The 46,553-nt window shown below is 66.1% G+C and carries 47 protein-coding genes (1 of these 47 cut by a window edge); 12 read left to right on the top strand and 35 right to left on the bottom strand.

Going from position 1 to position 46,553, the window contains the following annotated elements; genetic code table 11:
• The 9 genes from atpG to N5C88_RS10170 form a co-directional block, all read right to left on the bottom strand.
• Positions 1–156, bottom strand: the beginning of a protein-coding gene (gene atpG, locus N5C88_RS10130; protein ID WP_054455186.1) for a F0F1 ATP synthase subunit gamma. 750 nt of this gene lie to the left of the window's left edge; 156 of the gene's 906 nt are visible here — the first part of the coding sequence; the start codon lies at positions 154–156; its stop codon lies off the left edge, out of view.
• Positions 157–254: 98 nt separating this feature from the next.
• Complete coding sequence (atpA, locus tag N5C88_RS10135; protein ID WP_054455187.1) at positions 255–1,796, bottom strand: F0F1 ATP synthase subunit alpha; 1,542 nt, start codon at positions 1,794–1,796, stop codon at positions 255–257.
• Between the two features lie 28 nt (positions 1,797–1,824).
• Positions 1,825–2,364 carry a F0F1 ATP synthase subunit delta gene (locus tag N5C88_RS10140; RefSeq protein WP_059377271.1) on the bottom strand — a complete coding sequence of 180 codons (540 nt, stop codon included), beginning with the start codon at positions 2,362–2,364 and terminating at the stop codon, positions 1,825–1,827.
• A 12-nt stretch (positions 2,365–2,376) separates the two neighbouring features.
• On the bottom strand, positions 2,377–2,847 hold the full coding sequence (locus tag N5C88_RS10145) for a F0F1 ATP synthase subunit B (RefSeq protein ID WP_013391129.1): 471 nt from the start codon (positions 2,845–2,847) through the stop codon (positions 2,377–2,379).
• Positions 2,848–2,991: 144 nt separating this feature from the next.
• The gene (atpE, locus tag N5C88_RS10150; RefSeq protein ID WP_003815363.1) at positions 2,992–3,234 is read right to left on the bottom strand and encodes a F0F1 ATP synthase subunit C; all 243 of its coding nucleotides are present in this window, start codon (positions 3,232–3,234) and stop codon (positions 2,992–2,994) included.
• Positions 3,235–3,352: 118 nt separating this feature from the next.
• Positions 3,353–4,234 carry a F0F1 ATP synthase subunit A gene (gene atpB / locus N5C88_RS10155; protein WP_054455191.1) on the bottom strand — a complete coding sequence of 294 codons (882 nt, stop codon included), beginning with the start codon at positions 4,232–4,234 and terminating at the stop codon, positions 3,353–3,355.
• Positions 4,235–4,316: 82 nt separating this feature from the next.
• Positions 4,317–4,733: an ATP synthase subunit I gene (locus tag N5C88_RS10160; RefSeq protein WP_347881390.1), complete on the bottom strand. Its 417-nt coding sequence runs from the start codon at positions 4,731–4,733 to the stop codon at positions 4,317–4,319.
• A gap of 435 nt (positions 4,734–5,168) precedes the next feature.
• On the bottom strand, positions 5,169–6,719 hold the full coding sequence (locus N5C88_RS10165; protein ID WP_280015262.1) for a DUF1254 domain-containing protein: 1,551 nt from the start codon (positions 6,717–6,719) through the stop codon (positions 5,169–5,171).
• A gap of 256 nt (positions 6,720–6,975) precedes the next feature.
• On the bottom strand, positions 6,976–7,752 hold the full coding sequence (locus N5C88_RS10170; RefSeq protein WP_054455195.1) for an enoyl-CoA hydratase: 777 nt from the start codon (positions 7,750–7,752) through the stop codon (positions 6,976–6,978).
• A 37-nt stretch (positions 7,753–7,789) separates the two neighbouring features.
• Between N5C88_RS10170 and N5C88_RS10175 the strand changes: the two genes are divergently transcribed.
• Positions 7,790–9,562 carry a PDZ domain-containing protein gene (locus tag N5C88_RS10175; protein ID WP_280015263.1) on the top strand — a complete coding sequence of 591 codons (1,773 nt, stop codon included), beginning with the start codon at positions 7,790–7,792 and terminating at the stop codon, positions 9,560–9,562.
• A 479-nt stretch (positions 9,563–10,041) separates the two neighbouring features.
• Here the strand turns inward: N5C88_RS10175 and N5C88_RS10180 are convergent, their stop codons facing one another.
• On the bottom strand, positions 10,042–10,923 hold the full coding sequence (locus N5C88_RS10180) for a LysR substrate-binding domain-containing protein (protein ID WP_059377260.1): 882 nt from the start codon (positions 10,921–10,923) through the stop codon (positions 10,042–10,044).
• Positions 10,924–11,161: 238 nt separating this feature from the next.
• On the opposite strand from N5C88_RS10180, the gene N5C88_RS10185 reads away from it, so the two are divergent.
• Positions 11,162–11,923 carry an Asp/Glu racemase gene (locus tag N5C88_RS10185; RefSeq protein WP_280015264.1) on the top strand — a complete coding sequence of 254 codons (762 nt, stop codon included), beginning with the start codon at positions 11,162–11,164 and terminating at the stop codon, positions 11,921–11,923.
• 16 nt (positions 11,924–11,939) lie between these two features.
• Here the strand turns inward: N5C88_RS10185 and N5C88_RS10190 are convergent, their stop codons facing one another.
• The 11 genes from N5C88_RS10190 to N5C88_RS10240 all read right to left on the bottom strand — a co-directional run bounded on the left by N5C88_RS10190 (position 11,940) and on the right by N5C88_RS10240 (position 23,735).
• Positions 11,940–12,569 (bottom strand): ANTAR domain-containing protein, encoded by a 630-nt coding sequence (locus N5C88_RS10190; protein WP_054455204.1) that lies wholly within the window; start codon positions 12,567–12,569, stop codon positions 11,940–11,942.
• On the bottom strand, positions 12,569–13,723 hold the full coding sequence (locus tag N5C88_RS10195) for a transporter substrate-binding domain-containing protein (protein WP_059377640.1): 1,155 nt from the start codon (positions 13,721–13,723) through the stop codon (positions 12,569–12,571). The genes N5C88_RS10190 and N5C88_RS10195 overlap by 1 nt, the downstream gene beginning before the upstream one ends.
• Before the next feature lie 97 nt (positions 13,724–13,820).
• Positions 13,821–15,800 carry a VWA domain-containing protein gene (locus tag N5C88_RS10200; protein WP_280015265.1) on the bottom strand — a complete coding sequence of 660 codons (1,980 nt, stop codon included), beginning with the start codon at positions 15,798–15,800 and terminating at the stop codon, positions 13,821–13,823.
• A 2-nt stretch (positions 15,801–15,802) separates the two neighbouring features.
• The gene (locus N5C88_RS10205) at positions 15,803–16,609 is read right to left on the bottom strand and encodes a CbbQ/NirQ/NorQ/GpvN family protein (protein ID WP_059377251.1); all 807 of its coding nucleotides are present in this window, start codon (positions 16,607–16,609) and stop codon (positions 15,803–15,805) included.
• A 69-nt stretch (positions 16,610–16,678) separates the two neighbouring features.
• On the bottom strand, positions 16,679–17,716 hold the full coding sequence (locus N5C88_RS10210) for an aliphatic amidase (RefSeq protein WP_280015266.1): 1,038 nt from the start codon (positions 17,714–17,716) through the stop codon (positions 16,679–16,681).
• Between the two features lie 25 nt (positions 17,717–17,741).
• Positions 17,742–18,431, bottom strand: coding sequence for an urea ABC transporter ATP-binding subunit UrtE (gene urtE / locus N5C88_RS10215; RefSeq protein WP_059377235.1), 690 nt, complete (start codon positions 18,429–18,431; stop codon positions 17,742–17,744).
• A gap of 14 nt (positions 18,432–18,445) precedes the next feature.
• On the bottom strand, positions 18,446–19,207 hold the full coding sequence (gene urtD / locus N5C88_RS10220) for an urea ABC transporter ATP-binding protein UrtD (protein ID WP_118933397.1): 762 nt from the start codon (positions 19,205–19,207) through the stop codon (positions 18,446–18,448).
• A gap of 32 nt (positions 19,208–19,239) precedes the next feature.
• Entirely contained in the window at positions 19,240–20,286 is a 1,047-nt protein-coding gene (gene urtC, locus N5C88_RS10225; RefSeq protein WP_251878646.1) for an urea ABC transporter permease subunit UrtC, read from the bottom strand.
• A 4-nt stretch (positions 20,287–20,290) separates the two neighbouring features.
• A complete protein-coding gene (urtB, locus tag N5C88_RS10230; protein WP_280015267.1) occupies positions 20,291–21,193 on the bottom strand; it encodes an urea ABC transporter permease subunit UrtB in 903 nt (300 codons plus the stop codon).
• Positions 21,194–21,262: 69 nt separating this feature from the next.
• A complete protein-coding gene (urtA, locus tag N5C88_RS10235) occupies positions 21,263–22,456 on the bottom strand; it encodes an urea ABC transporter substrate-binding protein (protein WP_059377226.1) in 1,194 nt (397 codons plus the stop codon).
• A gap of 355 nt (positions 22,457–22,811) precedes the next feature.
• Complete coding sequence (locus N5C88_RS10240) at positions 22,812–23,735, bottom strand: LysR family transcriptional regulator (RefSeq protein WP_251878644.1); 924 nt, start codon at positions 23,733–23,735, stop codon at positions 22,812–22,814.
• Positions 23,736–23,835: 100 nt separating this feature from the next.
• Between N5C88_RS10240 and pcaD the strand changes: the two genes are divergently transcribed.
• On the top strand, positions 23,836–24,633 hold the full coding sequence (gene pcaD, locus N5C88_RS10245; RefSeq protein WP_118933391.1) for a 3-oxoadipate enol-lactonase: 798 nt from the start codon (positions 23,836–23,838) through the stop codon (positions 24,631–24,633).
• A gap of 11 nt (positions 24,634–24,644) precedes the next feature.
• On the opposite strand, the gene N5C88_RS10250 is transcribed toward pcaD, so the two are convergent.
• Entirely contained in the window at positions 24,645–25,547 is a 903-nt protein-coding gene (locus N5C88_RS10250) for an NAD(P)/FAD-dependent oxidoreductase (RefSeq protein ID WP_118933392.1), read from the bottom strand.
• A 124-nt stretch (positions 25,548–25,671) separates the two neighbouring features.
• Here N5C88_RS10250 and folB point away from each other — a divergent pair, with 124 nt between their 5' ends.
• Both folB and ttcA read left to right on the top strand, forming a co-directional pair.
• Entirely contained in the window at positions 25,672–26,031 is a 360-nt protein-coding gene (gene folB / locus N5C88_RS10255) for a dihydroneopterin aldolase (protein ID WP_008164827.1), read from the top strand.
• A gap of 2 nt (positions 26,032–26,033) precedes the next feature.
• Complete coding sequence (gene ttcA, locus N5C88_RS10260; RefSeq protein ID WP_280015268.1) at positions 26,034–27,002, top strand: tRNA 2-thiocytidine(32) synthetase TtcA; 969 nt, start codon at positions 26,034–26,036, stop codon at positions 27,000–27,002.
• Between the two features lie 64 nt (positions 27,003–27,066).
• On the opposite strand, the gene N5C88_RS10265 is transcribed toward ttcA, so the two are convergent.
• The 5 genes from N5C88_RS10265 to apaG form a co-directional block, all read right to left on the bottom strand.
• A complete protein-coding gene (locus N5C88_RS10265) occupies positions 27,067–28,023 on the bottom strand; it encodes a D-2-hydroxyacid dehydrogenase family protein (protein WP_059377213.1) in 957 nt (318 codons plus the stop codon).
• 61 nt (positions 28,024–28,084) lie between these two features.
• Entirely contained in the window at positions 28,085–28,825 is a 741-nt protein-coding gene (locus tag N5C88_RS10270) for a DsbC family protein (protein WP_280015279.1), read from the bottom strand.
• A gap of 201 nt (positions 28,826–29,026) precedes the next feature.
• A complete protein-coding gene (locus N5C88_RS10275) occupies positions 29,027–30,196 on the bottom strand; it encodes a UbiH/UbiF family hydroxylase (RefSeq protein ID WP_059377208.1) in 1,170 nt (389 codons plus the stop codon).
• Positions 30,193–31,494, bottom strand: a complete 1,302-nt coding sequence (locus tag N5C88_RS10280; protein WP_251878635.1) for a murein transglycosylase A — start codon at positions 31,492–31,494, stop codon at positions 30,193–30,195. The genes N5C88_RS10275 and N5C88_RS10280 overlap by 4 nt, the downstream gene beginning before the upstream one ends.
• A 38-nt stretch (positions 31,495–31,532) precedes the next feature.
• Positions 31,533–31,907: a Co2+/Mg2+ efflux protein ApaG gene (gene apaG, locus N5C88_RS10285; protein WP_280015269.1), complete on the bottom strand. Its 375-nt coding sequence runs from the start codon at positions 31,905–31,907 to the stop codon at positions 31,533–31,535.
• Positions 31,908–32,036: 129 nt separating this feature from the next.
• On the opposite strand from apaG, the gene rpe reads away from it, so the two are divergent.
• The 7 genes from rpe to N5C88_RS10320 all read left to right on the top strand — a co-directional run bounded on the left by rpe (position 32,037) and on the right by N5C88_RS10320 (position 38,605).
• The gene (rpe, locus tag N5C88_RS10290; protein WP_054455236.1) at positions 32,037–32,765 is read left to right on the top strand and encodes a ribulose-phosphate 3-epimerase; all 729 of its coding nucleotides are present in this window, start codon (positions 32,037–32,039) and stop codon (positions 32,763–32,765) included.
• A 14-nt stretch (positions 32,766–32,779) separates the two neighbouring features.
• Complete coding sequence (locus N5C88_RS10295) at positions 32,780–33,487, top strand: phosphoglycolate phosphatase (protein WP_059377203.1); 708 nt, start codon at positions 32,780–32,782, stop codon at positions 33,485–33,487.
• Between the two features lie 263 nt (positions 33,488–33,750).
• Positions 33,751–35,271, top strand: coding sequence for an anthranilate synthase component I (gene trpE / locus N5C88_RS10300; protein ID WP_054455241.1), 1,521 nt, complete (start codon positions 33,751–33,753; stop codon positions 35,269–35,271).
• Positions 35,272–35,327: 56 nt separating this feature from the next.
• Positions 35,328–35,894: an aminodeoxychorismate/anthranilate synthase component II gene (locus N5C88_RS10305; RefSeq protein ID WP_059377201.1), complete on the top strand. Its 567-nt coding sequence runs from the start codon at positions 35,328–35,330 to the stop codon at positions 35,892–35,894.
• Between the two features lie 12 nt (positions 35,895–35,906).
• Complete coding sequence (gene trpD / locus N5C88_RS10310) at positions 35,907–36,938, top strand: anthranilate phosphoribosyltransferase (RefSeq protein WP_054455246.1); 1,032 nt, start codon at positions 35,907–35,909, stop codon at positions 36,936–36,938.
• Positions 36,935–37,723: an indole-3-glycerol phosphate synthase TrpC gene (gene trpC, locus N5C88_RS10315; RefSeq protein ID WP_059377198.1), complete on the top strand. Its 789-nt coding sequence runs from the start codon at positions 36,935–36,937 to the stop codon at positions 37,721–37,723. The genes trpD and trpC overlap by 4 nt, the downstream gene beginning before the upstream one ends.
• A gap of 18 nt (positions 37,724–37,741) precedes the next feature.
• Positions 37,742–38,605, top strand: coding sequence for a LysR family transcriptional regulator (locus tag N5C88_RS10320; protein ID WP_059377196.1), 864 nt, complete (start codon positions 37,742–37,744; stop codon positions 38,603–38,605).
• Positions 38,606–38,613: 8 nt separating this feature from the next.
• On the opposite strand, the gene N5C88_RS10325 is transcribed toward N5C88_RS10320, so the two are convergent.
• The 8 genes from N5C88_RS10325 to N5C88_RS10360 all read right to left on the bottom strand — a co-directional run.
• A complete protein-coding gene (locus tag N5C88_RS10325; protein WP_280015270.1) occupies positions 38,614–39,786 on the bottom strand; it encodes a thiolase in 1,173 nt (390 codons plus the stop codon).
• Positions 39,783–40,169, bottom strand: coding sequence for a Zn-ribbon domain-containing OB-fold protein (locus N5C88_RS10330; RefSeq protein WP_280015271.1), 387 nt, complete (start codon positions 40,167–40,169; stop codon positions 39,783–39,785). Before N5C88_RS10330 ends, N5C88_RS10325 begins: the two co-directional genes overlap by 4 nt.
• Positions 40,166–41,410, bottom strand: coding sequence for a CaiB/BaiF CoA-transferase family protein (locus N5C88_RS10335; protein ID WP_059377189.1), 1,245 nt, complete (start codon positions 41,408–41,410; stop codon positions 40,166–40,168). Before N5C88_RS10335 ends, N5C88_RS10330 begins: the two co-directional genes overlap by 4 nt.
• 35 nt (positions 41,411–41,445) lie before the next feature.
• Entirely contained in the window at positions 41,446–43,524 is a 2,079-nt protein-coding gene (locus N5C88_RS10340; protein WP_280015272.1) for a 3-hydroxyacyl-CoA dehydrogenase NAD-binding domain-containing protein, read from the bottom strand.
• A gap of 37 nt (positions 43,525–43,561) precedes the next feature.
• Positions 43,562–44,539: a tripartite tricarboxylate transporter substrate binding protein gene (locus N5C88_RS10345; protein ID WP_280015273.1), complete on the bottom strand. Its 978-nt coding sequence runs from the start codon at positions 44,537–44,539 to the stop codon at positions 43,562–43,564.
• 39 nt (positions 44,540–44,578) lie between these two features.
• Positions 44,579–44,971 (bottom strand): MaoC family dehydratase, encoded by a 393-nt coding sequence (locus tag N5C88_RS10350; RefSeq protein ID WP_059377178.1) that lies wholly within the window; start codon positions 44,969–44,971, stop codon positions 44,579–44,581.
• Between the two features lie 10 nt (positions 44,972–44,981).
• Positions 44,982–45,419, bottom strand: a complete 438-nt coding sequence (locus N5C88_RS10355; RefSeq protein WP_280015274.1) for a MaoC family dehydratase — start codon at positions 45,417–45,419, stop codon at positions 44,982–44,984.
• 164 nt (positions 45,420–45,583) lie between these two features.
• Positions 45,584–46,553, bottom strand: a 970-nt coding sequence (locus tag N5C88_RS10360) for a sigma 54-interacting transcriptional regulator (RefSeq protein WP_280015275.1), incomplete at its 5' end; no start/stop codon positions are given.

Here is a 46,553-nt window from a genome sequence, read left to right on the forward strand (position 1 = left end):
AATCTCGCGCACCTTGGTGGCGTACGGACGGCCAGCACGCATCCGCTCCTGCGCCTTGCGCATCTTGGATGCGGCGACCATTTCCATCGCCTTGGTGATCTTGCGCGTGTTTTGCACGCTCTTGATCTTGGTTCGGATTTCCTTAATTCCGGGCATTGCGCTTTCCTGTGAAGACTGGCCGATGGGTTCCGCTGGCGCCTCATCCATCCGGGAAGGATGGGTGAGGCGTCGCGGACGCCTAACCCATCACTTTCTTAAAAAGCACCGTGCTTCTTGAATTCCTGGATGGCGGCGGCCAATTCGGCTTCGTCATCCTTGGACAGTTCCTTGGTGTCTTCGATGCGCTGGATCAGGGCCGCATGCTTGGCCTTCAGTTGATCCTTCAGCGACTTCTCGAACGACAGCACTTGGGCCACGTCCACTTCATCCAGGTAGCCGTTGTTGACCGTGTACAGCGTGACGGCCAGTTCCCACACTTGCAGCGGCTGGTATTGCGGCTGCTTGAGCAGTTCCACCACGCGCTTGCCGCGTTCCAGCTGGCGACGGGTCGCGTCGTCCAGGTCGGAAGCGAACTGCGCGAAGGCGGCCAGTTCACGGTACTGCGCCAGGTCGGTACGGATACCGCCGGACAGCTTCTTGACGACCTTGGTCTGAGCAGCGCCACCCACACGCGACACCGAGATACCGGCGTTGATTGCGGGGCGGACACCGGCGTTGAACAGGTCGGTTTCCAGGAAGATCTGGCCGTCGGTGATCGAGATCACGTTGGTCGGAACGAAGGCCGACACGTCGCCTGCCTGGGTTTCGATGATCGGCAGCGCGGTCAGCGAGCCGGTCTTGCCCTTGACGGCGCCGTTGGTGAACTTCTCGACGTACTCTTCGTTCACGCGGGCAGCGCGTTCCAGCAGGCGCGAGTGCAGGTAGAACACGTCGCCCGGGTAGGCTTCGCGGCCCGGCGGACGACGCAGCAGCAGCGACACTTGGCGATAGGCCCAGGCTTGCTTGGTCAGGTCGTCATAAACGATCAGGGCGTCTTCGCCGCGGTCGCGGAAGTATTCGCCCATCGTGCAGCCGGCGTAGGCGGCCAGGTACTGCATGGCGGCCGAGTCGGAGGCCGAAGCGGCCACGACGATGGTGTATTCCATCGCGCCGTGCTCTTCCAGCTTGCGCACCACGTTGTTGATCGTCGAAGCCTTCTGGCCGATAGCGACGTACACGCAGGTGACGCCCTTGCCCTTCTGGCTGATGATCGTGTCGACAGCGACGGCGGTCTTGCCGGTCTGGCGGTCGCCAATGATCAGTTCGCGCTGGCCGCGGCCGATCGGCACCATCGAGTCGATAGCCTTGATGCCGGTTTGCAGCGGCTGCGACACCGAGCGGCGGGCGATAACGCCAGGCGCCACTTTTTCGATGATGTCGGTGGCCTTGGCGTTGACCGGGCCCTTGCCGTCGATCGGCTCGCCCAGCGTGTTGACCACGCGGCCTTTCAGTTCGGGACCGACCGGAACTTCCAGAATGCGGCCGGTCGTCTTGACCTGGTCGCCTTCGGAAACGCCGGTGTAGTCGCCGAGAATAACGGCGCCGACGGAATCACGCTCGAGGTTGAGCGCCAGACCGAAAACGTTGTTGGGGAATTCGAGCATTTCGCCCTGCATCACGTCGGACAAGCCGTGGATGCGGGTAATACCGTCGGTCACGGACACGACGGTGCCCTGAGTACGGACATCAGCCGAAGCGCCCAGGCCCTCGATGCGGCTCTTGAGCAGTTCGCTGATCTCGGAGGGATTGAGTTGCATATTGACTCCTGGAATCCTGTTAGTTGCCTTAAGCGGCGAGCTGATCGCGCATGCGGGCCAATTGGGCTTGTACGGAAGTATCGAGCACCTGGTCACCGACGGCCACGCGCACGCCGCCGATCAGCGACGGATCAACGGTGACGCTGGGCTTGAGCTTGAGGCCGAATTTTTGTTCGAGCGCGCTGACCAGCTCTTTGACCTGGGCATCGCTCATTTCGAACGCGCTGGTAATTTCCGCCTGCGCCGTGCCGTCGTGACGATTCCGCAGCACCGCGAATTGCGCGGCGATGTCGGGCAGCAGCAGCAGCCGGTCGTTTTCGACCAGCAGCTCGATGAAATTGCGGGCGGCTTGAGGCAGTTCGGCCTTTACCAGGCCGGAGAACAGCTCGACGCGCTGCTTGTCGCCCAGACGCGGGTCGGCCATGGCCTCGCGCACGTCGGGGTTGGAGGCGACCTGAGCCAGTTCGCTGACCAGATCGGACCAGGCCGGCAAGCCGGCCTTGTCGTCGCGCGCCGCGCTGAAGAGCGCTTCAGCGTAGGGCCGGGCAACAGTGGAAAGTTCAGCCATGACGGTCCCGGATTAAAGCTGCGCGCGGAGCTGGTTGAGCAGCTCGGCGTGTGCGCGGGCGTCAACCTCGCGCTTGAGGATCTGTTCAGCACCCTTGACGGCCAGCGCAGCGACGTCGTCGCGCAGCAGGTCGCGGGCGCGCTGGACTTCCTGCGCGGCATCCTGGGCAGCCTGCGCCACGATGCGGGCGCGTTCGGCTTCCGCTTCACGGCGGGCCTGCTCGATCAGGGAGGCGGCTTGCTTCTCGGCCTCGATGATGCGGGCGTGGTTTTCGGACTTGGCAGAAGCCTCGATCAGACTGACGCGCGCCTGGGCTTGAGCCAAATCGGCTTTGCCCTTCTCGGCGGCGGCCAGGCCGTCGGCGATTTTCTGGCGGCGCTCGTCCATCGCCTTCGTCAGGGGAGGCCACACGAATTTCATCGTGAACCAGCCAAGAACGAAGAACACGAGCATCTGGAAAATGATCGTCGCGTTCAGATTCACGGTCGTTCCTTTAACACCTTGCGGCTCCGACCGCACCCGGAAAGGGGCGTCACGGAGCACTCGATACTTTGCTGGGCGGCGACGGAGCTTGCACCCGCACCGCCGCCAGCGTCATGACCCGCCTTTTCGCCGGCGGGCGGTGCCTTAGCCGACGAACGGGTTGGCGAAGGCGAACAGCATGGCGATACCCACGCCGATCAGGAATGCCGCGTCGATCAGGCCAGCCAGCAGGAACATCTTCGTTTGCAGAGCGTTCATCAGTTCAGGCTGACGAGCCGAGGCTTCCAGATACTTGCCGCCCATCAGTGCGATGCCGATGCAAGCGCCGATAGCGCCCAGACCGATGATAAGACCGCAAGCGAGGGCAACGAAAGCGACGTTGGTCATGACAACTCCTTGGTTAGAAATCTGAAGTCAAAAATTGAAAAATAAGGGGTACTGCTCAATGCAAGATAATCTTGCTATCCCGTGCTGGCCGGATGGCCAGCACGGGAAATTCGGGGGATCAGTGGCCTTCGTGAGCCTGGCCGAGATACACCAGCGTCAGCATCATGAAAATGAAGGCCTGCAGCAGAACGATCAGGATGTGGAAGATCGCCCAGATGGAGCCGGCCAGGATGTGGCCGATGCCCAAGCCGATGCTGGCGCCGTTGAAGCCAGTCCAGGCGCCGCCCAGCAGGGCGATCAGCATGAAAATCAGTTCGCCGGCGAACATGTTGCCGAACAACCGCATGCCCAGCGACACGGACTTGGCGGCGTATTCGATCAGGTTCAGCAGCAGGTTGAACGGGGCCAGCACGATGGCGCCGATGCCATGCGCGTGGAACGGCGCGGTGAACAGTTCTTTGACGAAGCCGCCCGGGTGCTTGATCTTGATGCCGTAGTAGAACATCAGCAGCAGCACGCCCAGCGACATGCCCATCGGCACGTTCAGGTCGGCGGTCGGCAGAATGCGGTGGTAGTAGAGCGGATCGCCGTGCTCAGCGCCCAGGCCGGTCAGGCGCCAGATGGAGGGCAGCAGGTCGACGGGCAGCAAGTCCAGCGCGTTCATCAGGATGATCCAGAGGAACACGGTCAGTGCCAGCGGGGCGATGAAAAGACGGCTCTTGGCGTTGTGGACGATGCCCTTGGCCTGATCGTCGACCATGTCGACGATCATTTCCACGAAGGCCTGGAAACGGCCCGGCACGCCACTGGTGGCGCGGCGCGCAGCGCGCCACAGGAAGAAAATGACGATCAGACCCATCAGGCCGGACCAGAACAACGAGTCGTAATTGATGATGTCGAACTGAGCGATAGCGCTCTGTTTCTCACCGGTATTGTTCAGATGCACCAGGTGGTGCTGAATATACGCGGACTGAGGCGACACGTCGCTGGCAGCAGCCATTTGAATCCTACCCTATTTGCTGTGCCCGGCCCTTGCGAACCGGACGATTCCACGATTTCGTTTGCCGCAAACCTGCTCGGCGCTATGACAACTTGCGGAACATCAAGAGCAGGAGATAGCCCTTCAATGTGAGTATCAGACCGAGCAACGCGGCAGGCCATACGAGGCTATCCTGCGCCACACGCGAAAGCAGCCACAACAGCAGCGCCGTTGCGAACAACTTGATCAACTCACCAGAGAGAAAGGTAAAGGGACTGGACTTACCGGCCCGTACGCTGACAGCCAGGCGCAATGCGAACAACGCATTGGGAATGAAATACGCTCCCGCCCCCGCCAGCGCCGACCAACCTGCCGCCGCCCCTCCGACAACCCCCGCAATTACTGCTGCTGCGAGCCCCATGGCACCTTGCGCTGCCAATGCCAACAGGAGCCCGCGACTGGCTTGAGCATTCAGCGCCGCGCGATCCGCGTCACTGAGAACCAGAACTTTATCCGCCATGTCGTGGTCAAACATTGCTTGCTGCTGACCCTGACCGTCAACCGGACCCTGCCGCACTTCATGCTGCATGGAGTTCTGTTGCATCAAACTTCCTCGCTTTGCTTCTTTGCCCCTATCAGAACCGGCGCGTCTCGCTGCCCGTAGCTGCCTCCCATAGCCGGCGCCAAGTCGTTGATTTCAAAAGGCTCATCAACGCCGTGCCCGCTACTTGTCAGCCGCTACGTGTTCTTATCCCGCAAGCGTCAAACCCGCAGAGTATAGCGTGATTCTTTTTACCCTAGCAAATGAACTTTCGGCCGTTTGTAAGGCGCAAACAACGCCTGGATCGGCCGAAATTAGGGACGCGAATCACCCCTCGCAGCATGCTGAGCAAACCCTGCTCAATGAAGCGCGGCCTCCGTCACGGAGGCCGCGCTTTATACCATCAAAACAGGATCAATCCTCCTTGACCGGCGGCGGCGCCCACAGTCCGTCCAGCGCCGTATCCTGCGGCGCGTACAAACGCATGCTGAGCAGGAACGGCGCATCGGCGGCCGGCGTGGCGATCCAGTTCGAGCGCTTGCGCTCGCCGGGGTCGCGGCGCTGGATGTAGATGTCCAGCGAACCGTCGGCGTTGTACTTCAGGCCGTCGGTGCTGCGCAGCACATAGCGGTTGGCCGGATTGTCGGCGAAACCGTGCTTGTCGTCGTAGACGTGCAGCGACCAGTAGGCGTTGACCGGCGGCAGCTGGCCCTTGTCGAAGTGCAGCACGTAGTCTTCATTGGAATTCAGCGCGCGGCCTTTGGAGTCGGACACCGTGACCGGGTACAGCACGTCTTCCGGGGTCGGCGCGCCCAGGCCCGCATAGGCGATGGCGGCGCGGCGCGTGTAGTCGGTGCCATAGGTGCCGATGCCGGACAGCACGGTGCTCCAGCCGTTCATGGGCGTACCCAGGCGCGATACGCCGTCGGCGATGCGCCGGCCCGCCAGCGGCTGGGCCTGCGCCAGCGCCTGCTGCACGGCGGGACTCAGGCGACCATACGAGAACGGCTGACGGCTGTCCAAACCGATGCGGCGCATGCGATCCAGAATGGGCGTGTCGTTGGCATGCGGCGGGTTGTTGCGCATCACGTCGAAGAACAGCGTGAAGAACGAGGCCGCGTCCATGCCGGCGGCCTGTTCGGCCGGCGTGCCGTCGGGCACGGTCACGGGCATGGGCGGCGGCAGGTCGCTGCCGATCGGCGCCGACCCCACGCCGGCCCCGGTCTGCGGATAGGCGCTGCGGGAACCGCGGCTGGCTGCGGGCCTGGCGGTGACGGGAGCGGCCATCGGGCTGGCGGTCATGCCGGCCTGGATCTGATTGACGGCGGCATAGTCCTGCGGACCGCCCGCCTGGGTCCAGCCGATCAGCCAGCCGGTAGCCGTAGGACTGTGGATCACGTCCATGCCGGGGGGCACGCTGCCCTGCCAGCCAGGGCCGACGATGGCGAAGGACTGGGCGCCGCTACCGTTGGTGCGCGTGCCGCGCGAGGCGAATACGTCGCTCCACATGTCCAGCGCCGACAACACCATATAGCGGTCGCCGGTCGCGGGCAGGTTCACGATCAGCGGGGCGCGCGACACGTCGAACCACAGGCTCGAATAGAGCGCATCGGCGCTGGGCCAGGGCACGTCGCCCGCGCGCGGATCGGGGAAGGCGGCCTTGTGCCCGAACTGGTTCACCGGCGCCTTGCCGTCCAGCGGCGTCTGCACGGCCGTGGCCTTACGCCGGGCCAATTCCATCAGCACCATCGGATAGGCATAGACATAGGCGTCGATGGCGATGTCGCGCAGCTCTTGCTCGCTCATCTGCGCCGCGGGCGCGGAGGCGGCCGGATACGGCGTCTCGGACACCAGGCGCAACGAGGGGCGCGGCGATTGCGCCTGGGTGGCGGTAACGAAGCAGGCGCTGAGCGCGCCGGCAAGGACCGCGGCGGACCAGCGGCGGGTAGCGATGGATGTACGCATGCAAGGCTCCTTATTGATTTTTTCTGCAAGCGAGCCGCCGCGCCGGACTTGCCAGTTCGGGCAAGCCTCTCTGGCGCGGCACCTCGCGGTGACGCTTTTTCAGGATAGGGCCGAACTCTGCAACAAGGTGCTGCCGAACCGTTTCAAGGCGCAACGCCCCTCATGCGCTTGAAGGCATGCAAAAAAAACGCGCCCTGGGAGGGCGCGCGGGGCGGATCCTGGCGTACCCGGGCTGGCCGCCCGGGCGTAACAAGGATTAACGGTGTTTGAAATCCGGTTTGCGCTTTTCGGTGAACGCGGCCATGCCTTCCTTCTGGTCTTCCGTGGCGAACAGCGAATGGAACACGCGGCGCTCGAACAGCAGGCCTTCGTTGAGCGAGCCTTCGAAGGCGCGGTTGACGCACTCCTTGGCCATCATGACCGACGGCAAGGACATGGAGGCGATGACGGTGGCCGCGTCCATGGCTTCTTCCATGAGCTTGTCGGCCGGCACCACGCGCGACACCAGGCCGGCGCGTTCCGCTTCTTCAGCGCCCATCATGCGGGCGGTCAGCGCCAGGTCCATGGCCTTGGCCTTGCCCACCGCGCGCGGCAGGCGCTGGGTGCCGCCGGCGCCCGGGATCACGCCCAGCTTGATTTCGGGCTGGCCGAACTTGGCGGTGTCGGCGGCGATGATGATGTCGCACATCATGGCCAGTTCGCAGCCGCCGCCCAGGGCGTAACCGGCCACGGCGGCGATCACGGGTTTGCGGATGCGCTTGAGCGTTTCCCAGTTGCGCGTGATGTATTCGCTGCCATACACGTCCATGTATGACCAGTCTTTCATGGCGCCGATGTCGGCGCCGGCGGCGAAGGCCTTTTCGCTGCCGGTGATGACCACGGCGCCGATATCGGCGTCCGCTTCGAACGCCAGCAGGGCCGCGCCGAGCTCATCCATCAGTTGATCGTTCAAGGCGTTCAGGGCCTTGGGGCGGTTCAGCGTCAGCAGGCCGACGCGACCCCGGGTTTCGACCAGCACAAACGACTCGCTCATTGATGTCTCCGAATAAGTATGAAAGTAAGATATGGCCATGGAAAAAGACTACGCTTTGCCGCTACTTTACCGCCTCGCGCCCCATGATCCGGCCGGACACCGCTACCGGATAACCCTAAGCATCGCAGCGCCCTCCCCCGACGGCCAGCGCCTGTCGCTGCCGGCCTGGATTCCGGGCAGCTATCTGATCCGCGATTTCTCGCGCCAGATCGAATCGCTGACGGCCCATTCGGGCACGCGGCGCGTGCCTGTCGAGAAGATCGACAACCATACCTGGCAGGCTGCGCCCTGCGAGGGTCCGCTGCGGGTGGAGTACGAGGTCTATGCCTGGGATCTGTCGGTGCGCGGCGCGCACCTGGACGAGACCCACGGCTTTTTCAACGGCACCAGCGTGTTCCTGCGGGTGCATGGCCAGGACCACCTGCCCTGCCTGGTGGACCTGGCGCCACCGCGCTCGATTCCGGGCTGGAAGGTCTACACCAGTCTGCCGGAAGCGCGCGGCCACAAGGGCGCCGCGCGCCGCCATGGTTTCGGGCTGTATTTGGCGCCGGACTATGACGCGCTGATCGATCATCCGGTGGAAATGGGCACGCCGCAGGTATCGAGCTTCACGGCGCATGGCGCCGAACATGAACTGGTGTTCACCGGGGTTACGCCCAACCTGGACCTGGCACGGATCACGGAAGACGTGCGCAAGATCTGCGAAACGCAGATTGCGTTCTTCGAGCCGCGCAGCAAGCGCGCGCCTTTCCTGGACAGCTCGGACCGCTACGTGTTCATGACCATGGTCACGGGCGACGGCTATGGCGGGCTGGAGCATCGCGCCAGCACGGCGCTGATGACGGCGCGCAAGGATCTGCCGGTGATGGGCCAGCAGGGCCAGGGCGAAGGCTATCGCGGCTTTCTGGGCCTGGTGAGCCATGAGTATTTCCATACCTGGAACGTCAAGCGGATCAAGCCGGACGCCTTTGTTCCCTATGATCTCTCGCAGCCCGACCTGACGCGCCTGCTGTGGGTGTTCGAGGGCTTCACGTCCTATTACGACGATCTGCTGCTGTTGCGTTCGGGCGCGATCACGCAACCTGACTATCTGCGGCTGCTGGCCAAGACCATCACCAGCGTGGCGCGTACGCCAGGGCGGTTGAAGCAGTCGGTGGCGGAGAGTTCGTTCGATGCCTGGACGCGCTATTACAAGCAGGATGAAAATTCGCCGAATGCGCTGGTCAGCTATTACACCAAGGGTGCGTTGGTGGCGCTGGGACTGGATCTGCTGATCCGCCGGGAAACGGACGGTGCGCACTCGCTGGACGATGTGATGCGTCTGCTGTGGAGCCGCTATGGGCGCGATTTCTATCAGGGCAAGCCGCAAGGGTTGCCGGAGGATGGGCTGCCGGCGCTGATCCTCGAAGCCACGGGCGTGGATACACGGCGCTTCATCGCGCGCCATGCCTATGGGACGGCGGATGTGCCATTGGCGGAGCTGCTGGAGCCGCAGGGCATCACGCTGCAATGGAAGACGGCGGCCAACATTCCTTCGCTGGATGTGCGTACGCGCAAGCAGGGGGAATCGCTGGTGCTGGCGACGGTACTGGAGGGCGGCGCGGGGCATAAGGGCGGGTTGTCGGCGGGGGATGTGCTGGTGGCGGTGGACGGCTTGCGGGTGGATGCGCCGGCGGGGCTGGAACTGCTATTGGCGCAGTACCGGGCGGGGGATCGCGTGACCGTGCATGTATTCCGGCGGGATGAGTTGAGAGCGTTCCGGGTGCGGTTGGGTGCGCCGGAGGCTTTGGATTGCGTGTTGACGGGCTGAGTTGTTTTGCTTTGCTTGGTTTTCTTGGGGCCGTCTTTTTGTGAGACGGTCCCTTGTTTTTGGGGCCGGTCTTTGTGTTCTTAAGACGCCTGGCACGGCGGCCCGGCCGGTGGCGCGGGGCAACGATTGCGGTCCGGAGCGTTCGCTCCGGACTGCCCCTGCGTCATCCTCGTCACCGCCTGCGGCGGTTCCTTCGGATTCCCTTGGGCTTATCGACGCCCCGCGCCACCGGCCGGGCCGCCGCGCCAGGCTGTGCTGTTTGAATCTTCGCGGGCGCTGGGGCGAGTTGTTTGCTTGGGGTTCTCGCCTCGGTCTGGGTGGGTGGCGAGATCTTGCGGGGTTCGCCCCAGGGCGGCCGCGCGGGCGGCCTGCTGGGGCTTATGCGGTGTCTTGCGATTGGTGATGGCGCTGCGCGCTGGTTGATGCTGCTTCTGAGTTTGGCGGGTCTCGCGACGCGTCGAATGACCGCGTGGTGTGCGTCATTCCTCCTTCATCTGTGCGGCGGTCTGTAGGAACGTATCCAGTGCGCGCCTGCGCCCTTGCCGGCGGGTGACGGCGTAGACCATGGCGCGCGCGATGTCGGCGGGCAACGTGCAAACAGCAATGCGGTCGGTGGCGTGGCGGCAGGCGGAACGCGGCACCAAGGCCACGCCCAGGCCCGCGGCGACCAGCGCCAGTTGGGCGGGGACTTCGGCGACGGTTTGGGCGGCTGACAGCGGCAGGCCGGCGCGGGCGCAGGTTTCGGCCAGGGTGCGGGCGAAGGCGGAGGTGTCCTGGCGCAGCATGACGAAGGCTTCGCCGGCGAGGTCGCCGAGTGCCAGCCGCTTGCGGGCGGACAGCGGGTGGCCCTTGGGAAGCACGGCCACGACGGGATCGGGCCATAGGGGCATGGACTGCAGTTCCTCGTCGTCGACGGCGGTACGCGAGATGCTGACGTCGATGCGGTGTCCGCGCAGCGCGTCCAGCTGCGCGGCGGGGTTCATTTCGTTGAGCAGGACCGAGACCTGGGGATGGGACGCCTTGTAGCGGGCGATCAGCGCCGGCACGGGGCCCATGAAGTGCGAGCCGGACAGGCCGACCTCGATGCGGCCCGCCAGGCCCTGGTCCACGGCGCGGGCGCGGACGGTGGCGTCCTTCAGGCTGGCGAGGAGCGCGCGCACGTCGTTGAGGAAGGCTTCGCCGGCCTCGGTCAGCGTCACGCGGCGGTTGTTGCGGTCGAACAGCTTGACCTCGAGTTCGCGCTCCAGCTGGGCGATCTGCAGGCTGAGCGGCGGTTGCGAGATGTGCAGGCGCGCCGCGGCCCGGGTGAAGTTCAGCTCTTCGGCCAGCACGGCGAAATAACGGAGTTGGCGGATTTCCATGGCGGCCAGTTATTTGGGAAAGATATCAAACCAGATAAAAACTATATTGGAAAATATCGTTCCCGGCGACCAGAATAAGTCCTGCCGATAGAGCACACGACAAACATCCGGGGACCTGCCATGAGACCAGCGCTCGCCGCCGCAGGCACCGCCACCGGCTGACATCCGCATTCCGCATTGCCGAGTTCCCGCGCGCCGCAGCGGGCCGGCCCTCTCACGCCTTTCGAGGAGCATCGCCATGACCACATCCCCCCGCGCCCTGCGCATCGGCCAGATCGTCCCCAGTTCCAACACCACCATGGAAACGGAGATCCCGGCCATGCTGCGCCTGCGCGAGACCATCGCGCCGGAGCGCTTCACCTTCCATTCCAGCCGCATGCGCATGAAGCAGGTGACGGCGGCGGAACTGGCGTCGATGGACCGGGAGTCGGACCGTTGCGCGCAGGAGCTGTCCGATGCGCGCGTGGACGTGCTGGGCTATGCCTGCCTGGTGGCGATCATGAGCCAGGGGCTGGGCTATCACCGCGTCTCGCAGGAGCGCCTGCACCAGGCCACGATGGACAACGGCGCGCCGGCGCCGGTGATTTCCAGCGCGGGCGCGCTGGTGGAAGGCCTGCACGCCATCGGCGCCCGCAAGGTCGCGATCCTGACGCCCTACATGAAGCCGCTGACCAAGCTGGTGGTGGACTACATCGAGAACGAAGGCATCGAGGTGCAGGACAGCCTGTCGCTGGAGATTCCCGACAACCTGAAGGTTGGCGCGCAGGATCCGATGGCGCCGGCCAGCCATGTGGATCGCCTGAACACGCGCGGCGTGGACGCGGTGGTGCTGTCCGCCTGCGTGCAGATGCCGTCCCTGGCGTCGATCCAGCCGGTGCAGGACCGCCTGGGTCTGCCGGTGGTGACAGCGGCCGCAGCCACCGTCTACCGCATGCTGAAGGTGCTGGACCTGGAAGCGCGCGTGCCCAATGCGGGTGAACTGCTGACGGGCAAGTACTGAGGCTGCGCGGCGCGTCCTACTTGCCCAGCGACAGGATTTCGTTGGCGTTGACGATGGCGCCGGCGATCTCTTCGGTGGTGACGCGCTTGTTCATGGCCTGCTCGCGGATCAGGTCGTAGGCCTGGTCCTCGGTGACGTTGCGCGTGCGCATGAGGATGCTCTTGGCTTCCGCGATGCGGCGCACGCCCAGCAGTTTTCCCTCCAGCTTGCGCAGGCGCCGGGCATGCGACTTGATGTCGTCGTAGACCTGGCGCGCCACCACCAATGACGACAACAGGCCGAACGAGCGCACGGGCGAAGGCAGCACCGCTTTCGCGCCGATGCGCAGCACCGCCTCGACGATGGTTGGATTCTCGTAGGTGACGATGGCGATGACCATGGGCGCGTCTTCACTCTTGGCCCACTCGAAACCCAGGTCGATCACGTCCGGACGCACGGCCAGGAACACCGCATCCAGCCCTTCGGGCAAGGTGGGCGCCGGAGGCCAGAAGGTCTGCACCTGGCAGCCGATCCGTTGCAGCTGCTGCGTCAATTGGCGGCCATCGGCATCGTCGGGGTGATAGACGGCGATCCGCAGCGTGCGCAGGTCCTTGAGCAGGGATGGCGTCGCGCGCTCCGCGCGCTGGCGGCTGGCGGTATCGCCCATCAGATATCCAGCGAACTCAGGGTGGCCGTCCAGTCGCCCAGCGAATGGGTGACCAGGTACGGATCGGGATGCACGGACCGCGTGGCCTCGCGCACGATGGTGAATTGGCCCTTGGCGTTGACCCTGCCGACACGCGGATACAGGCAGGTGTGGTGGTTGGTGGGGTCGATGCGCACACGGCCCTGCGGCGCCTGGAATTCGCTTTGCAGCACGCGCGGAAGGATCTGCGCGATCTCGTCGGTGCCGGTGTCGCGAAAGGCGTTGGCGAAGATGTGCATCTGGAAGTACGCCGCTTCCCAGCAGAGGTTGGGCACGCAGTCATGGCCGAAGCGCCGCCGCAATCGTTCCAGGCAGCGCCGGTTGATATCGGAATCGATGGATTGGAAATACGGCGCCGAAGTGAAGTGGCCGGCCGCCACCTCGGGCTCCATCTGCGAGATCTCCGCTTCAGACGTCGTCAGGCTGGCGATGGGCATGGTCTTCGGATCGAAGCCCGCATCCGCATAGGCGCGGTACAGGCAGGCCGTGGAATTGCCCACCACGGTGGAGAAGATGAAGTCCGGCCGCTTGTTGCGGATGTCGTCCAGGATCTCCCGGTAGTCGCGCTCCGTCGCGGTCAAGGGCACGTAGCGTTCGCCCAGTTTGGCGCTGTCCTGCCGCTGCAGCACCAGTTCGCCCATGATGCGGTTGGACTCGTAGGGATAGATGTAGTCCGAACCGATCAGGTAGACCCGCGCGCCGAAGTTTGCGGTCATGAATTCCGCCAGCTGCACGCTGTTCTGGTTGGGCGCGGCGCCGGTGTAGATGATGTTGTTCGAAAACTCGAACCCTTCGTACAGCGTCGGATAGAACAGCAGGCGGTTCCATTTCTCGACCACCGGCAGCACCGCCTTGCGGCTGCTGGACATGTAGCAGCCGAATATGACGTTGACGCGGTCTTGCGTGATGAGTCTTTCGGCCAGCACGCTATAGGTGGCGGGGTCGGACCTCGGGTCGTAGCGCACCGGCACGATCTCGCGGCCATCCACCCCGCCCGCCTCGTTGATCTCGTCGATGGCCAGCAAGGTGCCATGCAGCTGGGACCGGCCTATGGTCGATGTGGCACCTGTTTCGGAAAACAACACGCCTACGCGGATAGGATCTTTGTTTGCCATGATCGGGAGGCCCGCTGGCGCGGACATCCATCCTTTGTCGAGTTCATCAGTTTCAGCACAGCCGCAGCCGCCGTCAACACGTGGATTCCTGGGGTGGTCATGCCGCCGTCCTGGCATAGGCGCGGATCAGCGCCTGCGGCAATGCCGCCGGGCTTGTCACGATCCGGTAACCGCGAAAACCGAACATCGCGCGCAGCTGCGGTTCGGCCTGCGCGTCCAACGCGACGCAATGCACGCTAACGCCTCGCCCGCGCAGTTCCAGCACCGCCTCGCGGGCATCGTCCACCAGATAGCGCGGGTCGTGCACGTCGATATCGGAGGGTTCGCCATCGGTCACGACGATGATGGCGCGCCGCTCTCCCGGCACCTGCAGCGCCAGCGCGCCGGCATGCCGCAACGCCGCGCCCAGGCGCGTGGAATAACGGGCCTGGGCCCCGCCTATGCGGCCCAACACGGCCGCGATCGGGGCGCCGGCCTCCAGCAGGCGGTAGTAGTACACCGCCGCCCGCGTGTCCGAGCAAAAGCCGTGCACGGCAATCCGGTCGCCGTCGCCTGAGGTGGCCTGCGCCAGCAGCATTGCCGCGCGCTTCTCCAGGTCCAGCACCGCCGCCCCTGCGTCGGACGCCAGGTCGTTGGCCGACGCCGACAGGTCCAGCAGCACCAGCGTGCTGCTGGCGCAGGGCTGGCTGCCGGGCCGCATGAAGAAGCGGGCGTCGGGGGCCAGGTCCAGGCGCCGGTCGATCAAGACCTCGATCGCGGCGTTCAGGTCGATGTCATCGCCCTCCCATTGGCGCCTCAAACGGCGCGCGCGGCTCAGGCGGCGCGACTGCGGCAGGGCCAGGCGCTGCGCAGGCCCGGCGGGCGCGGGCGGCGGCGTGCCGGTCCAACCCGGCAGCTTCTCGATCACGGTGCACCAGTCCGGCCGGCTGCGGCCCAGCTTGTAGTCCCATTCGGGATATCGGTAGCGTCCCAGCTCCGTTTCGCCGGCGGTTGGCGCCGGCTCGTCCTGGCCTTGCGGCGCGGCGTCGCGCCGCTCGGGCGCCACACCCTGCGATCCCAGGGTCAGCTCAGGCGGCGGCTCTGCCGCGTCGCCGTAGTCCCACAGATAGGCGTTGTCGTCACGATAGGGCACGGGCACGGCGTACTGCTGCGGGTTGAAGCGCACCCGCATCTGGCCCAGGTCGTTGGCCAGCACCGACGCCAGGCGGCGAAAGGCCGCCGTGTCGCGCAGGTCGGCGGCCTGCGCCTCGAACAGCGCCCGCGCCTTGTTCACCCAATGGTTGTCGTCGTGCAGCGACGGATCCATCAATAGCCGGCTCATGCGCTGGATCAGCGCCGCGAATCCCAGGTCCGCCGGATCGGGCGGCGGCGGCACGAAGGGCCGGAACCAGCGGCGCACGCCGGGATAGTCGGCCGCCAGCAGCCGCTCCACCCGCGCATCCTCGATAGCCGACACCACTGCGACGCCCATGGGCTTGAGGCTCAGTACCGGCTGCGCGGCCGGCGAGTAGCGCAGATGGGCCGCTGCATGCGCCACGGCCGCGCGGTACAACGCCCGGCGGTCGGCGCCGTCCAGCACGGTATAGCTGTCCGGCACCAGCAAATGCGAAGGCGCGAGGATGGGGCGCGACGGCGGCCCGTCCAGCGTCGGACGCCGCAAGGCCTCGACCGCCATCGCCCTGCCAGCGAGGCCGCACAAAAGCCACGACAGCCCCGCCTGCGCGGCTTCCAGCTCCTGCGCGCCCGCTTCGCTGTTCAAGGCCTCGCGGGCATAGGCATCGCGCAGCTGGAAATACGCGCGCAGCGGACCGGGCTGGCGCTCGTAGCGCCGCAGGCCGGCCAGCATCCAGCGCCCCAGCCCGCCGGCCGTCAGCTTCGCCATCAACTGGTCGAAGCGCTCCGCCACCGCGGCGGCGCAATCGGGGTCTTCGCGGTGCAGCGCTTCGATCCAGCGCCGCGCTTGAACCGCCTGGTCCTCGCCGCCGCGCGCGGCCAGCCGGCGCAGCTTGTCGTCCAGCGTGCCGGCCAGGCGTGCGCCAGCGCCGGCCCCTTCATCCGCGGACAGGACGGCTCGCATGTTCATTCCAGGTTCGCGTCGACCAGCGACCGCAGCGCCGCCGCCATGTCGGGATCGTCGGTCAGCGCGCGCGTCATGGTCATGTCGCAACTTTCGGCGGGACTGACGCCGTCGCGGATGAGGATGCCGGCGTAGATCAGCATGCGGGTGGACACGCCCTCGTCCAAGCCGTGACGCTTGAGCTCGCGCGAACTGTGCGCGATGCGCACCAGCCGCTCTGCCAAGCCGGTGTCTATGCCGGCCTCATGCGCCACGATCTCGGCTTCGCGCCCGGGCTCCGGATAGTCGAAATCCAGCGCCACGAAGCGTTGCCGGGTAGAGGGCTTGAGATCCTTGGCGCTGCTCTGGTAGCCGGGGTTGTAGGACACCACCAGTTGGAAGTCCGGATGGGCCCGCACCACCTCGCCCTTCTTGTCCAAAGGCAGTATGCGTCTGGCATCGGTCAGCGGATGGATGACCACCGTGGTGTCCTGGCGCGCTTCGACGATCTCGTCCAGGTAGCAGATGCCGCCATGGCGCACGGCCAGCGTCAGCGGGCCGTCGTGCCAGGCGGTGCCGTCGGCATCCAGCAGGTAGCGGCCCACCAGGTCGGAGGCAGTCATGTCCTCGTTGCAGGCCAGCGTGACCAGCGGGCGTCCCAGCTTCCAGGCCATGTACTCCACGAAGCGCGTCTTGCCGCAGCCGGTTGGCCCCTTGAGGATCATGGGCAGCCGGTGCGCGTACGCATGCTCGTATAACGCGGTTTCCCGTCCCGTGGGACGGTAGAAGGGTTCTTGCGCAATCCGGTAGGTTTCGAGCGGAGACGGCACGGTTCATGTCCTCGGAAGGCGTCCGTCCGGCGCGGCGGGCCGGACGGACCGGATGGTCGGCAGGCATGCCTAGCGGTGCTTGGCGTCCTCGTTGGGGATGCCTTCCATGGGGCACTCCGGCGTGCCCACGGTGGACCGGGTAAAGGACTCGACCATCTTGCGCGTGCCCTCCGGATCGTTGATCCAGTTGGCGTAGAAGTTGTACGGGCAGGCCGCGACGCCCGTGGCCTCTTCGCCGGAATTGATCTTGCCGGTGTAGCCGCGGTGCACCAGCTTGAACAGGTGGTTCTGCGACTGCATGTTCTTGCGCGCGTCGCGGATCAGGCTGGTGGACAACTCGGCGTATTGCACACCCATGTCTTCTTCACCGCATTCGCCCAGCGTGCGGCCGTCGAAGCCGATGATGGCCGAATGGCCGAAATAGGAATACACGCCGTCAAAGCCCGCGGCATTGGCCACCGCCACATAGACGTTGTTCATCCACGCCATGGCCTTGGACACCATGACCTGCTGGTCCTTGGCCGGATACATATAGCCCTGGCAGCGCACGATCAGCTCGGCGCCGCGCATGGCGCAATCGCGCCAGATCTCGGGGTAATTGCCGTCGTCGCAGATGATGAGGCTGATCTTCAAGCCCTTGGGGCCTTCCGACACATAGGTGCAATCGCCCGGATACCAGCCTTCGATCGGCACCCAGGGCATGATCTTGCGGTACTTCTGCACGATCTCGCCCTTGTTGTTCATCAGGATGAGGGTGTTGTACGGCGCCTTGTTCGGATGCTCTTCGTGGCGCTCGCCCGTCAGCGAGAACACGCCCCATACGTTGGCCTTGCGGCAGGCTTCGGCGAACACCGCGGTCTCTTCACCCGGGATGGCCGAAGCGGTTTCATACATCTCCTTGGCGTCGTACATGATGCCGTGGGTGGAGTACTCGGGGAAGATGACCAGGTCCATGCCGGGCAGGCCGCGCTTCATGCCCACGACCATGTCGGCGATCTTGCGGGCGTTCTCCATCACCTCCGCGCGGGTATGCAGCCGCGGCATCTTGTAGTTCACGACGGCCACGCCCACGCAATCGTTGCTGCTGGAGATATCTCCGTGTCTCATGACAATGCTCCTCGGTGGTTGACGGTCATACCGTCAGGAAAGATCTGACTTTGTCTTGGTCCAGGCTCTCGCGGCAGGCTTCGTGCACGATGCGGCCCCGGTCTATCACCAGGAAGCGGTCCGCGAGGTCCAGCGCGAAGCTCAGCATCTGTTCCGACACGACGATGGCGAAGCCGCGTTCCTCGCGCAGCGCGTTCAGGACCCGTGCAATGTCCTTGATGATGGAAGGCTGGATGCCCTCGGTGGGTTCGTCCAGGATCAGCACGCGCGGATCGGAAATCAGCGCGCGGGCGATCGCCAGTTGCTGCTGCTGCCCGCCGGACAGGTTGCCGCCCTTGCGCCGGCGCATCTCGTGCAGCACCGGGAAAAAGCGGTACAGGTATTCCGGCACGGCCTTCAGGCCGCTGCGCTCCGCGCCGGTCAGGATGTTCTGCTCCACGGTCAGGAAGGGAAAGATCATCCTGCCCTGCGGCACGAAGGCCAGCCCGCTGCGCACGCGCTGATAGCTCTCCATGCCGGCCAGCTCCACGCCATCCAGCCGGATGCTGCCCGAACCCGACCGCAGCATGCCGATCAGCGCCTTGAGCAAGGTGGTCTTGCCCATGCCGTTGCGGCCCATGATGGCCACGGATTCCCGTGGCGCCACGTCGAAGCACACGTCGTGGACGACGTGCGATTCGCCGTAGCTCACGTTCAACTTGTCGATCTGGAACATGGCGCGCCCTCCTCTCAATGGCCCAGGTACACGTCCAGCACGCGCGGATCGGCCTGCACCTCGGCCACCGTGCCTTCGCTCAGCAAGCGGCCCTGATGCAACACGGTGACCTTGTGCGCGATGCGCTTGACGAAATCCATGTCGTGCTCGATGACCACCATAGACTTGCCGCGCGAGATGCGCGCCAGGAGCTCGGCCGTCTGTTCGCGTTCGCGCGGACTCATGCCGGCCACGGGTTCATCCAGCAACAGCAACTGCGGGTTCTGCATCAGCAGCATGCCGATCTCCAGCCATTGCTTCTGGCCGTGGCTCAGGCGGCCCGCCTTCTCCGCCAGGCGGTCCTGCAGGAACACCTGCCCCGCCATGTCCTGGATGCGTTCGCGGATTTCGGCCGTGCGCCGGAATCGCAGCGAGCGCACCACCCCGTGCGCGTTCGGCAGCGAGATCTCGAAGTTCTCCAGCACGGTCAGGTCTTCATAGACCGACGGCGTCTGGAATTTGCGGCCGACGCCGGCCCGCACGATGTCGAATTCCGCCATGCGCACCAGGTCGCGCCCCTGGAACATCACGCGGCCCGCTGAAGGCCGGGTCTTGCCGCAGATGATGTCCAGCAGCGTGGTCTTGCCCGCGCCGTTCGGACCGATGATGACGCGCAGCTCATCCTGCGCCACGCGCAGGCTCAAGCCGTCCACGGCGCGAAAGCCGTCGAACGAGACCGTCAGGTCCTCGACGCTCAGGATGGCGCCGGGCGCCGGGCGGTCGCTGCTCATTTCCATGCTGGCGGGCTCCTGCAGGTCCAGGGTGGCACTCATCGCGCGCTCCCCGCGGCGCGGCGCGCCTGAATCTGGCCGAACACGCCGGCCAGGCCGTTGGGCATGACCACGACGACCGCAATAAAAATGGCCCCCAGGAAATACAGCCAGACTTCCGGGAACGTCTCTGACAGATAGGACTTGAGAAAGCCGATCAGCAAGGCCCCGACCACGGCCCCGGGAATCGAAAGCCGGCCGCCGACCGCCGCATAGATCACCATCTCGATCGACGCGACCACGCCGATCGCGCCCGGAGAGATCAGGCCCACCTGCAGCGTGAAGAAGGCGCCGCCGATGGAGGACAGGATCGCCGCCACGCAAAAGATGCAGGCCTTTACGTGCGCGGTGTCGTAGCCCGAGAACCGCACGCGGTCCTCGCGGTCGCGGATGGCGATCAGGATCTTGCCCAGCCGGCTGCGCACAATCGCCAGCGCCGCCAGCATCGCCACGACCAGCGCGCCGGCTTCGATGAAGTACAACGCCTGCTTGCCTTCATCGCCGACGATGTCCCAGCCCAGCAGCGTGCGGAAGTCGGTAATGCCGTTGGCGCCGCCCGTGTCTCCCTGCTGGCCGATGATGAGCACGGTCAGCGTCATTGCCAGGGCCAGCGTGACGATGGCGAAATACACGCCGCTGACCCGCTTGCGGAAGATCGCCAACGAAAACAGATAGGCCGCCAGTCCCGGCAGGACCACGATCAGCAGCAGCGTCAACGTCAGCGAATGGAATGGCTGCCACCAGACCGGCAGGCTCTCCACGCTGCTCCAAACCATGAAGTCGGGCAGCTCTGGCGCGGACGCCTCCAGCTTCAGGAACATGGCCATCATGTACCCGCCCAGTCCAAAGAAAATTCCTTGGCCCAGGCTCAGCACGCCGCTGTAGCCCCAGGTCAGCACGATGCCTATCGCCACGAAGGCAAACGCCATGTACTTGCCGACCAGGTTCAGCCGGAACGGATCCAGCGACAGGGGCAGGACGGCCAGGATCAGCGCCGCGACCAGCAGGATCGCGATCTCTTCGGTTTTCCGGTGCAGGGCCTTCATCGCATCACCCCCGAGTCTTGTTGGCGAACAGCCCGTTCGGGCAGAAATAGAGGACCAGGATCACCAGGACCAGGATCGTGACCTTGGCCATCGAGCCGCTCATCAGGTATTCCAGCGTGGTCTGCGACTGTGCGATCGCAAGGCCGGAGAACGCCGTTCCCAGCAGGCTCTGGACGCCGCCGAATACCACCACGATGAATGAATCGACGATGTAGAGCTGGCCCGTGCCGGGGTTGGTCGACCCGATCATGGTGAAGACGCAGCCGGCGATGCCCGCCAGGCCGGAGCCCAGCGCGAAGGTCAGCGCGTCCACGCGCCGCGTGTTGATGCCGACGGCGCCCGCCATCGCGCGGTTCTGGGTGACGGCGCGCACGCGCAGTCCCCACGCGCTGCGGTAAAGCAGCAGATACACGCCCACCGCCACCAGCAGCGTCAGGCCCAGGATGAAGATGCGGTTCAGCGGGAACTGCAGGTCGGGCGTGGGCTCCCACGCGCCGCTGAGCCAGGAGGCCAGCGGCACGCTGACCTCCTGCGCGCCGAACAGCGAACGGTAGGCCTGTTGCAGGATCAGGCTCAGGCCCCAGGTCGCCAGCAGCGTGTCCAGCGGGCGGTTGTAGAACCAGCGGATGAAGCCGCGCTCCAGCACATAGCCGAAGGCGAAGGTGACCAGGAACGCCAGCGGAATGGCCGCGAACAGGTAGACGTCCATCCAGCCGGGGGCCCAATGCTGAAACGCGACCGCGACCAGGTAGGTGGTGTAGGCGCCCATGGCCATCAGCTCGCCGTGCGCCATGTTGATGACGCCCATCAGGCCGAACACGACGGCCAGGCCGATCGCCATCAGCAGGAGGATGCTGAACAGGCTGATCCCGTTGAACAGCTGCATTGCCGCGATGTCGATATTCATGGTCACGTTCCTGGCTGCGCCGGCGGCAAGGCCGCCGGCCAAGGGCTTGCGCACATCCGCAAGCGCGGGCTACAGCTTCGGGAAGGGATTGGGCTCGATCAGGTCGGCCGATTCCCAGACGATGTCGAACTGCCCGTCCGGCCGCGCCCGGCCCACCCGCACTTTCTTCCAGACGTGATGGTTGGTCTCGTGCACACGCACGGTGCCCTCCGGCGCCTGCAGTGTCAGCCCGGCGGAGGCCGCGATCACCTTGTCGGGATCGAACGAACCGGCCTTCTCCACGCCGAGCTTCCACAGGTACACGCTGTTGTAGGCAACCTCCATCGGGTCGCCGATGACGCGGTCCTGGCCGTACTTGGCCTTGAAGGCCTTGACGAATTTTTCGTTGGCCGGATTCTGCAGGCTCTGGAAGTAACCCATGCAGGCGTAGTAGCCCGCCGCGTTGTCCTTGCCGATGCCTTCGATCTCGTTCTCGGACACCACGGTGGACAGCAGCACCACGCGCGTGCCGTCCAGGCCGGCGGCGCGCAGCTGCTTGTAGAACGCCACGTTGGAGCCGCCCACCACGGTGCTGTAGATGCACTCGGGCTTGGCCGCCTTGATCTTGTTGATGATGGAAGAGAACTCGGTATGGCCCAACGGCGCGTACTCTTCGCCCACCACCTTGGCATTCATGCGGGCAATGGCCGGTTTGGCGATCTTGTTGCAGGTGCGCGGATAGATATAGTCGGAACCGACCAGGAAAAAGGTCTTGCCCTTTTCACGCGCCATCCACTCCACCGCCGCAATCACGGACTGCGTGGCTTCCTGCGATGGATAGAACACCCGCGCGTCCTGCTCCTGGCCCTCGTAGTAGGTGGGGTAGTACAGCAGGCCCTTGCTGCGCGCGAGCACCGGCAGCAGCGCCTTGCGCGAAGCCGAGGTATAGCAGCCCACGATGGCGGCGACCTTGTCGCGGTCGAGCAGCTTGCGCGCTTTCTCGGCGAACACGGCGTTCTCGCTCGCGCCGTCTTCGACTACGGGTTCGATCTTGCGCCCCATCACGCCGCCCGAGGCGTTGATCTCTTCGATCGCCAGCTTCTCCGCGTCCACCAGCGACGCCTCGGCGATGGCGATGGTGCCGGACAGCGAATGCAGCAAGCCCAGTTTGACTGTGTCTTGGGCGTAAGCCTGGCGGGGCAAGGCTGCCATCCCCGACGCGGCGCTCAGTAGGACCATGGAGCCGCTGTGCTGCAGAAAGCGGCGGCGGTTGTATACGCTCATCGTTGCGCTCCTGTGCGTTTCTGAAGGCAAGCCTCCGGCTAGGGCTTGCACGCAAGCCCTGAACTGCCCGGGATTGGGCAGGCGCCTTTGCCCACCACATCACGACGACTGCCGTCCGCCCGCTGCCTGCCACGTTTCTTCAGGCAAAGCTGCGCCCACGGCGCAGCGAAACGCCATTCGAAGAAAAGCGATGGACAAACGGAAAACGAAAAGGCCCGAGCCGGAAATTCCGGCTCGGGCCTTTTTGCCCTACGCCTGACTGGCAACACTGGCAGTCGGCGAAAATTTGAAGACGAACTTGCGTCTGGAAGGCATTCTGAAGAAGCGTGTGGCGCTATGCCATGCGTATTTTCCCTTAGCGGCCGCGGCTCGCTGCCAAGGCGCGGCGCAAGGCTGGCGCGGCATTCTGCAAGTAGTGCCACAAGCGGTTCGAGACCGGACCTTGCGCGCAGTCCGTGCGGCGCGCGGCGACCAGCTCTTCGACACTGCCCGGCAGATGGCGGTTGGCGATCGAGATCAGACGTCCGTCGCGCAGTTCGTCTTCGACGAGAAAACGCGGCATGTGACCCCAGCCCATGCCTTGCAGGATGATTTCCTTCTTCATCAGCTGGTCCGCCACCGTGCACTGGCGCGCGCCTTCCACGGTGAAGTAATCCTGCGGCGGCATGTGCCTGGCGGTGTCGCGCATGACGCATTGCGTGTAGTCGCGCATCAGCGCGGGCTTGATCGCGCGCGGCACGGGTTCACGCAGAAAGCCCGGCGCCACCACGGGTACGAAAGGCACCTTGGCCAGGTCGACCCATTCGATGCGGGCGTCGTTCTTGGCGACGCGATGCAGGATGAGGTCGGCCTCGCCGTCGTAGAGGCGTTCCTGCGGCCCGGACACGGCCTCGAAGTGCAGGTCCAGGCGCGTGGCCGGACAGTCCGCGAAAAAGCGGCTCAGCAAGCCCAGCACGTAGGGGCGCGGACAGAAGTCGCCGATCACGATGCGCAGCTCGGTTTCCTCGCCCATGGCCAGTTGTTCGGCGTGCGCGCGCAAGGCGGTCAGCTCGCGCAGCAGCGCTTGCGCGCGCGCATGGAAGGACTGCCCCGCGGCTGTCAGGCTCACGCGGTAGCCGCTGCGGTCCAGCAAGGCCAGATCCAACTGCCGTTCCAGCTTGGCCACGGCGGCGAATACCGCCGGATGCGAACGGTGCAGCGTTGCCGCGGCCGCCTGAAAGCCGCCGGCGCGCGCCACCGCGTCGAAGCATTGGAGATCGTGCAGCGTGAATTCGCTCATGTCTGTTTTTCCGACAATGATTGTGCAAACTTTGTAATTTTTTCTCTAACGGCGCGCAACTACGATTTGCCTCACACCAACCACCGCGAGGCCAAGCATCATGCAAGACATCTCCTACTACACCGCCGGCGACGGCGCGCGCATCGCCTACCGTTACGATGGCCGCGCGGATCTGCCCACGCTGGTGCTGGCGAACTCCATCGGCACCACGCTGCACATGTGGGACGCACAGATTCCCGCGCTGACTCGCCACTTCCGCGTGCTGCGCTATGACTACCGCGGCCATGGCGCGTCCAGCGTGCCGCAAGGTCCTTACTCGCTTGACCGCCTGGGCCGCGACGTGCTGGAGCTGATGGACGGGTTGGGCATCGAGCGCGCGCATTTCCTGGGGCTGTCGCTGGGCGGCATCGTCGGTCTATGGCTGGGCGTGCATGCGCCACAGCGCATCCATCGTCTGGTCCTGAGCAATACCTCGGCCTATCTGGGACCCGTGCCGCAATGGGACGAACGCATCGCCGCCACGCTGCGGGCAGAGAACATGTCGGAAACGGCCGAGACCTTCCTGAAGAACTGGTTTCCCGCGTCCTGGCTGCAGCAGAGCAATCCCGCCGTCGAACCGTTCCGCACCATGCTGCTGAACACCGACAAGCATGGCCTGGCGGGCGCATTCGCCGCCGTGCGGGACTTCGACCTGCGTCGCACCATGGCGCTGATCCCGAATCCGACGCTGGTCATCGCGGGCCAGCACGACACGGTCACCGCAGCCAGCCACGGCGAGCAGATCGCCGCCGCCATCCCTGGCGCCAGGCTGCTGACGCTGCCGGCCGTGCACTTGGCGAACATCGAATTGCCCGAGGCGTTCGAGGCCGCGGTGCTGGAATTCCTGCTCACGGCCTGAAGCCCGCGTCCCTACTCCGCGCCGCGCTCCCAGCGGCGCTGGATGGCCTTGGCCGCGACCACGCCGTCGGCCATGGAGGTGACCACGCAGGGATGCATGCGGTGCGCCACCTCGCCCACAGCGTAGATGTCGGGCACGCTGGTTTCGGCGGTGGCGAAGTCCGTGCGGATGTAGCCGCGCTCGTCGCGGGCCAGGTGCAGGCTGTCGGCAAAGCCGGCCTGGGGCTCCCAGCCGTAGAAGACCAGGATCAGGTCGTACTGCTTGCCGTCCACGCTGCGGGTGGCGGGGTCGACCTTGTACGGTCCGATATGCACGCCTTCGCGGCCGGCGCGCGTCACCCATTGCTGTTGGGCGCGGACGCTGCGGGCATAGAGATGCACGCTGCGGGCGCCGCGGTTACGCACGTAGACGTAGTTTTCGAAGGCGTTGTCGCCGCCGCCCAGCACCGCCACCGACAGGCCCGAATAGTCCTGCGCCACGATGGGCGAGCCCGGGCCGATCAGCACGCCGGGCCAGGATGCGCCCGGCGGATGGTCCGGCAGCCCCTTGGCGCGCACGCCCGAGGCGATCACCAGGGTGCGTCCGCGCACCAGGGATTCGGCGCCGTCGGCGCCTGCCAGCGTGGCCTCGATGCCGCCCTTGCAGGGACGCACCCCGGTTACGCGGGTTTCCAGCCGCAGCGGCACGCCGGCCGCGCGCACGCTGGCGTCGATATTGGCGGCCACCTGCTGCCCGGTCACGCCGGGCAGCACGGCGATCCAGTCGTCGGCGAAGGGATTGTCATTGCCCAGCCCGCCCAGCCGGGGGCCAGCCTCGACCAATAGCGGGGACAGGCCCAGGCGCGCCAACCACAGGGCGCAGGAGGCGCCGGCGGGGCCGCCGCCTACAATGACCGAATCGTGCATCTGTTGCATTTCACCCCTTATTGACTGCGCCGGCGCCTCGCGGACGCCCGGACATGGCCGGATTGTAGCCAGCGCGCCGCCCCCGTTCCGCTGTCGCCTTACAATTCCGGGCTACCCCACCCAGGTTTTCATCATGCCTACACGCCGCATCATTCTTTCCGGGCTCGCGCTCGACGCCCGCATCGGCATCCTCGAACACGAGCGCCGCGCCACCCAGCCCCTGCATGTCGACGCCGACTTCGACGTCGACATCCAGCGCTCGGTCGACGACCATGACATCCACAGCGTGCTGGACTACCGCCGGCTGCGCGAGGCCATCGTGGAAGAATGCACGCAGGCGCACGTGAACCTGATCGAAACCCTGTCGGAACAGGTCGCGGCGCGCCTGCTGGCCGACTTCCAGGAAATCCGCGCGCTGCGCCTGCGCATCAGCAAGCCCATGGCCTTTTCCGACTGCGCGGCGGTGGGCGTGGAAATCCAGATCACTCGCTGACCATGAACGACATAGCTACCCCCGAGGTGCGCTTTCGCACCGAGGCCGAAGAAAAGGCTCGCCACGAAGGCAACAAGCTGACCAAGCGCCTGGCCCGCGAAACCACGCGCGCCCTGTCCGACTACAACATGATTGGAGAAGGCGACCGCGTCATGGTCTGCCTGTCGGGCGGCAAGGACTCCTACGCGCTCCTGGACATCCTGCTGCAGCTGCAGAAGCGCGCGCCCTTCAAGTTCGAGCTGATCGCGGTCAACCTGGACCAGAAGCAGCCGGGCTTTCCCGACCACATCCTGCCCCAGTACCTGACGGAACTGGGCGTGCCCTTCCACATCGAGACGCAGGACACGTATTCCATCGTCACGCGCGTGCTGGAAGAGGGCAAGACCATGTGCTCGCTCTGTTCGCGCCTGCGCCGCGGCATCCTGTACCGCGTCGCCTCCGAACTGGGCGCGACCAAGATCGCGCTGGGCCATCACCGCGACGACATCCTGGGCACGTTCTTCCTGAACCTGTTCTACGGCGGCAAGGCCAAGGGCATGCCGCCCAAGCTGGTGTCCGACGACGGCCGCCACACAGTGATCCGCCCCCTGGCCTATGTGCCGGAAACCGATCTGATCGCCTACGCCGAACTCAAGCAGTTCCCCATCATTCCCTGCAATCTCTGCGGTTCGCAAGAGAACCTGAAGCGCAAGGAAGTGGGCCGCATGATCAAGGAATGGGACAAGCAGCATCCGGGCCGCTCGTGGAACGTGTTCAACGCGCTGTCGCGCGTGGTGCCTTCGCACTTGATGGACCGCGACCTGTTCGACTTCGTGGGCCTGAAGCCCACCGGTCTGCCTGACGCCAATGGCGACACGGCGTTCGATGCCGAAGACCCGCAGGAAGATGCCGGCGAAGCCTGTGGCGATACGCCGCAAACGCTGGAGCCCGGCGCCATCGTCGAGAAGAAGGTGACGTTCACGCGCGGCTGAAAACGGCGCGCGGGAATTGAAAAAGGCTGCCCAGGGCAGCCTTTTTCATTTGCAGGCGCTACGCCTACGCATTCAGCACGCGAATCGGCTGGCCCGACTTCCACGCCTTCACCGCCTCCAGCGCGTTTTGGTAGAAGGCTTCGAAGTTCTCGCGGCTGACGTAGCCCAGGTGCGGCGTCAGGATCACGTTGTCCAGGTCGCGCACGGAATCCGTGGGCGACAGCGGTTCCTCGGGATAGACGTCCAGGCCGGCGCCGGCGATGCGGAACTTCACCAGCGCGTCCATCAAGGCTTCCTGATCCACCAGGCCGGCGCGCGAGGTGTTGACCAGGTAGGCGGTCGGCTTCATCGCGGCCAGGGCTGCCGCGTCGACCACATGGCGGCTGCGTTCGGACAGGATCAGATGCAGGCTGACGACGTCGGACGTGGCGAAGAGCTCGTGCTTGTCCACCCGCTTCACGCCCGCCGCCTCGGCGCGCTCGTCGGTCAGGTTGGGACTCCAGGCCACCACGTCCATGCCGAAGGCCAGCCCCACCTTGGCCACCGCCGCGCCCAGCTTGCCCAGACCCAGCACGCCCAGGCGCTTACCCGCCAGCGGCTCGGGCATGCCCGTCTGCCACATGCCGCGGCGCATGGCGGCGTCTTCGGTGGGCAGATGCTTGAACAGGCCGAGGATGTGCGCCCAGGCCAATTCAGCCGTGGCGGTGTTGGCCTCGGCGCTGCCGGGCGCGCCGCACACGACGATGCCCTGCTCGGCGCAAGCCTGCATGTCGATGGCGTTGTTGCGCATGCCGGTAGTGACCAAGAGGCGCAGGTTCGGCAGCGCGCGGATCCGTTCCGCAGGGAATGGTGTGCGCTCGCGCATCGCGACGATCACCTCGAAGGGTTCGAGCGTGGGCTCGACCTGCCCCTCGGGAATGAAGTTGTTGAAGATCCGCACCTCGGCGTTGCCGCCCAGCGAGGTCCAATCCGCATAGCGCTTGGCTACGTCGTGGTAATCGTCGAGTATTGCGATTTTCAAGAGCTGTCTCCGGGGGCTTGGCGCCTGTGGCGCCAGCCTCCCGGCCGGCGCCGCGCGCCGGTCAGTTCAAGCGGGCTTTGAATTGCTCCAGCGGCAAGGCGCCGCTGACGCGCGAGCCGTCTGCAAAGAACGTGGTCGGCGTGCCGCGCACCATCAGCTTCTGGCCCAGGGCCAGCAGCTTGTCCTCGGGTGCGTCGCAATTCGCGGTGGCGGGCTTCTTGCCGCGCAGCATCCAGTCGTCCCAGGTCGCGCCCGGGTCCTTCGAGCACCACACGTCGCGCACCTTGTCCTTGGAATCGGGCGACAAGATGGGATAGAGGAAGGTGTAGACGGTGATGTTGTCGACGTTTTCCAGCGTCTTGCGCAATTGCTTGCAGTAGCCGCAATTGGGGTCTTCGAAGATCGCGACCTTGCGCGAACCGTCGCCCTTGACCTGCTTGATGGCGAGGTCCAGCGGCAGCTGGTCGAACGACACGGCGCTCAGGCGCTCCTGCGTTTCGCGGGTGACGTCGCGGCGCGTCATGGCGTCGATCAACGGACCTTCCATGACCCAGGTCACCTTTTCATCCGTATAGATCAGGTCCATGCCCAGCTGCACTTCGAACAGCCCGTAGGGCGTGCGGCGCACGGCCGTGACATCCATGCCGTCGAAACGCTGGCGGAAGCGGTCCTTGACCGCGTCCGCCACGGGATCGGCCGGCGCCACCTGGGTGGTGGAGTAGCTCTTGTCGCCCTTGCCGGGCTGGCCCACGGACTGGGTGGAGACGGACTTGTCGCCCTGGGCCGCCGCGCCGGCGGACATGCCCAGGCCCGCGGCCAGGAAACAAGCGGCCAAGGTGGCGGATATGCGGAAATTCATCGGTACTCCTGTACTTATCTATCGTGTTCTTGTGCGGAAAGGGTAACCGATCCGCGCCTGGGCGAATCCGGCCTACACGGGCAGGCGCCCCCTATGAGTCAGACAATCCGCCCGCGGGCGAGGTTCCACGGGACGGATCCGGCCCTAGTTGGCCGAAGCGCCGGTGATCAGGCGGCGCTTGATCAGAGGCGCCCGCTCTACCCAGTGCATGCCGGCATTGCGCAGCCAGACCAGCGGCGTCGCCCGCGACGCGAACAGCTTGTGCAGGCCGTCGGTGGCCAGGCGCATGGCCAGCACCGGCTCGGCGCGCGCGCGCTGGTAGCGGTGCAGCACGCGCAGGTCGCCCGCCGCACGGTAGGCTTCGCGGCCGGCGACGACGCGGGCCAGGGCCTCGACGTCGCCCAGGCCCAGGTTCAGCCCCTGGCCTGCCAGCGGGTGCAGGCGGTGCGCCGCGTCGCCCGCCAGCGCGATGCCGGGCGCAACCATCTGGGCGCGCTCCAGCGTCAAGGGGAATCCATGCAGCTTGCTGCGGACCTTCAGCGCGCCCAGGCGGCCTTCGGCGGCGTCGGCCAGCAGGGTTTCCAGGCGGGCAGCCTGCTCCTCGGGCGGCAAGGCCAGCAGCGCCTGGGCCAGTTCGGTGCGCATGGACCAGACCATGGAAACCTGCGCACCGGCGGAGGTATCGGGCAGCGGCAGCAGAGCCAGTACGCCGTCGTCGCGGAACCACTGGAAGGCGGCGCCCTGATGTGAACGCTCGGCGTCCAGATGCACCACCAGACCCGTGTCGTCATAGGACACGGATTCATGCTTCAGGCCGGCGGCCTCGCGCAGCGGCGACGCCGCGCCATCGGCGCCCACGAACAGCTCGGCCTCGATGCGCGTGCCGCTTTCGGTGTCGATGGCGCCGTCGCGGTAACCCGTGCAGCGGTCCTCCAGCCAGGGAATGCCGAACATGCGGACGGCCTGGATCAGCACGCGCTCGATTTCGCCGGACTCGACGATCCAGGCCAGTTGCGGCAGCGCCGCCTGCCAGGCGCTCAGATTCACCTGGCCGTCGGCGTCGCCGTGGATTTCCATGGCGTTGACCGGCGTCAGCCGGGACGCGGGCATGGCGTCCCACACGCCGAGTTCGGCCAGAAAGCGCTGGCTGGCGGGCGAAATGGCGTAGACGCGCGGATGGTAGCGGTCGGGATCGGCCGGCGGCACGCTGGCGCGCGGCGCCAGCACGGCCACGCGTTGGCCGCGGCGGGCCAGCGCCAGGGCAGTGGACAGGCCGACGATGCCGGCCCCGCAAACGACGATCTGATGGCTCATCTTGCGCTCGGCTCCCCGGCCTGTTTCGGCCACAGCACCCACATCTGGCCGCGCTGCTTCATGCGGCCGGCTTGCTGGCCGGCGTCGTCGCCGTAGCCCCAGTAGAAGTCGGCGCGCGCGGCACCGCGGATGGCCGTGCCCGTGTCCTGGGCCAGCACCAGGCGCTGCAGCGGCCGGTCGGACGCGGGATAGGTCGTGGCCAGGAATACCGGCGTGCCCAGCGGCACGAAGCCCGCGTCGACCGCGATCGAACGCATGGGGGCCAGCGGCACGGCGTAGGCGCCCTTGGGGCCTTGCTCCGGGTCGATCACCGCCTCTTCACGGAAGAACACCACCGCCGGGTTGGCGTTGAGCATTTCCGGCACGCGCTTGGGATTGCGCTGGGCCCAGGCGCGGATGTTCTGCATGGAGGCCTGGTCGGCCGACAGCTCGCCCCGGTCGATCAGCCAGCGGCCAATCGAGGCATAAGGCTGGCCGTTATGGTCGGCGTAGGCCACGCGGATGGTCTTGCCGGAATCGGGGCCGTCGGTCAGCTGCACACGACCCGAGCCCTGCACCTGCAGGAAGAAGTTGTCGACGGGGTCGTCCACCCACACCAGCACGGGCGGACGGCGGCCTGACGATTCGATGGCGGCGCGCGAGTCATAGGGCACCACCCGCTTGCCGTCCAGCTTGCCGCGCACGCGCTTGCCCGCCAGTTCCGGATAGATCGAACCCAGGTCGATGGTCAGCAGGTCCGCCGGCACGGTGTACAGCGGCCATTGATGGCTGCCGCCCTGGCGGCGCGAGCCGCGCACCAGGGGCTCGTAATAGCCCGTCACGGTATTGGCGGCCGGCTTGCCGTCGGCCGCGTTCAGGCGCCAGGGCTGCAGATAGGTCTGGAGGAAGCGGCGCACGCCCTCGCCATCGCCCGCGGCAGGCGCGCGGGACGGATCCGCGGCGGCGGCGCAGACCGGCTGCCAAGCCCGCGGCGTGGCGCGCGCCGGCGCGGCCAGGTTGCCGCTGGTCGGCCGCATCAGGCCGCGGCAATTGCGCAGGAACAGAGGCCAGAAGCGCGACAGGTCATCGTTGGTCCAGCCGGGCATCTCGGCCCAGTTCGCCGCCTTGTACTTGCCCGCCAGCGCGCGCGGCGGGGTATCGGGCAAGGACGCCAGCGACGGCACCACCAGCGGGCCGTCGGCTGCGGGCGCGGACGGGCCGGGGATACCGGTCGAACCGGAGTCGGGAGGGATATCGGAGGGGGTGGAACATGCCGCCAGCAAGACGGACAGCACGGACAGACTGAGAATGCGCTTCATGAGCAAATGAAAAAACGTGCGACGGATAGCCGGGCCATTCAATGCAGGGTACGCGGCATGGCCAGGACGAATTCGGAGATCGGCACTTCGAACGGAATGCCGTTCTCGCCGACGCAGCGGTAAGTGCCGCGCATCGTGCCCACCGGCGTGGGCAGGGGACAGCCGCTGGTGTACTCGAAGGTTTCACCGGGCGCGAGCAAGGGCTGCTGCCCGACGATGCCCAGCCCGCGCACTTCCTGCACGCGCTGGTTGCCGTCGGTGATGATCCAATGGCGGCTGATCACCTGGGCGGGATGCTCGCCGGTATTGGTGATGCGGACGGTATAGGCGAACACGAACTGCTGTTCGCCAGGATCGGACTGTTCAGGCACGAAGCGCGGAGAGACAGAGACGCTCAGGTCGTAAGGTTTCACAGTCCTTCCCTGTGTGGTGCTGGCGGGCGGCCGTGGTACGGCGCCTGACGCTGGAAAAGACACGGTTCCCGGACCCGCCGGGCCGGGCCATTCCCGGTACCGCGCCTCAAACTGCAATAATGGCACATTATGCCCTCCCCGATCCCGAACATCATGTCTACCCAACAGGCTTCCACCCGCATCACCCCCAGCATCCTGTCGGCCGACTTCGCCCGCCTGGGCGAGGAAGTCCGCAACGTCGTCGCCGCCGGCGCCGACTGGATCCACGTGGACGTGATGGACAACCACTATGTCCCCAATCTGACCATCGGCCCGATGGTGTGCGCGGCCATCCGCCCCCATGTCCAGGTGCCGATCGACGTGCATCTCATGGTGGAACCGGTGGACGACCTGGTGCCGATGTTCGCCAAGGCCGGCGCCGACTACATCAGCTTCCACCCGGACGCCAGCCGCCACGTGGACCGCACGCTGTCGCTGATCCGTGAAAACGGCTGTAAGGCCGGCCTGGTGTTCAATCCCGCCACCCCGCTGTCCTACCTGGACTACGTGATGGACAAGATCGACCTGATCCTGATCATGTCGGTGAATCCGGGCTTCGGCGGCCAGAGCTTCATCCCGGGTGCGTTGACCAAGCTGCGCGAGGCGCGCGCCCGCATCGACGCCTGGACGCAGGCCGGCGGCCAGGAAATCGTGCTGCAGGTCGACGGCGGCGTGAAGATCGACAACATCGCTGAAATCCGCCGCGCCGGCGCCGACACCTTCGTGGCCGGCTCCGCCATCTTCGGCAAGCCGGACTATGCCGGCATCATCAAGTCCATGCGCGAACAGATCGCCATCGGCGAAACCACCGCCATCTGAGCCGGGGAACCGACATGACCGCTTTTCGCGCCGCGCTGCTGGACCTGGACGGCACCCTGCTGGATTCGATTCCCGACCTGGCCTTCGCCGCCAATGCCATGCGCGTGGAACTGGGCATGTCGCCGCTGCGCGAAGACGTGGTGGCCACCTTCGTGGGCAAGGGCGTGGACAACCTGGTGCGCCGCAGCCTGGCCGGCAGCCTGGATGCAGCCGACCCCTCGGCCGCCGAGTTCGACGTGGCCCGCGCCGCCTTCTATCGCCATTACCACCTGTCCAATGGCGAAAAGGCGCAGATCTATCCCGGCGTCATCGACGGCCTGAAGCTCATGCGCGAGCAAGGGCTGAAGCTGGCCGTCGTCACCAACAAGCCCACCGAATTCACCCTGCCGCTGCTGCAGCGCACGGGCCTGGCGGGCTTTTTCGACGCCGTGGTCTGCGGCGACACCTGCGAGCGCCGCAAGCCCGATCCGGATCAGGTGGTGCATGCCTGCGACCTGCTCGGCGTCGCCATGCACGAAGCCGTGACCATCGGCGATTCGGTCAATGACGCCCAGGCCGGCCGCAGCGCCGGCACCCAGGTCCTGGTCGTGCCTTATGGTTACAACGAAGGCCGGGACGTGCGCGAGCTGGATGTCGATGGTATAGTTGACACGCTAGTCGCCGCCGCCCAGTGGGTCGCGCTCTGGAATCAAAACCAGAACGCGGCAAGAACAGGCTCCTGAACACCCGGCGGCGCACCGCGAATTCAATACTGAACAAAGCTCAATGAACGTTTCCATCCAGAACCAAATGCTCGGCGCCTCGTGGCGCTGGTGGCGTTTGTCTTCCGGGTGGCGATGATCCCTCCCGGCCCTGGACGCGTATGCCGCCTAGTGCCGTAGCTGTGTAAATAATCACAGAGCCAAGCCCGGAACCAGTAACCTGGACCGGGCTTTTTTGTTGCGCGCCTGGTCCGATAGCAGATAAATCGCTCACGAGACCCGACATGACCGAAATCGAATTCAAGGCCCTCGCCGCACAAGGCTACAACCGCATCCCGCTGGTCGCGGAAACCTATGCCGACCTGGACACCCCGCTTGGCATCTACCTGAAGCTCGCGCACGCCGGCCCCCAGGGCGGGCGCATGACCTGCCTGATGGAATCGGTGGTGGGCGGCGAACGCTTCGGCCGCTACTCCTTCATCGGCCTGCCGGCCCGCACGGTGATCCGCGCCAGCGGCACCCGCACCGAGGTGCTGCACGACGGCAAGGTCGCCGAGACCCATGACGGCGATCCGCTGGCCTTCATCGAGCAATACCAGAGCCGCTTCAAGGTCGCCCTGCGTCCTGGCATGCCGCGCTTCTGCGGCGGCCTGGCCGGCTACTTCGGTTACGACACGGTGCGCCACATCGAGCCCTGCCTGGGCCCGGCGGTCAAGCCGTTTCCCGCCGGCATGGAAGGCGGCACGCCCGACCTGATGCTGATGCACGTGGACGAGCTGGTCATCGTCGACAACCTGGCCGGCCGGATCTACCTGATGGTCTACGCGGACCCGGGCCAGCCCGAAGCCTACAGCCGCGCCCAGCAGCGCCTGCACGACTTGCGCGCCCGACTGCGACGCCCGGTGGAAATTCCCTACAGCCACGCCAGCATGCAGACCGAAGAGCGGCGCGACTTCAAGAAGGAAGACTATCTGGCCGCGGTGCACCGCGCCAAGGAACACATCGCCGCCGGCGACCTGATGCAGGTGCAGATCGGCCAGGTCATCGCCAAGCCCTTCCGCGATTCCCCTCTCTCCCTCTACCGCGCCCTGCGGTCGCTCAATCCCTCCCCCTACATGTACTTCTGGAACTTCGGCGACTTCCAGGTGGTCGGCGCGTCACCGGAAATCCTGGTGCGCCAGGAGCGCGTGGTGGAAAACGGCGAGCCCAAGTCGCAGATTACGATCCGTCCCCTGGCCGGCACCCGCAAGCGCGGCGGCACGCCCGAGGAAGACGCCGCCCTGGCCGCCGAACTGAAGGCCGATCCCAAGGAAGTGGCCGAGCACGTGATGCTGATCGACCTGGCGCGCAACGACGTGGGCCGCGTGGCCCAGGTGGGCTCGGTCAAGGTCAGCGACACCATGGTGATCGAACGCTACTCGCACGTGATGCATCTGGTGTCCAACGTCACCGGCACGCTGAACCCCGGCATGAGCAGCATGGACGTGCTGCGCGCGTCCTTCCCCGCAGGCACCCTGACCGGCGCACCCAAGGTCGAGGCCATGAAGATCATCGACGAGCTGGAGCCCGTGCGCCGCGGCATCTACGGCGGCGCGGCTGGCTACCTGAGCTACGGCGGCGAAATGGACGTGGCCATCGCCATCCGCACCGGCGTCATCAAGGACGGCACGCTGTACGTGCAGGCCGCCGCCGGCATCGTGGCCGACTCCAACCCCGAAGCCGAATGGGCCGAAACCGAAGCCAAGGCCCGCGCGGTGCTGCGCGCCGCGGAACAGGTGCAGCACGGCCTGGACGAACCCATCTGAGGCCCCGCCCCCACCGGACATATCCGGGCCGCCGGGCGGCCCCACAGGAGAATTAAATGCTGTTGATGATCGACAACTACGACTCTTTCACCTACAACCTGGTGCAGTACTTCGGTGAACTGGGCGAAGACGTGCGCGTGGCGCGCAACGACCAGATCACGCTGGAAGAGATCGCCGCCATGAATCCGGACCGCATCTGCGTGTCGCCCGGCCCCTGCTCGCCGGCCGAGGCAGGCATCTCGGTGCCCGTGATCCAGACCTTTGCCGGCAAGAAGCCCATCCTGGGCGTGTGTCTGGGCCATCAGGCCATCGGCGCGGCCTACGGCGGCGACATCGTGCGCGCGCAGCAGATCATGCACGGCAAGACCGTGCGGATCTCGCACACGGGCACGGACATCTTCACCGGTCTTCCCACCCCGTACACCGTGATCCGTTACAACTCGCTGACCATCGACCCCGCCACCCTGCCCGACTGCCTGGCCGTGACCGCGACCGCGCCGGACGGCGACATCATGGGCGTGCGCCACAAGACCTTGCCGCTATACGGAGTACAGTTCCATCCCGAGTCGGTGCTCAGCGAGCACGGCCATGCCCTGCTCCGCAATTTCCTGAACCTCGCCTAAGAAGGACGCATCGTGACTATTTCCCCCGCCGAAGCGCTGACGCGCTGCATTGAACACCGCGAAATCTTCCACGACGAAATGCTGCATCTCATGCGCATGCTGATGCGCGGCGAAATGTCGCCGCAGATCGCAAGCGCCTTGCTGATGGGCCTGCGCGTGAAGAAAGAGACCATCGGCGAGATCACCGCGGCCGCGCAGGTCATGCGCGAATTCGCCACGCCCGTGGTCACGCCCAACCCCGCCGACCTGCTGGACATGTGCGGCACCGGCGGCGACGGCAGCCACACCTTCAACATTTCCACCACTGCCATGTTCGTGGCGGCGGCGGCCGGCGTGCCGATCGCCAAGCACGGCAACCGCAGCGCCTCGTCCTCCAGCGGCAGCGCCGACGTGCTGGAAGCCCTGGGCGCCAACCTGGTGCTGACGCCCGAACAGGTGGCCGAGTGCATCCAGGCCACCGGCATCGGCTTCATGTTCGCGCCCGCCCACCATGGCGCCATGAAGAACGTGGCCGCCGTGCGCAAGGAACTGGCCGTGCGCACCATCTTCAACATCCTGGGTCCGCTGACCAACCCGGCCGGAGCCGCCAACCAGCTGATGGGCGTGTTCCACCCCGACCTGGTCGGCATCCAGGTGCGCGTGCTGGAACGCCTGGGGTCGCGCCACGTGCTGGTGGTGCACGGCAAGGACGGCATGGACGAGGCCTCGCTGGGCGGCGCCACCCTGGTCGGGGAACTCAAGGACGGGAAAGTCCTCGAATATGAGATCCACCCCGAGGACTACGGGCTATCCATGATGTCCAACCGGAGCATCAAGGTGTCCAATCGCGAACAATCGCGTGAGCTTGTCATCGAGGCGCTCGAAAATGTCGAAGGCACCGCCCGCGACATCGTCGCGCTCAATGCGGGACTCGCCATCTATGCTGGCAATAAGGCCGATTCCATTCCCGAGGCATTGGCTCTAGCATTTGAACTTATCTCCACCGGCGCGGCGCGAGCCAAGCTGGAAGAATTCTGCGCATATACCCGGAAATTCCTGAAATGAACGATATTCTCGCGAAGATCCTCGCCGTCAAGGCCGAGGAAGTCGCCGCCGCTCGCCAGATGCGCAGCGAAGCCGAAGTCCTGCGCGAAGCGCAGGCGCGGCAGGACGTGCGTGGCTTTGCCCAAGCCATCGAAGACAAGATCTCGCAAGGCAAGCCCGGCGTCATCGCCGAAATCAAGAAGGCCTCGCCGTCCAAGGGCGTGCTGCGCGACCCTTTCAATCCCCCGGAAATCGCCGCCACCTATGCGGTGCACGGCGCGGCCTGCCTGTCGGTGCTGACCGATGTGCAGTTCTTCCAGGGTTCCCACGACCACCTGCGCCAGGCGCGCGCGGCCTGCTCGCTGCCGGTGCTGCGCAAGGACTTCGTGATCGACCCCTACCAGATCATCGTCGCGCGCGCCATGGGCGCGGACTGCGTGCTGCTGATCGTGGCCGCGCTCAGCCCCGCGCAACTGCGCGACTATGAAACGCTGGCAATGGAACTGGGCATGGACGTGCTGGTGGAAGTGCACGACGCCCAGGAACTGGACGTCGCGCTGACCATGAAGACGCCGCTGCTCGGCATCAACAACCGCAACCTGCGCACCTTCGAGACCAGCCTGTCGAACACCCTGGACCTGCTGCCCCGGATCCCCGCCGGCAAGCGCGTCGTGACCGAAAGCGGCATTCTCAAACCGGAAGACGTGCAGCTGATGCGCCAGCACAAGGTCGACGCCTTCCTGGTGGGCGAAGCCTTCATGCGCGCCAAGGATCCGGGCGCGGAACTTGCGCGCCTGATGGGCTGACCGCAGGTCCGGGAGCCCATGGACACTACTTTCCTGCTCAATTTCATCCAAGTCATCGAGCAGGGTTCGATCGCCGAGGTCGCGCGCAAGAACGGCCTGACGCCGGCGGCGGTCAATCAACGCATCAAGAAGGTCGAGGACGAACTGGGTTTCAAGCTGGTGGTGCGTTCCGGCCGCACCGTCAAACCCACGGTCGAAGGCGCGCAGATCCTGGCGCAGGCCAAGCACGTCATGGAAGAGGTACGCAACCTGAAGGCGGCCTCCCAGGGGCCTGTGGTGTTCGGCCACCTCACCCTGGGCGCGTTCGATTCGGCCATGACCACGCTGATGCCCACGCTGCTGGCGCGCCTCATCGACCGGCATCCCAACCTGGAAGTCAGCCTGGTCAAGGGCTATTCCGTCAATCTCTACAGCAAGATATGCGACGGCGAAATGGACGCGGCGCTGATATTGCAGCCGCAGTTCCAGATGCCCAAGAACCTGGAATGGCGGCGGGTGCGCGACGAACCGCTGGTGGTGCTGGCGCCGGCCTCGCTGACGGAAACAGACCCGCACCAATTGCTGCGCGCCAATCCGCTGATCTGCTACGACCGCAAGCTGTGGGGCGGGCAGCTCGCCGCCAACTACTTCCGCCAGCACAGCATACGTCCCAAGATACGCATCGAAACGGCGTCCATCGAGGTGATCGCGCTGCTGGTGGGCCAGGGACTGGGCGTGTCCCTGGTGCCGGACGGCGCCGGCGAACTGCGCCCGGACTCCGGATTGCGCAAGATCCCCCTGCCGGGCGACGAGCATTTCCGCAGCGTCGGCCTGCTGTGGAACCGGCAATCGGTCCGCGCCGCCCTGATCGAGGAAATCTACGAGATCGCGCGGGCCGCTTGAGGCGGCCCTCAGCAGGTCCCTTCGGCGCCCAGGATGACCGTGGACTGGCTGGACAGCGTGCCGCCGTTGCCATGCGCCAGCGCCAGGCGGGCATCCCGGACCTGGCGCTCGCCCGCCTGGCCGCGCAGCTGGCGCACCGCCTCGATCACCAGGAACACCCCGTACATGCCCGGGTGGACGCAAGACAGCCCGCCCCCGTTCGTGTTCACCGGCAGCCTGCCGCCGGGCGCAATGCCGCCGTCGCGCACGAAGGCCCCACCCTCGCCCTTGGCGCAGAATCCCAGGTCTTCCAGGAACAGGATGGTGTTGATGGTGAAGGCGTCGTACAGCTGCGCCACATCGACGTCCGCCGGGCGATACCCGGCCATCTCGAACGCCAGCGCGCCCGACTGTCGCGCTGCGGTGGTGGTCAGGTCCTCCATCGCGGATATCTGGCGGTTCCATACGGCGGTGGCGCTGCCCAGGATGTAGGCGGGCGGCTGCGGCAGATCCCGGGCGCGGTCGGCCCGCGTCATCACGAAGGCGCCGGCGCCATCCGTCACCAGGCAGCAATCGCGGACCGTCAGCGGATCCGATACCCTGCGAGCGCTCAATACCTCATCGATCGATAGCGGATCGCGCGAATACGCCTCGGGATTGAGCTGCGCCCAGCGGCGCGCCGCCACGGCGACTTCGGCCAGGTCCTCGCGGCGGGTGCCGAACTCGTGCATGTGGCGCCTGGCGGCCAGCGCATAGGCGCTGGGCGGGTTCAGGGGTTCATAAGGCATTTCGTAGGGCTGGGGATCCAGCGCCTTGCGCGTGGCCGCAATCGCCGAGCGGCCGACGGTCGCGGTCTTCTGCGCGCTGCCGTAGCAGACCAGCACGGCGTTGCACTGCCCCGAGTCCAGCGCATGGGCCGCCGCCAGGATGTAGGACATGAAGCTGGAACCGCCCAGGCAGGTTCCATCGATGTAGGTGGGGCGGATGCCCAGGGTCTCGATGACGGACATCGGCCACATGCTGGCCGCCACGCTGGAGGTGGCGATACCGTCGATGTCGCGCATCCGCAGGCCCGCGTCCCGCACCGCCGCATGGGCGGCCCGCACCAGCAGCTCCATGTCCGTATAGCCCGGCGCCTGGCCCAGGCCGAAGTGGCCGACGCCGGCGATGACCGTCTTGCCTCGCAGTTGCCGGTAGTTCATTGCCGCGCCTCCTCGAACAGCACGGCTGCCGCGCCGTCGCGCTCGCCGATCACGGCTCTTACCGTCATCCCGATGCGCACCTGGTCGGGCGGCATGCCCACGACGTTGGACATCATGCGCACGCCCTCCTCAAGATCGAGCAGCGAAACGTTGTAGTCGCCGCCGGCCTCGGGCTTGCGCGCGACGGTGGTGCAGCTGTAGACGATGGCCCGCCCCGCCGGCGCGACCCAGCCCAGCGCATCGCTGCCGCAATGCGGGCAGATCTCGCGCGGATGGAACACGTGGCGCGCGCAATCGGCGCAGCGCTGGATCAGAAAGCGGCCTTGCGCCAGATGGTCGAAGTACTGCTTCTGCGTGCCTGCATTGGCGGCTGCGCTGCTCATCGTGGTTCTCCCAGGCTTGCGGGCTGCTGCAGCGCCGCGATTTCGGTTTCGCTGCATCCGAGCCTGGCGCTCAGGACGCTCTGCGTATCGGCTCCCAGCAAGGGCGCCGCGTTGCGGTAGGCGACCGGGCTTTCCGAGAAGCGCATCGGACTGCGGACCTGCGGCACGCTGCCGCACACCGGATGCGGCAGCGAGAATTTCAGGCCGCGCGCGCGCACCTGCGGATTCTCATGGACCTGGGCGATGTCGTTGATCACGCCTACCGGCACGCCTGCGGCATCCAGCAGGCCGACCCATTCGTCGCGCCCCCGCGTGCGGAACAGACGCTCCAGTTCGGGAATGAGGGTGCCCTTGGCGAGCACGCGCCCGGTATTGGTCAGGTAGCGTTCATCCCCGGCCAGGTCGGGGCGTCCCGCGGCGGCGCAGAATTTCTGGAACTGGCCGTCGTTGCCGACGCCCAGCACCACATGCCCGTCGGCCGCCTCGAACACCTGATACGGTGCCAGGTTGACGTGGGCGTTGCCTTCGCGCCGCGGCACCTCGCCCGACAGGAAGTAGTTGAAGTTCTGCACGCCCAGCGCCGCCACCTGGCAGTCCAGCATCGAGATATCGATATGCTGGCCCAGGCCGCTGCGGCTGCGCTCGTGCAGCGCCGCGAGGATGGCGCTGGTGGCGTACATGCCCGCCATCAGGTCGGCGGCGGCATTGCCGGCCTTCTGCGGACCGCCGCCAGGCAGCGCGTCCTTTTCACCGGTGATGCTCATCAGTCCGCCCAACGCCTGGATCACGAAGTCATAGCCGGGCTTTTCCGCGTAAGGACCGTCCTGGCCGAAACCCGTGATGGAGCAATAGATGAGGCGCGGGTTCAGCTCCCGCAGGCTGGCGTAGTCCAGGCCGTACTTGCGCAGGCCGCCCACTTTGAAATTCTCGACGAAGATGTCGCATCCGGCTGCCAGCCGGCTCACCGCCTCCGCGCCGGCCTGAGTGGCGATGTCCAGAGCCAACGACTTCTTGTTGCGGTTGGCGGCCAGGTAGTACGCCGACTCCTGCGTGCGCCGGCCTTCGGCGTCCATCAGGTTGGGCGGCCCCCAGCCCCGGGTGTCGTCGCCTGACAGCGGACGTTCTATCTTCAGCACTTCGGCGCCCAGGTCGGCGAGGTTCTGCGTGCACCAGGGGCCCGCCATGATGCGGGTCATATCCAGCACGGTGATGCCGCTGAGCGGCGGTTCTCTGTTAGACATAGGATGTGTGTACGTGGATGAGGAAAGGAAGGACCTCAGCGGGCATAGAAGGCGCCGCCATCGCGCGCCTGGGCGAGCAGCAGCGGCGCGGGCGTCCAGTACTGCTCGCCCGCCAGGCTGGCGTAATGGCGGATGCGTTCGCAGATGCGAGCCGCGCCGATCCGGTCCGCATGGAACATCGGACCGCCGCGGAACCGCGGAAAGCCGTAGCCATTGAGCCAGATGGTGTCGATGTCCTCCGGCCGGCTGGCGATGCCTTCCTCCAGGATCAGCGCCCCTTCGTTGATCATGGCGTAGAGGCAGCGCTCCAGGATCTCTTCGTCGGAAATCTCGCGGCGCATGATGCTGCGCCGTTCCGCGTTGCGCACGATAAGTTCGGATATGGCCGGGTCCACCGATCGTTTGCGCTGCGCGTCATAGGTATAGAACCCCGCGCCGGTTTTCTGCCCCAGCCGTCCCGTCGCGACGATTTCGTCGAGGATGTTGCAGGCCACCTCGCGTGGGCTCAGCCGGTCCAGCCGGCTTTGGCGGTTGCGCCAGGCAACGTCCAGGCCCGCCAGGTCGTTCAGCTGAAACTGCCCCATCGGAAAGCCGAACTCGCACAGCACGCGGTCGACCTGCTCGGGCAGCGCGCCTTCCTCCAGCATGAAGTAGCACTCTCGGGTGCGTCGCGCCAACATGCGGTTGCCGACGAAGCCGTCGGACACTCCCACCATCACCGCCACCTTGCCCAGACGCTTGCCCAAGGCCTGCGTGGTAGCCAGCGCGCGCGGCGAACTGCGCGCGCCGCGCACGTTCTCCAGCAGTTTCATGATGTGGGCGGGGCTGAAGAAGTGCATGCCGACGACGTTCTCCGGACGGCGCAGGCCCGCTGCCAATGCATCGATGTCCAGGAACGAGGTATTGGTGGCGATCAGCGCATCCGGCCGCAGGTTTTCTTCGATGCTGGCCAGCACCTGCCGTTTGACGTCCATGTCCTCGAAGACGGCCTCGACCACGAGGTCGCAGTCGCGCAGCGGCTCGTACTGCAGCGTCGGCGTCAGCGCGTCGCTGCGCGCGCGCAGCGTGGCTTCGGTGATGCGTCCCTTCGCCATGTCGTTGCGGTAGGTCTTGCCTATGGTTTCGACGCTGGACGCCAGCACCTTTTCGTTCTGCTCGACCAGCACGACGGGGATACCCGCGTTCAGGAAACACATGGCGATCCCCGTGCCCATCGTGCCGGCGCCCACCACGCCCGCCTTGCGCACCGGCGCCGCTTCCTCGGCCGGCAGGCCGGCGGGCTTGGTCGCGACACGTTCGGCGAAGAAGGCGTGGCGCAAGGCTTGCGCCTGGGGCGACGCCACCAGTTCCCGGAAACGCTCGCGGCCATAGGCCACGCCGTCTTCGAAACTCGAGGCGGCGCTGCGCACCGCCACGTCAACGCAAGCCTGCGGCGCCACCTGGCCGCGATGGCTGGCCTGGAACCTGGCGCGCGCGGTCTCGAACAACTGAAGCCCGCAGGTCGGCGCCGGCAATTCCCGCGTGCGCCGCGCCCCCTGGCCCTCAGCCAACAGGCGCTGGGCGAACGCAATGGCGGCAGCCCGGACATCCTCCTGCGCCAACGCGTCCGCCACGCCGGCTTGCAGCGCCTCGGCCGCGCCTATTGGTTTGCCGCCCGCGGCCATGTCCAGCGCCTTCTCGACGCCCGCCAGGCGTAGCAGCCGGGGAATGCCGCCAGCTCCGGGGATGATGCCCAGTGTGGACTCGGGCAGGCCCAGGCGGGCTTGCGCATCCACCACCCGGTAGTGGCAGCCCAGGGCCAGCTCCAGCCCGCCGCCCAGCGCCGAACCGTGGATCGCCGCGACCACCGGCTTGGCGCTGGATTCGATGGCGTGGATCACCTCCGACAGGTGCGGATCCAGCGGCGGCTTGCCGAACTCCTTGATGTCGGCGCCGGCCACGAAGGTGGCGCCGGCGCAGGCGATGACGATGGCATGGGTATCGTCATCGCCCGCCGCCTGCTCAATGGCGTGCAGCAGGCCGGCGCGCACCGCCTGGGAGGTGGCGTTGACCGGAGGATTGTCGATGACGATGACGCGGATGTTTCCGCTAAGCGTGGAAGTTACGGCTTGCATGGTTGTCCTGGAGTGATGGCGGCCTCGCCGCCGGCGTTCAGCGCGATTCCTGCAGCGGCACCTTGGCCGTCTTGATAACCTGGGCCCACTTGGCCTTTTCCTGGCCGATGTAGCGCCCGAAGCCCTCGGGCGTATCGGTCTGCGGCTCCATGCCCTGTTGCCGCAGCCATTGCGTGAAGTCGGGCTTGCCCACCATCTCGCGCAGCGCGGCGTTGAGCTGCGCCACGATGGGCTGCGGCGTGCCGGCGGGCGCGAGCAGCCCGTACCAGCCCGCCGCCTGGAATCCCGGATAGCCGGATTCAGCCACGGTTGGCACCTGCGGCAGCGACTGGATGCGCTGCGCGGTTTCCACCGCCAGCGGCACCAACTTCCCCGACTGGATCAGCGGCACCAGCGTGATTGCGTTGTCGCTGACCGCGGAGATCAAGCCCGACTGCACGTCGACCAGCGCGGCCGAACTGCCCTTGTAAGGCACGTGCAGCATGTCGACGCCCGCGGTCGACTTGAGCAGCTCCATGGACAGATGCTGCGTCGATCCGGTGCCGGCCGACCCGAAAGTCAGCTTGCCGGGATCCTTCTTCGCCAGGGCCAGGAATTCGCCCAGCGACTTCGGCCCGAGCTCGGGACTGACGGCAATGACCAGCGGCGATACCGCCACGATGGTGATGGGCGCGAAGTCCTCCACCGGGTCGTAGGGCAACTGCTGGTACAGCGAAGGATTGATGGACATGGCCCCCGAGAAGGTCATGCCCAGGGTGTAGCCGTCGGCGGGCGCCTTGGCGATGGCGGTCATGCCCACGATGGCGGCTGCGCCAGGCTTGTTCTCGATGACCACGGGCTGGCCGAATTTCTCCGTCAGCCCACGGCCTATCATGCGCGCCAGCGTATCGGCGGCGCCGCCGGCCGCAGCCGGCACGATCATGCGAATGGGCTTGTCAGGGTACGGCGCGGCTAGCGCGACCGTCGCGCTCAAGACCCCGCAGGAAAGGACCAGGCTTTGCAAGATACGTTTCAAGATTGTCTCCCTATGCTTGTTTTTGTATTGCGGCCGACCTCAGCCGCGGCGGTGGGTGATGGTTCCCACCTGCACCTTCTTTCCATCAGGCAGCGCGCAGGCATACGCCAGCTCCAGCCATCCGGGTTCGCTGCGGGTCACTTCGAGCTCCACGTCCACCTGGTCTCCCGGCCGCGTGAACGCCACGAATTTCGCCTCGATTTCACCGCCATCGAGCCACGCGCCGCCAAGCAGATCGGCGGCCATGTCGAGAACTGGCGCCATCACCAACGCCCCCTGCACGATGACGCCGCCGAAAACGCTGTTGCGCGCATATTCGGGATCGGTGTGCGTCCTGCCGGTGGTGCCGTGCAGCGCGCCGAAGCGGTTGATGTCTTCCTGTTCCGCGCCGCGCGCGGCACTGCGGAACTTGTCGCCTACCTTGAATTCCATGCGGGCCTCCTCAATTGGGCCAAACCAGGCTGCGCTCCGCCACCAGAGCGACGCGCGCGTTTTCCAGCTTGCGGACGGTGATCTCCAGCACCACGAAGCGCTTGTCGTTCTTGAGGTACTTGTCCTTCACCAGCACGCTGGCCTCCAGTTCCTCTCCCGGATACACGAGCGCCAGCAGACGGACTTTCTCGCGGGCGTGCAGCACGCCAGTCGGCCAGGCAAAGGCCGCGTGCTGCGGCTGGAAACTGCCAACCAGGACTGGGTGCACGCTGCGCACGGGCGCGCCGCCGCCCTGCCGCGACACGGCGCGGCCGTTGCCGTCGAGGACCGGGGAATGTTCGAAGGTGCCGATGAACGCGTCGCTGTCCGCGGCGCCGATGCTGTAGCGGGTCGGAGGAAAGGGACGGCCTATTTCGAAGTCGTCGTAGAACAGCTCGTTGCTTGCCATGTCATCACCTGGGTTGAAGGGGATGAAGGCATCGTAAGCAGTTCTTGCCGTGTGCTGGGATAGTTAACCTATCTTCAAAAGATAGTTTTTGTGCACGCCCTGCGCGTGCATGGCAAGCGCCTGCGCGCCATGGCAGCGTCGCGCGCAGGGAGCAGAGAATGCCGCTAGGCCGGACGCGGCAAGCGGCGATAAAGCGTGCTGCGGTGCACGCCCAGCGCGCGCGCAGCGCGGCTGACATTGCCGCCATGGGCGGCCAGGGCATTGTGGATCGCGGCGTCCGTCATGGCTTGCAGATTCGCAGGATCAACGTCTGTGCCTGCGGCTTGCGGCGCAGACGCCGCGCCGCGGATGTCGGCGGGCAGCATGTCGGCCTCGACGACGCCGGCAGGTCCCGCCAGCACGTGCAATGTGCGCAGCACGGCCGCCAGTTGCCGGTAGTTTCCGGGCCATGAATAGGCGGCCAGGATGGCTTCGATCTCGGCCGGCAGCACAGGGCCTGCGCCTTGCGCCGCCCACAGGCCACGCAGCAGCTCCAGGCGGTCGGCGCGTGCACGCAACGGTTCCAGCGTGACGGTGTATTCGGCGATGCGGAAATACAGGTCCGGGCGCACCGGCGCGTCGGGCCCCTCGTGCGCCAGCGGCCGGTGTGTCGCGCACACCAGCGCGAAGTCCACGGACACAGGTCTGGCCGCGCCCAGCGGCGAGACTTCACGCGTCTGCAGCACGCGCAGCAAGCGCGATTGCAGCATCAGCGGCATGTCGCCGATCTCGTCCAGGAACAGCACGCCGCCGTGCGCCTGGCGCAGCAGTCCCTTGCTGCCCTGGCGCCTCGCGCCAGTGAAGGCGCCGTCTTCATAGCCGAACAGCTCGGATTCGATCAGGCTTTCCGGCAACGCCGCGCAGTTCACCGCCACGAACGGCCCGCAGGCGCGCTTGCTGCGCGCATGCAGCTGGCGCGCGAACACTTCCTTGCCCACGCCGGTTTCGCCTTGCAGCAGAATCGACACGCCCGCATCCGACAGGTGCACGGCGCGTGCCAGCGCGCCCAGGGTTGCGGCATCGAAACTCGGTTCGGCGGGGCGCGGGCCGGCCGCGGGCGGCAGCGCTGGCCGCGCCGGCGCCTGTGGCGCGCGC

Origin of the sequence: Achromobacter sp. GD03932 (genome assembly GCF_029839485.1) — a bacterium.
GTDB classification, from domain to species: domain Bacteria; phylum Pseudomonadota; class Gammaproteobacteria; order Burkholderiales; family Burkholderiaceae_B; genus Achromobacter; species Achromobacter bronchisepticus_A.

Excerpts from the sequence above, each read along its gene's own strand:
- N5C88_RS10185 (WP_280015264.1), top strand. The coding sequence starts at position 11,162 with ATGACCACATCCCCCCGCGCCCTGCGCATCGGCCAGATCGTCCCCAGT.
- urtB (WP_280015267.1), bottom strand. The coding sequence starts at position 21,193 with ATGAATATCGACATCGCGGCAATGCAGCTGTTCAACGGGATCAGCCTG.
- N5C88_RS10320 (WP_059377196.1), top strand. The coding sequence starts at position 37,742 with ATGGACACTACTTTCCTGCTCAATTTCATCCAAGTCATCGAGCAGGGT.
- N5C88_RS10140 (WP_059377271.1), bottom strand. The coding sequence starts at position 2,364 with ATGGCTGAACTTTCCACTGTTGCCCGGCCCTACGCTGAAGCGCTCTTC.
- N5C88_RS10170 (WP_054455195.1), bottom strand. The coding sequence starts at position 7,752 with ATGAGCGAGTCGTTTGTGCTGGTCGAAACCCGGGGTCGCGTCGGCCTG.
- N5C88_RS10240 (WP_251878644.1), bottom strand. The coding sequence starts at position 23,735 with ATGAGCGAATTCACGCTGCACGATCTCCAATGCTTCGACGCGGTGGCG.
- urtE (WP_059377235.1), bottom strand. The coding sequence starts at position 18,431 with ATGTTCCAGATCGACAAGTTGAACGTGAGCTACGGCGAATCGCACGTC.
- N5C88_RS10190 (WP_054455204.1), bottom strand. The coding sequence starts at position 12,569 with ATGGGCGATACCGCCAGCCGCCAGCGCGCGGAGCGCGCGACGCCATCC.
- rpe (WP_054455236.1), top strand. The coding sequence starts at position 32,037 with ATGCCCTCCCCGATCCCGAACATCATGTCTACCCAACAGGCTTCCACC.
- N5C88_RS10200 (WP_280015265.1), bottom strand. The coding sequence starts at position 15,800 with ATGCGAGCCGTCCTGTCCGCGGATGAAGGGGCCGGCGCTGGCGCACGC.
- N5C88_RS10270 (WP_280015279.1), bottom strand. The coding sequence starts at position 28,825 with ATGTCCGCCGGCGCGGCGGCCCAGGGCGACAAGTCCGTCTCCACCCAG.
- atpE (WP_003815363.1), bottom strand. The coding sequence starts at position 3,234 with ATGACCAACGTCGCTTTCGTTGCCCTCGCTTGCGGTCTTATCATCGGT.
- N5C88_RS10355 (WP_280015274.1), bottom strand. The coding sequence starts at position 45,419 with ATGGCAAGCAACGAGCTGTTCTACGACGACTTCGAAATAGGCCGTCCC.
- N5C88_RS10275 (WP_059377208.1), bottom strand. The coding sequence starts at position 30,196 with ATGAGCCATCAGATCGTCGTTTGCGGGGCCGGCATCGTCGGCCTGTCC.
- atpB (WP_054455191.1), bottom strand. The coding sequence starts at position 4,234 with ATGGCTGCTGCCAGCGACGTGTCGCCTCAGTCCGCGTATATTCAGCAC.
- N5C88_RS10305 (WP_059377201.1), top strand. The coding sequence starts at position 35,328 with ATGCTGTTGATGATCGACAACTACGACTCTTTCACCTACAACCTGGTG.
- N5C88_RS10350 (WP_059377178.1), bottom strand. The coding sequence starts at position 44,971 with ATGGAATTCAAGGTAGGCGACAAGTTCCGCAGTGCCGCGCGCGGCGCG.
- urtA (WP_059377226.1), bottom strand. The coding sequence starts at position 22,456 with ATGAGCGTATACAACCGCCGCCGCTTTCTGCAGCACAGCGGCTCCATG.
- N5C88_RS10180 (WP_059377260.1), bottom strand. The coding sequence starts at position 10,923 with ATGGAAATCCGCCAACTCCGTTATTTCGCCGTGCTGGCCGAAGAGCTG.
- urtD (WP_118933397.1), bottom strand. The coding sequence starts at position 19,207 with ATGGAAATGAGCAGCGACCGCCCGGCGCCCGGCGCCATCCTGAGCGTC.
- N5C88_RS10295 (WP_059377203.1), top strand. The coding sequence starts at position 32,780 with ATGACCGCTTTTCGCGCCGCGCTGCTGGACCTGGACGGCACCCTGCTG.
- N5C88_RS10210 (WP_280015266.1), bottom strand. The coding sequence starts at position 17,716 with ATGAGACACGGAGATATCTCCAGCAGCAACGATTGCGTGGGCGTGGCC.
- N5C88_RS10280 (WP_251878635.1), bottom strand. The coding sequence starts at position 31,494 with ATGAAGCGCATTCTCAGTCTGTCCGTGCTGTCCGTCTTGCTGGCGGCA.
- N5C88_RS10340 (WP_280015272.1), bottom strand. The coding sequence starts at position 43,524 with ATGCAAGCCGTAACTTCCACGCTTAGCGGAAACATCCGCGTCATCGTC.
- folB (WP_008164827.1), top strand. The coding sequence starts at position 25,672 with ATGCCTACACGCCGCATCATTCTTTCCGGGCTCGCGCTCGACGCCCGC.
- N5C88_RS10325 (WP_280015270.1), bottom strand. The coding sequence starts at position 39,786 with ATGAACTACCGGCAACTGCGAGGCAAGACGGTCATCGCCGGCGTCGGC.
- N5C88_RS10165 (WP_280015262.1), bottom strand. The coding sequence starts at position 6,719 with ATGCGTACATCCATCGCTACCCGCCGCTGGTCCGCCGCGGTCCTTGCC.
- N5C88_RS10335 (WP_059377189.1), bottom strand. The coding sequence starts at position 41,410 with ATGTCTAACAGAGAACCGCCGCTCAGCGGCATCACCGTGCTGGATATG.
- urtC (WP_251878646.1), bottom strand. The coding sequence starts at position 20,286 with ATGAAGGCCCTGCACCGGAAAACCGAAGAGATCGCGATCCTGCTGGTC.
- trpE (WP_054455241.1), top strand. The coding sequence starts at position 33,751 with ATGACCGAAATCGAATTCAAGGCCCTCGCCGCACAAGGCTACAACCGC.
- N5C88_RS10330 (WP_280015271.1), bottom strand. The coding sequence starts at position 40,169 with ATGAGCAGCGCAGCCGCCAATGCAGGCACGCAGAAGCAGTACTTCGAC.
- N5C88_RS10195 (WP_059377640.1), bottom strand. The coding sequence starts at position 13,723 with ATGGCAAACAAAGATCCTATCCGCGTAGGCGTGTTGTTTTCCGAAACA.
- N5C88_RS10175 (WP_280015263.1), top strand. The coding sequence starts at position 7,790 with ATGGAAAAAGACTACGCTTTGCCGCTACTTTACCGCCTCGCGCCCCAT.
- trpC (WP_059377198.1), top strand. The coding sequence starts at position 36,935 with ATGAACGATATTCTCGCGAAGATCCTCGCCGTCAAGGCCGAGGAAGTC.
- atpA (WP_054455187.1), bottom strand. The coding sequence starts at position 1,796 with ATGCAACTCAATCCCTCCGAGATCAGCGAACTGCTCAAGAGCCGCATC.
- pcaD (WP_118933391.1), top strand. The coding sequence starts at position 23,836 with ATGCAAGACATCTCCTACTACACCGCCGGCGACGGCGCGCGCATCGCC.
- N5C88_RS10250 (WP_118933392.1), bottom strand. The coding sequence starts at position 25,547 with ATGCAACAGATGCACGATTCGGTCATTGTAGGCGGCGGCCCCGCCGGC.
- N5C88_RS10160 (WP_347881390.1), bottom strand. The coding sequence starts at position 4,733 with ATGGCGGATAAAGTTCTGGTTCTCAGTGACGCGGATCGCGCGGCGCTG.
- ttcA (WP_280015268.1), top strand. The coding sequence starts at position 26,034 with ATGAACGACATAGCTACCCCCGAGGTGCGCTTTCGCACCGAGGCCGAA.